This window comes from Nannocystis sp. (genome assembly GCF_016714285.1).
In the GTDB taxonomy this organism is placed as follows: domain Bacteria; phylum Myxococcota_A; class Polyangia; order Nannocystales; family Nannocystaceae; genus Nannocystis.
Window position 1 is genome coordinate 1 of the sequence record NZ_JADJNN010000016.1, and the last position, 57,671, is coordinate 57,671.

Genomic DNA, 57,671 nt, shown 5'->3' on the forward strand with positions numbered 1-57,671 from the left:
GCCGCCCGGCGTCGCAGCATGACGGCCCACCTTCGGCCTCGGCAGGTCGCCTTGCTGCGGGCGTCGTTCGGCTGGGTCAGCCGCGCTCCGTGAGCGGCGGGCCCCGCGGTCCAAGGGTGCCAAGGTCTCTGCACCGCGGCTCCGGCTGGACCGGGGTAAATGCGTGGCGTGGATGGAGCGGCGGCGCCTCGCCCACCGGCGCTCGGCGAGCCACGTGGACGACGATTTCGGCGCGGCCGAGCTCGACACTCTGCCCCTCAGGGTCGCCGCTGATCGGCGTGCTCTCGTCGCCCTGCATCGAGGCCTCGCAGGTAGCGACCATCGACACCCGGCGAGGCGCACTCGACATGGGCCGGGCCGTCGTTCGCCGCGATGGTCGTCGGCGTCGCCTGGGCGTGCGGCGACGTATCCTCGACAACGACCGCGTCGAGGCTCGTCGCGGGGGTGCGTGGCTCATCGAATGGTAGGAGGCACCAGAGGAGCAGCATATGCCCGCCGATCGGGTTCATGCCGAGCTGGTCGACGAGGTCCAGTGTCTCGGCCCGCGCCGCTGCAACTACGGGGCAGGCAGGCACCTCCCCTGGGGCAGGGCCATGCCCCGTGTCGGTCGGGACCGACGGAGTCGGGTCCGCGGAGCAGCCTGTGCTCTGAGTGCGCAGGTCAGAGGCCGCGGGTGTGCCTCGAGCCTCGCCCGTGGAGGCGCTCTCGGCAGCGTTGCGCGTGTCGGCCGCATCGCCCGGCGCCTCCTCGCCTGGGCCGGGCGGGGTTGGCCACGAGCCGGGCCCAGCACATCCCTGGCGGCCACCGGCGATGCCTGGGTGTCAGCCTGCGCCGCGTTATCGCCAGCGGCCGCGCGCTGGCTTGCCGCTGCCTCCTCGAGGAGGACGCGGCTGCGGGTCTCGCGGCAGAGCCGGATGTGGTGCGCGGAGGTCGGGTCGTTCAGCCCGGCGAGCTTGATCTCCCAGATCCGACCGCCGCTATCACGCGGACCGATCAAGCAGGTGCCGGTCGAGGCGATCAACTTCAGCGCGTCGGCGAAGGCCTCGCCGGTGATCTTGAAATCCTCGCAGCGCGCCTGGATCGCCCGGATGATGTCGCCCGTGAGGCCCACGAGGTCGCGGCAGCCTCGCAGCGCCATCCTCCGGAGGTACTCCAGCACGACGGGCACCGCCTTCTTGCCGATGAGCTTGGCTCGCTTGGTGGCTTGGCTCGCTTGGTGGCCGCCTTGGGTGATGCCGGCTTGCCAGCGGCCGCGGGCTGCTTGCGACGCTGCGTCCGCGGGGTCGTGGCCCGCGCCTCGATGTCCGCGAACGCGGCCTCGAGCACCTCGGAGATCGTGGGCCCGCCGCCCAGCTCGACCTTGCGGCCGGGCACGATCCGGATGTGGTGGGCCTTTGTTCGCGGCGACGGTCGAAGCGGCTCGTCGGGCGGCTTCGTGGTCGCTGCGGTGGTTGGCCGCGAGAAGGCACGCAGCAGGTCGACGTCGACCTCACGCAGCGCCTGGGGCCGCCCGAGCGGGAACGTGGTCGCCACCCCGTCGACGAGGAGCACGGCGACGAGTCGATCGTCGGCGGCGGCGAGCAGCACGGCCTGCCTTTCGAGCCTGACGACGCCGAGCAGGTGGCGGCCGCCCGCGGCCTTGAACGGGTACTCGTGGCCGCCGATCACCGCGACGGGCGGCGGGAAGAGGAGAGCGTCCCAGAACGGCATGCCGCGCCGGTCCATCGCGCTGAACTCGTCGAGGACGCGCGCCCGCTGGCCGACCACGAGTGGACGGACCACGCCGTCCGAGGCCCGCACGTAGCAGATGGCCCAGTGCGCCGGGTCGTCCTCGTCGCCGCAATACTCGACTGCGCCGTCGGGGGCCTCGGTCGTCCCGAGCCGCTCCGACAGCTGCCCCGCGCAGTACGCCTGGTACTCCACGAGCACCTGGTCGACGACCAGGTCTTTCGACTCCACCGCCGCTCCCACGTCCCCTCGCGGCGCCAAAGTTAGCAGGCACTTTGCGGGGCCGAAAGATGCCTGGTCCGATCGCGTTCTGATCGTCACCCGTGTGCTGTGATAGCGGCTTGGGAATGCAGCCTGTTCGACGCTGTCGGGCGACGGTAGAACGTTGTTTATGGTGTCGCTACGTTGTTCGAACGAAGCGGCGCGGGGACCTATCGGGGACCGCTCGGGGACCGCCCGCCGGGGACCGCCCGGGGACCGTCCGGGGACCGCCCGGGAACTTATCCGACACCTCGCGGTGACTGGCGCGATTGCCCAGCGCATCTACGCACATAACGATGCGCACCCTTGCCCGCGACCTCGCAAAAATTCCTGTTGCACACATCGCTTTCTTCGGCTTGTCTGATGAAGTTCACGGGAGGGATGGTCGATGCGGTCGATGCGAGTTGTTGTCTGCACGTCGGGAGGGGGTTTCCTCCGCGAGGACGACGTCGAGGAGAACGAGGTCCCCGCCAACGTGGTCACGTGGCTGCACTTGCTCCCCGACGCTGGCATCTACATCGATGGGCAGCTCGTCACCGAGGAGCAGCACCGGCTGATGAAGCTGGCCCTAGCGGCCGCGGCCGCCACCTCGGCCGTGCCCGAGGTTCAGGCTGCTCCGCCGGACCCGGACAAGCTGAAGGACTACGGGGCGGTGCTCCGTCAGACCTTCGGCGACCTTCATCAGGGCTACGTCGATCTCAACCGCGAGATGCTGAACTGGACGCGGCAATCCGGCGCCGTGCTCATCCAGCGCGAGCGGGAGCTCGCCGACGAGGCGGCCCGCCAGCGCAAGCTGACCAGCCAGAGCCTCGCGGACATCGACCTGCTCGGGCGCAGCGTCAAGACGGTCCAACTGCAGGAGACGTTTGCGATGGCCGGGGCGAACACCGCGGCGCGCGCACGCAGGGAGCCGTCGCCGGGCTGGGCGGACTTTCTGGGTGGGCTGCTGAGGGCAGTCGCCGGAGAGAAATAGGGAGGGAACGGGAGATGGCTCAGAACAATACATGGTCCGCAGGACAGGTACTCGCCCAGGCCGAGGGCTCGATCGGCACGACGGTTCGGACGGCCGTCGCCAACTATTACAAGGGGCATGACCTCGACACGGCGCAGGCGATCCGTCGCGCCGACACGGACACGGAGGCGGGCCAGCTCGTCACCGCGATCCGCCAGGGCCGCGTCACCGAGGTCGCCATGGTGGCCGTCAGCGCGGCCCTCGGGGTGATCAGCGGGGCGCTCGCGCAGAAGGCCGTCAACAACGCGGCGATCAAGGGTGTGCCCGCGGTGGCGCCCCTCGGCGTGGTGCCCACCGTCGCCGGCCTGGCGCTGCCGATCAGCCTGTCGGGCCGATCGATGCTCGCGGCCGGCGGCCTCTCGTACATCACGGGCGCCGCCCTCTACAGGCTGCTCACCGCGCAGCCGGAGGCGATGCCGTGAGCGGCGGCCAGGTCCTCGCGCACGTGCGGCGCGTCCTGACCGGTCACTCCGATCGGGCGCTCGTCCACGCGGTCGCCGACGCCGGCCTCGAGATCAAGATGGAGGTGCCAGCGGAGTCGGTCCGCGACGTCAGCCCGGATCGCGGCTACGTGCTGATGGTCTCGTGGTCGCTGCTCGAGCTGCCTCGCGCAGCCGAGCCCGCGGCCGCCTCCACGGCCCCGGCCGAGCCCGCGGCCGCCGCTCCGGGCGGGCCGCTCACGCCGGCCAACGCCGTCGACGCGGAGTTCATGGCACTCATGGCCCGCGGGCGCCGCACCACGCCGGAGCCGCCGCCCGCAGCGGCTGCGACACCCAGTGCACTGACGCCGGCCAACGCCGTCGACGCGGAGTTCATCGCGTTGATGACCCGCGCTCGCCGCCCCGCGCCCGAGCCTACTTCGCCGACCGCGACCAGCGGCCCCGGCCCCGAGCAACAGATCGCGGCGCTCCTCGGCCTCGTGCCGGGCCGCCCGACCTGAGCTGATCTCAAGTACGAACATTGAGTGCAATCGAACAATGGCCCGCGCACGTCCGTGCGCGGCTGGTGAACCTGTTTGTCCAACGAAGGAGATGAAGCAATGGATTCTGGAAAACTGATCAAGGTCGAGGCGCTGCCTCGCGAGGGCGACGTCAACGAGCAGATGCTCGAGTTTCTGCGCAGGATGGCGAGCATGCCCGGCTTCTTCGAGCGGGTCATTCGCTGCACCGACCGGATGCCGGACGTCGAGCGGTACATGAGCACCTTCGAGGAGCGCTGCCGGGCCACCATGAGCCGTTGCGACGCGCTCGAGATGCTGTGCCGCAACTTCCTGTGCCCCGGCAACGTGAACTTCTCGCAGCGCACGCTGGACGAGAACAGCGGCCTGAACCAGGTCAAGCTGTCCGAGATCGTCACCGGTCTCGGCGACCCCTACGTCAACGCCTTCCCGGTCCCGCCCGGCAAGAAGATCCGGCTCACCCACCGCCCGCGCCCGGGCTACACGCCGACCGTGATCCGCATCGATATGAACATCGCCGGGGGCGGAAATAACTACTCCGGATTTTTCCGTGCAGTTTTATCTCGTGCCCGGCGGCGTCGACTCGAGCCTGGGCATGACCGTCGGCAACAACTACGACGGCAACATCTTCCTCAACAAGGATGGCGGCCAGGTCGCGGTGCCCTTCCCCGAGTACCGCGGCGCCCCGTACGACATCGGCAGCCTCGAGACGCTGGCCGTCGAGATCCGCAACGGCGGCGCGGCCAACAACCTCGACTCGGCCCACGTCAACATCTTCTACGACAACTCCCGCTTCTACGAGCTCTGCAAGGCCCGCTGCGGCTGCGCCCCCGCGCCGATGTGAGCCCCGGAGGACACCACCATGGCCAATGAATCCTCACCGTCGAGCTGAACACCGAGACCGACTGGGACGGTGTGTCGCTCGCCAACTTCAACCGCGACGCCGCGATCGTCACGGGTCAGCGCTACTACAAGGTCGACATCGTCGGCCCCCACGGGGTCCTCGCCGCGGACCTCGGCGGCCTGCTCTCGCCGGTGGCCGTGAAGCTCGTCGGCATCGCGTCCTCGTCGTGGAACCCCGAGTCGAAGGCCCGCGTGGTGGCCTCCGACGCGACGGGTTCCTTTCGCCAGGAGATCACGCTCAAGCCCGCGATCCAGTACGTCGTGGTCTACCCCGGCGACCGCCTGTCGTTCCTGACGCAGGACGGCGGTCGCGTTCAGATCGTGCTCAGCGTCAACGAGATGAACGAGGAGAACTCGGTCGAGTGGGGCCTGCGTCACGAGCCCTACGTGATGCCGACCCGCTTCCGCATCATCCGCGACACCGGCGTCGCGTTCGCGCCGAACCTCGGCACGGTCTGGCAGCCGAACTTCATCTACGACCCGAACACGGGGCTCCTGGTCGCGACCGAGAACGGCACCGGCGTGATCCCGTCGACCTCGCTGTGCCTCTACCCGCGCTTCCAGGGCTGCTACGTGACGATCCGCTACGCGGGTCACAACAACAACGGCAAGCTGCACATGGTCGACAACGTGACCCGCAAGTCGTGGCAGGCCGAGGTTGGCATGATCGACGTCAAGTGGTCGAAGGTGCAGTTCGTCAGCCACGACGACGGCATCGCGCTCGAGGGCACGGCGGCGGTCGCTGGCCAGCCGATGGTCTGCGACATCGAGATCGCGCTGGTCCACCCCGGCAATCGCCTGTGCGGGCGCTATCAGGGAGGGCTGTAGGCCATGCTACTCGACTCGCATCGCGCGACCCTGCTCGTCGAGCTGTCCGTGCTCGAACGGGTCGCGCAGGGCGCAGAACGGCTGCGGCGTGAGACGGACGTGTCCCAACTCGTTCACGCGGCCTACGTCGACGCCAAGGAGGGCGCGCGTGCCGACTTCATGGCGCGCGTGGGCAAGCTGCCGACGAACAATGACTGGCCGTGGTCCGCGGTGCGGGCGACGGCGCCGCGGAGCGCGGTGGGTGCGAGCATCGGCGGCATCGCTGCCACGCCGCGCCCCGACCCGTGGCCGCTGGCGCTCGTGCTGCTGTGGGGTCAGGCCGAATCGGCGGACATCGATCCTGGCAATCGCCTGCCCGATCGCGGGACGCCGGAGGCGGCTGCATGGGAGCCGCTGTACCGGGCGCTCGACGCCTGGGACACGCAGACGATCGTGAAGTGGATCGGCCCGCAGGGTTGGATCAGTCCGTCCGGGGCGACCGCGGGGCAGGTCAAGGAGACCGGCACGGGTGGCGACGGCGCTGGCAAGGATCTGCCGGTACCGCAAGCTGCGGGCGAGGCGGTCATCCCGTGGACACATCCGGCCATGCTCGCGGCCGGGGCTGTTGTCGTCGTCGCCGCCGGGGCCGTGATCTACACATACGCCGAGCACCGCGCCCGGCGTCGGCTCGAGGAGGCGCTCGCCTCCCAGGAGGCGCCATGAACCGCGGTGTATGGGTCACGCTGGGGACGGCCCTCGGGGTCGCGGGCATCGGCGGCGCGCTGCTCTACAGTCGGCGGGCGAGCGCGGCGAGCCTGCCGGCTTCGCCCGCGCCCGGCGAGCAAAGTCCCCCGCCGACGATCGATCTGGCGCCGCTGCCGAAGGCCAGCGACGTCAAGGGCGACCTCCTGAGCAACTGGGGCGAGACGCCGAACGATCTGCGGGCGCTGTTCATGACGATGGAGGAGGTCTCGCGCATCGATGGATCGGCGCGGGTGTTCGCGGTGATCAGCTACCGCGAGTCGCGGTTCGTGACGGCCGCGCACAACGGCAACGCGGCCGCCGAGCAGGACGAGCGCGACAGCTCGCGCCGTGCGTACGACAACAACAAGGGCCGCAACCCGCCGCTCAAGTACGGCGAGCAGGCGGCCGACTTCGGCAGCGGGGGCCTGTTCGGCGAGCTCGCGCCGTATTTCCTGTGGACCGGGGTGCCCGAGGTCGGCAAGAAGGCGCCGCTGCTGAAGGCGCCGCCGGAGTTGCTGTTCCAGCCGCGGGCCGCGGCCTTTGGCGCCGCGGTGTACATGCAGCGGCTGCTCGCCAACTACCGCGTCGACGACATCGCCGACATCAAGGTCGGCTGGGCCAACCCGGGCCTGCTCGGCAGCGGCCGCGGCAACGCCACCTACAACGACGTCCGGGCCCGCTTCCTCGCCGACGCCCAGGCCCTCGGCATCGACCTCAGCGATGCGGCCACCATCCCGCCGAAGCTGGACGCGTCGGCGTGGCCGGGCGTGCCCGCCGTGTTCGCTGGCCTCGTCGGCAGCTTGCCCAAGGAGCTCGCATGACCACCGATCTCACCTGCTACGGCCCTGACATCGAGGCGCTCGCCGACCTGGCCGGTGACTTCGACCTGCGCTCGCCGGTCGACACCCGCACCTGGTCTCGCCAGGCGTGGGAGTCGATCGCCGACACTCTCGGCTTCTCTCAGCAGTTCGCGCAGGAGCTCGATCGCCGCCGCGGCGCCCGCGAGTGGGTGGTCGCCACGGCGGAGGCCGGCATGGCCGCATTCATGGCCCGCATGCGACAGACCCGGCCAGCGGTGACCGACAAGCAGGCGGCCACGCAGGCCGCGGTCCTCGAGCAGCTCATCACGGCTGGACGCAGGCGCGGCGAGCTGTGGCGCGTGAGCGTCGATCCTACGACCCTCGAGTCGGGAGCCTGCTACGCCGACGAGAGCGGGGGCCTCGCTCGCGCGTTCTACCCCGACACCATCCCGGGCTACTTCGGCGACGGCTGGCCCGGGCCCCCCGCCGCGGGCCGAGAGCCGCTGCGGTTGGGACACGCCGCTCGTGCTGCACCTCGGCACCTTCCCGTGGGTGTACAGCTCGCGGTTCGACGCCACCGGTCCGGGGCTGCGCTGGATCTCGCCGACGGGCGCCCCCGCGGTCGAGGCGTTCCGCGTCGCGGTGTCGTTCCTCCAGCCCGAGACGAACCTGCAGCAGGATGCGCGCCAGGTCGTCACGATCTACCGCCACTTCGCTGCGCAGACGGCCCCGCTGATCGCCCGCCTCCCGGCATACCAGCCAGGCCGCGCTGCGGTTGGCCAGCTCTACCAGCGCGGCGGCCTCCTGCACGTGCATCAAGGCAGCCTGCAAGTCGCCGGCATCGACGGCCCCCGCGGGCGCCTCCCGGCGGCGGCCTACAACTACATCGTCCAGCGCTTCGCCAGCTTCTTCGCCGTGCGGCGGGCGACCCTGCGGGCCCTGGCGTGGGCCCCGGAGATGAAGCGCCTCGTGGCCACCACCAGCGACCCGTGCCTGCGCGCGCAGGTCGAGGAGGTGGCCCGTGCTGGCTGAACAGCGTACTTTGGGGTCGACGGGCGGTATCGCACCGCCCTATGATTCGCAGATGCGGATCAGCAATGTCGTCACCCTGAGCCTCCTCCTGGCCCCTCTCCTCGCGTGCGGCGAGGATGCACCCACCCGCCCGGAGGATGGTACGGTGCAAGTTTGGGGGTCGTGCGTGTGGGATGATCAAGTCACGTCTGACCTGTGCGAGCCCGACCTGGTGTGCTCTGGGAATGGTGTTTGCTCACCGAAGTGTTCCGATTTCGTCGACTGCCCCGTGTTCGAAGGGTTCGAGAACGCCTGCGTACCGATGGCGAAGAGCAGAAGATCTGCGCGCCGCGCTGCAACGACGCGCAGGAGTGCCCCCAACACCGAGGGGGCCACCCTGCCTGTCTCCAGACTCTTCTGTCAGAGGGATCCTGACATGATGCTGAACCAGAATCTCACAATATTCCAGAACGTGCCGGATGTCTTCACGTCGCCCTTCGCGTCGAACGACAGCCAACTCAGCGACAAGTATCGTGCGATCGCCAGGGCAGCCGGCGACGTCAACAATCTCCTCTCCATCGGCGAGCGGCTCCTGTGCCAACAGCAGGCCGACGCTTGGCGAAAAGGCCTCGCCTTGGTCAACTACGCCAAGGCCACGCTCGTCGGCGATATTCTGAACGATTCCCTGTCTCAGGTCGCCTGGATCTCCAAGGATGGGCCCGCAGGCCTCTTCGCCAAGGTGGCGTTCCCGCAGACGATGGACCCCAGCCGGCTGCTGGAGTCCCTCGTCAGCGTCGGCTTGGACATCGCCATCGCGGCAGTCTCATCGATCCCGATCGTCGGGCAGATCCTCGGCGCCGTGGTGCAGGTCGCCATGTTTCTTTTTCGGGTCTTCACCGCCCCAAAGGAATCCGAGCCGGAACTGCTGTTGCCCTGGGAGACCTACTCCAAGAGCCTCGACGAGGACATCGTCAACCAGTTTCTGCTCCAGATCTTCGGGCAAGGCGTCGACTGGACTGGGATCTGGCTCCCCCCGTACGAGCTCGCCGACTGGGAACTCCGCAAGGCCGCGCGGGACGGCAAGGAGTACAAGGGCGGCCAGGTCTGGGCGCCGGTGATCGGGGGCGACATCCCCTACGCCGAGGGACAGCTCGGCTGCATCCCCAACACGATCCGAGTCGCCGGCCACCTGCAGCGCATCCCCGGCAGCGCACCCATCGCGAAGCTGCGCCGGCTCTGGTACGACTACGGCGAGATCGGCTGGGGCGGCATCGTCACCAACGTCGGCGACTTCTTCCCGAGCACGGGCCAGGTCGCGGGCGGCATGTGGAAGCAGGCCGAGAAGGCCGGCAGCCCCGACATGTACAAGGTCGACGCGCGCGCCATCAAGAGCGCCTGGGCCGACTACTTCGGCCAGTTCTTCGACTCCGGCTTTGGGCTCTACAAGACCGACGCGTCGATCGGTGAGCTGCTCGCGCCGTACATCTGCACCCAGACCAAGGATATCCGGCTGGGGATCCCGAACCTCATGCGCCCGCACCCTGCGCCGTTCGTGACCCCGGAGATCTTCAAGCGTGGCCCAGCGAGCCGGGAGACGTGGACGGATTGCCTCTTCATCGAGGAGAATCTGACCCGCAAGCTCCCCGCCTGGCCCCACGACCGCTGGGACAGCAAGGACGCCAAACTCCCGGCCCAGCACCCGGACGTCAACTACCGCTCCCCGCACTACGTGGACGCGGACGGCTACGTCGCTACGAACGAGAACTTCTGGACGGCCGTGAACAATCCGAACGGGGTGCGGGGCGCGGCGCACAGCACACCGGGGCACCAGGCGCCGGAGGGCTACCGCTGCGTCGCCTGGCCCACCGGCGAGGAGCGGCTGACCGGGTACCGGCGCCCCGACGAGGCGATCATCAGCCCGGCCTGCGACCACATGGTCAAGATGCAGACGCGCTGCCTCGAGTCGACGCTCGTGTCCGCGTACGTGCGGCCGGACGACGTCGACGGCAAGGAGGCCCACGGCGCGTTTCGCAGCAACAAGGCGCTGCACGACAAGTGCATCGCCGTCCGCAAGCTGCTGCTCGCCCATGAGGCCCGCTTCCGGGTCAATCTCAGGGACGCCCAGGACGCGGATCCTGTGTTCGCCCAGAAGCTGCGCGAGTCCGGTGTGAACAACAGCCCGGCGCAGATGAGCCAGCACCTCGGGCGCCTGGCGAAGCTCCCGAGCGACGACGGCACGCCGCTCCCGGAGCCGCCGCCGCCGGCCGGGGGTTTGCCCTTCGATGATGTCCGCGGCCAGCCCCCACGATCGGGCGGCTGGAAGACCGCGATCGCCGTGGGCGGAGGGACCGCGGCCGCGGTGGCCGGTGCCGCCTATTACTGGATCAAGGGGAGGAACGCCGAGACTCGTTAGTGCATGGAATGAACCGACGGCGCCGCGCTTGAGCGCGCCGTCACGAACCCCGCGCATGACGATTCGAGCAGCGCGGTTTGGATAGACAGATCAATGGGAGGTGGCGCGTGAAGTGGGGATTGCAGCACGTCAAGGTCACGTTGGAGGAGAGCGAATCGGGCGAGGTGGTCGTCATCGAGCAGAACTCGGACGGCCGCATCACCTGCGTGCCCGCGCGGGGCGGGAAGGTGCGCGCGGCCAACTCGGCGCCGCGACGCGGCGCCAAGGGCGGGGCCGGAGCTGCGAAGGACAGCGCACCCGCCGAGACCGAGCACGAGGAGGTCGACGGCGAGCCCGAGCCGGAAGCGGTGGTCGCCCCGAAGGCCGCGGACAAGCGGAAGACGCAGGCCAAGGCGAAGGCGGCGAAGGCGGCGAAGGCGGCGAAGAAGCCCGGCGGCGGCGACAACAAGCCCGGCCGCCGCGACACCGCGCTCGCGTGGGAGCCGGTCCGGGACCACAACTACGAGGGCTTCGCTGCCGGGTCGGGGGCGGGCCAGTTCAAGGCCCTGATCACGAAGGGCTCGCAGTGGGCGCTGTTCTACGAGCTGGGGGGCACCTGGCCCAAGCACGTCGGCTGCTTCCTCACCGAGCGCAAGGCCAAGGAGCACGCCCAGAAGCTGCACGACGCGGGCTGGCCCGAGTCCGAGTTCGGGCCGGTGACAGCAGGTCAGGTGGCGAATGCGTGCCCCGCCCCAGGTCCACAGCGTGAACCGGGTAGCGCGACGAGAGGGAAGCGCAAGACGAAGCCCGAGCAGAAGGAGGAGACCATGCCGACGACCGAGGAGAAGCCAACCGCGGCGCCCGCCGCCGAGCCGGCGAGCAAGGCCGACGCGGAGAAGGACAAGGCGCTGCTGGGAAGTCTCAAGAATGAGCTCAAGTCGCTGCTCGACGAGGAGGATGACTAATATGCGCACCCCACCTGGATCGCTTTACAAGGTCGGGGGTCGGCGCTACGTCGACAGCCAGGGGCTCCTCAATGTCGCCAGCGCCCACGAGCTGGTGCCGATGGCGAACGGCTGGCGGGTCATGGCCGCGGCCGGCGCGGTGCACTGCGCCCTGGTGGAGGGCCGCGCCGCGCTCCCCCGCCAGCGCGGCGCGCTCTACGAGCTGCGCGCCGAGGGCGGCGCCAGCCTGAAGGCCGAGCGCGGCACCTGGCTCGCGCGCGGCCTCGTGGAGGCCGCGGGCACCTTCGAGACCTGGCCCGGCGAGCCCGCCAAGGCCGCCTGCGGCAGCTGCGGATCGAGCTGCGGCTGCGGCCCCTGCCGCCAGAAGCACGCCCACCACGAGCACGAGGAGCACGGGTGACACCTGGCCAGCTCCTCGATCGGCTGCTGCCGCGCTGGCGGGCCCGTCTGGGCGCCAGCTATGCGCCCGCGTATGTCGACGGATTCATCCGTCGCCACCGCGAGGCGCTCGAGGACTTGGTCGCGCAGGTGCTCCGCCAGCGCAGCGCCGAGGGCGGCCAGACGCCGGAGACGGCCGAGGAGTTCGCCGCCTACGACCCCGTCGTCGCGCGCGAGCGCAAGCACGACGCGGGCACGGACAAGGCGGTCCTCGATCGGCTCATGCAGCAGATCGACGCCGACTTCCGCGCCGGCTACCGCGAGCAGTTGATCCTCGTGAACTTCGGCCTCGAGTACGTCGAGACGCGGGCCGAGGCGATCGTGCTGCGCTCCTACGGCTGGGACGCCGTGCCCCTGCAGCTCGAACGTCCCGCGCTGGCCGTCATCGCCGCGAGCACGACCGTGGCGCTCCGCGACTTCTTCGGCCGCCTGGCGATCCACCCGGCGCGCCGCGGCACCCTCAATCACCTGCACACCGACCTGTTCAAGGTCGAGGCCGAGGTTCAGCACCTGAGCCAGGAACTCAATCTCCCCCGCGACACCAAGGAGCGGCTGGGTGTGCTCGCAAAGGCCCTGTGGAAGCGGGCGCGAGCGACCGCCGCACAACGAGATCCAAGGAGCATCGCATGAACACCAACACGCCACGCGCGGCCGGGTTCCCGAACCTCGAGGAGCTGCGCCAAATGATCGTCATCCTCACCAATGTGCCCGCTCCGCGCGACGGCGCCACGAGGTCCCCATGAATGCCGCCACGGTCCTCGACAAGCTGCTGCCCCGCTGGCGCGCCTCGCTGCCGGCCGACTACTCGGCGGAGTACGTCGATGGTTTCGTCCGCCGCAACCGAGAGGAGCTCCAGGCGTTCATCGCAATGGCCCTGACGCTGCGCACGGCCAAGCGGGGCCTGCCGCCGCGCTACCCCGAGGATTTCGCCGCGTACGCACAGCTCGTCACCCGCGAGCAGCAGCGGGCTTACACCGTCGAATCGGAGGTGCTCGCGCGCGCCATGAAGTGGCTGGACCGACGCCTCGCGCGAGTCGAGGAGGAGGTGGTTCGCGGGGAGACACTGGAGATGGCGGCTGAATTCGCCATCATTTTCGCCGAGTCGATGATCATCCGCGCAGCTGGCGGCGAGGCCGTCCCGCTGATGCTGCGGTTCCCTGCGCTGGCGATCCTCGACCACGGCGAGCTGATCGCGGTCCGCGACTCGTCCCGCCAGCTTTTCATCGCTCCCGCGTACACCGGCGACCCCGCCGAGCTCCGGGCGTTGATGGCCGCGACGACGGCGAAGGTCCTGGGGCTCCGCGAGGGTGTCCAGGACGCGTCGCGCTTCGATCGCCACGCTCGCGCGCTGTGGGAGCGTGTCCGGGCCGCCGTCAAACCTTCCCCGCAAGTGCCCGAAGAACCGCCGGTGCGCGAGCTGGAGGTGCCCCCCGACCACCAAACGAAAGCGTGGCGCACCGAGGCAAATCTGCAGGCGATGCGCCTGGTGCTCGCCAAGGAGCCCGGTGAGCTCACCACCGAGGATTTGCAAATTATCGCCCAGTACTCGGGCTGGGGTGGCCTCTCGATCGACCGCGTGCGCAAGCTGCTGCCGCCAGACTTCGTGCCCGAGGCGTTCGGCCTGATCCATGCGTACTACACCCCGACCGTCATCACCGAGTCGATCGCCGAGCTGCTGTGCCCGCTGCTGCCCGAGCTCGCCGGCAACGACGGCGTCGTGCGAGCGCTCGAGCCCAGCGCCGGCATCGGCCGGCTGATCCGTGCGTTCAGCCCGCGCCGCTGCCTCGCGCTCGAGGCCGGCGGCCAGATCAAGAGGATCGCGTGGACCGCCGTCGAGTTCTCCAAGGTCAGCGCGACGCTGCTGCGCGCGCTGCGGCCAGACGTCGACCTCTACAACATGCCCTTCGAGCGCTGGGTCCGCGAGGAGGGCCGGCGCTTTCAAGGGGCAATCAGCCTCGTCGTCTCGAACCCGCCCTATGGCGAGCGCGGCGAGATGGCCCGCGAGGACCCCGACGAGTCCTACAAGGAGAAGCGCGCCTACGCGTACTTCATGCGTCGCGCGCTCGACCTGCTGGTCCCGGGCGGCATCGGGGTGTTCCTCGTCCCTGCCGGCTTCATGAGCAGCACGATGAACCGCGGCCTGCGCGAGAAGCTGCTACGCCGCCACCACCTGCTCGGCGCCTTCCGCCTGCCCAGCCACGACGCGAAGGGCCGAGAGATGGTGCCCGGCGCCTCGGTCGTCATGGACCTGCTCGTCTGGCGCAGCCGCGGCGGCGAGCTCAGCGAGGTCGACGCCGCCGACCAGTTCATCGCCGACGGCGACTACTTCAAGGAGTTCCCCGGCCACATCCTCGGCCAGGAGGACGCGCCCTTCGGCGGCGACGACGAGGCCGGTACGGCCCGCAGCTGGCGCTACAAGGTGACCGGCGAGTTCAAGGGCCTGCCGCCGCTCACACCGCGCCCGGTGTGCACCGCCTGCGTGCTCGGCTCGATCGCCGCCCGCGAGGCGGTCGCCTTCCAGACCGTCGCCCGCGAGGACGACAGCACCACCGCGGACGTCGACGCCGACCTGCGCCCCGCGCTCGAGCTGGGTCGTCGCGTCGGCCGCTACCTCGCGGCGCTCGGCGCCGACGAGGCCGACAAGGCCAGCCAGCTGTGGCCCGAGCTCCACGCCGCGCTCGTCGACTTCGCCGCCAACTTCGGCAACCCCTGGCGCTCCAAGCCGCTGCGCGAGCTCGCGGAGGTCCGCCAGCGAACCGCAGCGCAGCAGCTCCTGTCCGCCTTCGACAAGACCGGCGACCTCATCGACGCGCTGCGCGAGGCCCCGACGGTCAAGCCGAAGTACACGGGCCAGCCCGGCGACATCCTCGCCCAGGCCGAGGCCCTGTTCCGCCAGCAGCGCTCGCTGACCATCGCGCAGCTCATGGCCTTCCACAAGCAGCAGGGCGGCACCCTCACCCAGGACGAGGCTCTGGCGACCCTGCTCGCCGCCGAATGGAACCGCGACGGCGACGCGTGGGACCAGTTGCTCCCGCGCGACGCCTACCTCACCGGCTTCAACCTGTGGGCCCGCCACGACCTCGCCGAGGCGCAGGCCAACCAGGGCGACGAGCAGGCCCGTGTGCAGGTCCGCCGTCTGCTCGAGGCGATCAAGCCCGCCGTGTTCGACGACCTCGTGGACCTGAGCCCGCAGCACGGCTACGTCCCCCTCGACCTCGTCGCCGAGTGGATCTCCGCGACCCTCAACGGCCGCTACGGCCCCGTCGAGCTCGAGCGCGAGGGTGGCTTCGTGCAGATCCGCGGCTATGCGTACACCGACGATCGGGTCGCGCCGATCTCCCCCGAGGCGCTCTCCTTCCTCGGTTACTACAACCACGACGCCGAGCTGTTCCAGCCGCCCAAGGAGCGCGAGCGTTCGTCCGAGCCGATGACCCGCGAGGAGCGGGCCGCGAAGAAGCAGAGCCTCGCCGAGCGGCGCATCGCCCAGGAGAAGAAGTGGGCCGATTCGTTCCGGGCCTTCGTGGCCGCCGACGAGGGCCGCCGCGATCGCCTGGTCCACGCCTACAACCGCGTCGCCCGCGGCAAGATCGTCCCCACATTCTCGCCCGAGCCCCTCGAGATCGCCCGGTGGGGGGCGAACGCGCCGAAGCTCAAGCTGCATCAGATCGCCGGTGTCCTCCGCGTGCTCTACCAACGCGGCGGCGGCGTGTTCTTCGACGTCGGCGTCGGCAAGACCTACACGGCGCTGGCGATCATCGCCCGCGCGCGCCAGGAGGGCTGGGTGCGCCGCCCCGTGATCCTCGTGCCGGGCTCGCTCGTCTGGAAATGGCACGACGACATCCTGTGCACATTGCCGGATTACCGCGTCGTCGTGATCGGCTCGAAGCGCAAGCAGATCAGCCGCGGCGCCCGCAAGGGCCTCATCACCTCCGAGACCGACACGCCGCAGGAGCGGGCCCAGAAGTGGACCCTCCTGCAAACCGGCCAGGTCGACGTCGTGGTCCTCAGCTTCGACGCGATGGCGCGGACCAAGATGAACGAGAAGCAGGTGCTCGCCTACGTCGAGGAGGTCGAGGCCGTCTCCCGCTCGATCGCCCTGCGCAAGCGCAACCTCGAGGAGAAGACCAAGAACCCCCGCCAGGAGGAGAACCTCTCCGAGCGCGACCGGGCCCTGCTCAAGCACGGCGTGCGCGCGTGGGTCGAGGAGATCCTCGCGCTCCCGGCCGACTGGCAATACGACCCCGGCGTCGCGTGGGACGACATCGGCATCGACATGCTCGTGATCGACGAGGCCGCTGCCTTCAAGAACCTCTACAAGCCGCAAGCCCGCGAGGACGGCGTCCCGAAGTTCATGGGTGGCGGCGGCGACGGCTCCGACCGCGCCTGGCAGCTGGACTTCCGCGCCGCCGCGGTCCGCCGCCAGACCGGCGGCGCCGGCATCGTCCTGCTCACCGCGACGCCCGCGAAGAACAGCCCGCTCGAGTTCTACAACCTGATCCAGTTCATCGACCCGACGGCCTTCATGAAGGCCGGCATCCGCGACCCCGAGCAGTTCATCGACCGCTACCTCAAGATCGAGTACCGCGAGGTGCTGGACGCGTCCTTCGAGGTCACCAAGAAGAGCGCCGTCACCGGCTTCAAGAACCTCGACGACCTGCGCACGATCATCTTCACCTACGGCGAGTTCCGCACCGCCGCCGAGGTCGGCCTGAAACTGCCGCGCCCGATCGTCGAGACGATCACGATCCAGATGGACGACGAGCAGGAGGCCAAGTACGACGAATACGTCGGGCAGATCGAGGAGGTCCTCGCCAACCCGAACCCCGAGGGCGGCCAGTCCTACGCGATCCTCGGCCTCCTCGCGCGCCTCTCACTCATCGCCCTGCACGCGTCGCTCGAGGACGGCTACACCTACAGGACAGCCCTCGAGGGCGGCGTGGCCACCAAGCGCGTGTACCGGGACGGCGAAGCGGTCGAGGTCCAGCGCCACCTGCCGCGCCCGACCTACGAGAGCCCGAAGCTGACCGAGTGCGCGAAGCGGGTCGCCGCGAGCCCGCACTGCGGCCACATCATCTTCTGCGAGCCGACCGCGGTCCACCAGTGGATGCGCGAGGTGCTCGTGAGCCACGGCGTCCCGCGCGAGCGCATCGCCATCCTGAACGCCGAGGAGACCAAACCCGCGGACCGCATCCGCATCGCCCGCGAGTTCAACGGGCTCTCCTCCGAGCCGCCCGCGCCCGGCACCTGCGCCCGCCCGAGCGACGCCACCACGGCGCCGAAGTACGACGTGGTCATCGCCAACTCGGTCGCCTACGAGGGCGTCGATCTGCAGGTCCGGACCTGCACGATCCACCACCTCGATCTGCCGTGGACCCCGGCCGACCTCGAGCAGCGCAACGGCCGGGCCGTCCGCCAGGGCAACACCCTCGGCACCGTGCACATTTACTACTACTTCGCCGACGGCTCGACCGACGGCTACCGCTTCAGCCTGATCGACGGCAAGGCCGGCTGGCTCGGCGAGCTGATCAAGTCGCAGGTGCGCGACACGAACAACCCCGCGGCGCAGCAGCAGCTCACGCCCGAGGACATCCTGCTGATGATCTCCCGCAACAAGGAGAAGACGCGGGCGCTGCTCGAGGACAAGAGGAAGCGCCAGGCCGAGGAGGCCCGCGCCCGCATCGCCAAGGAGGCGGCGCGTCTGTTGCGTCAGGCGGCGGGCCGCTTCCGTGACGCCCGCGCCACCACCGACGCGGAGCGGGCAGCACGTCTGCGCGACGAGGGCGAGCAGCGCCTCGCCGACCTCGAGCAGGTCAACCCCGACGCGTGGCCCTGGGCGCCGTGGATGTACGCGGTCCGCGACCTCGAGGCGATCGTGCCCGAGGACGGCGGCGCCCCGGTCTACGAGGGGCTTCGCATCGTCCGCCCCCGCGCGGGCGCACCGGACCAGCAGGAGTTCCTCGAGTTCGGCCAGATCGTCAGCGGCGACGAGGGCGATCAGATCGGCCTGCGCGCCGCGGGCTCGCCGGGCTGGCAGCTCGTCAGCTACACCGGCACGCTCTCCGGCTCGCCGATCAAGGCCGAGCAGCTCCCGCGCGAGGGCGGGCCCATGTGGCCGGAGGACGACGATCTGCGCACGGCGGCGGCGATCGAACAGAAGCTCGAGGAGGTCTTTCGCTATGGCAAGTTCGAGTCGATGCGCTGGCGCGGCGCCAGCGACGCCTGGCTCGAGAAGTGGTGGCCCCGCTTCGAGACCCGCATCGCCAACGGCCTGGCCGAATCGTACCGCGACGAGTCGGCGCCCGTGGTCGACGCCGAGGGCCTGGCGATCGCCACCGGCAGGGAGATCCGCGGCGCTTCGATTCTCCCGCCGACGCGCGCCGGCTGGCAGCGTTTCCTGGGGCTCGCCCCGAAGAGCGGCGAGAACTATGGGGCGCTCAAGGACATCGGCCTGGCGTGGTGGGGTCGCAAGATCCCGCAGAACCTCCTGTCCGCGGGCAGGGAGGAGCCAAGCGAACCGGAAGCGGCCGACGCCGAGAAGCCGCCTGCGTCCCCCAAGGCGCAGCCGTCATCGCAGCTCACCGCGGAGCAGGTGGAGCAGATGCAGGCCCTGCTGCGTGACAAGGGAGACGCCGAGTCGGCGGACCCGCCCGAGGTGCTCGATCAGCGGGTCGTCGAGAACCTCGCGTTGCAGTACGCCGCGATGAACGACGCGCTGGCCATGGGCCGCGCGAGCAAGGCCGACCGCGAGAAGCTCGTGCAGGACTCCATCCAAACTGCGGAGCGAATCACCATCCTCCGCGGTGTCGCGGCCATCCTGCGTGGCCGCGGATACCAGGTCGCCCTGGCCGGCCCACCCGCCAACGCCTTCAACGTCATCGGTGAGGGCGGCCAGTTCCTCGCGGCCGCCGCACACGGCGGTGCCGTCCGCTACGCGCCCGGGCTCGCCGCGGATGTGCATGCGCGTATCACCGGCGACGTGGCGGACGCGCGCCAGATCGTCAAGGACATCATCCTGGACGAGGTGAAAGTCGGTGGGCCGCGGATCAGCGAGAAGATGATGTTGTCAGTCTGGCGTCGCGCGCGTGCGCATGTCGCCAGCACCGAGCCGACGCCAGCGCCGACGCCAGCCGCCGCGCCGCCGCCCTCGGCGCCCGCGCCTGCCCCGGTGCCGGCTCCCGCTTCCAGCGCCAACGCCGACCCCCGAGAGCACCTACGAGGATGCGCGCAGCGCCATCCGGGCGCTGGGGCTCCCGGCCAAGAAGTACGCGTATTTCGTGCGCCGCGCCGAGGAGGCCATCGCCAGCGGCAAAGGGCTGGGCGCCCGTCGTCGCCCGCGCGCGGCGTGTGGCTGACAAGCTGGCGGGTACCCCTCGGGCGAAGAAGTCGCCGGCGGCGAAGCCGGAGGCGCGTCCGACCGCGCGACCGCCCGCGATCGACGCGACGATCGACAGCTTCAACAACGGGCCAACCTGGCGCGCCGAGAGGCTCCGCCCTCGTGCCAACGGCTTCGTGCTCGCCGTCTACCCCGAGGGCAAGGACACGGACGCCGCCGTGGCTTCGGTGGACGTGGTCCACGGCGACATCGACGAGATCCGCTGGCTCGACGATCGGCTTCCCCAGAACGACCGCGATGCCATCACGGAGCGCCTTGAACGCGCCCTGTGGGACGCCTACGGGGACGACACCGAGGACGACGACGAGGAAGCCGAGCCGCGACCGTCGCCCCTGCAGGACCTGATCGACCTGATGGATCGCCGCAGCTCCGCTCTCGGAGCCCGCCCCGCGACGACCGCCAACCTGAGCCGCAAGGATGGCTATGGCCCGATCGCGGAGGCGCTTCGGGACCTCGCAAGGCCGACGGGACCGAGCGCCGACGAGCTGCAGCAATGGCTGGAGTCTGAGGATCTGATGAGCGCTGGCGAGGTCGTGGGCCGGGCCCGCGGCGCCGAGTCCGTGGTGGTCCGCCAGCTCATGCGTGATGTCTGGAACGGCGTCTTCGAGGTGCTCACACTCGAGGAGGTCAGCGGCCGCCCCAGTGCGATGGTCGTGCCCAATGAGGCGATCTTTCACGAGGACGACCACGACTTCGTCCTCCAGCGCGTTCGTCAGGGCGAACGGGTCATCCTGCGTCGCCTCCGTGTCCGGGTCGGCGACCACGACGAGGACACCGGCGTTACCGCGATCGAGGAGCCCACCGACCGGCTGACGCCCGGCGCCGAGGTCCACCGCGCAGAGCGGACCGAGCGCTTCTTCATCGACCTGTACGGCAAACTCGGCAGCTTTCACGACGACCTCGAGCGGGCCCCGAAGACCCTGCAAGACGTGCGGACGCTGCTCTACTGGGCGGCGGTGATGCTGGACGCCCCGCTGTGCCAGGGCAACGTCAAGGCGCGGGCCGCCGCCGCGTTCACGCAGGCGAAGGCGTACCACGACACTGCGCGGCGCCAGCTCCTCGAGGGCCGCACCGTCGACGCCGTGCGCCGGCTGCAGGAGGCCATGCGGCGGATCAGCACTGCCGCGGCCGAGATCGCCAGGAGCTGCGCCGAGGGGCAGATCGACATCAACGTCACGCCCCCGAACCTGCCGGTGAGTCCCGAGGACAAGGCCGCCATCAACGGCGGCGAAGTGGAGGCCAGGCCATGACCGAGAGATGCGCGAACCAAGCACGAGGGGGACTGCCAGATGGCGCATGGGGGGAGAAGCTGGCAATGGCGCAGGGCTACCCCAAGCCCGTGTGGCCGCTGCCCACGGTCACGCCGAAGTTCGCCACGTGGAGCCTCGGCGGCGGGCGCCCCTACGGCTGCGCCGCCGACAAGTGCGAGCGCTGGCATGCGGGCATCGATCTGACGGGGGCCCCGGATGGCGCGCTGATCATCGCGCCCGAGGACGCGCTCGTCGTCGGCATCGATCGCGGGTGGAGCGAGGGGGCCAAGGCTGCGTTCCTGCGCACGAACACCGGCCTCTTCCTCGTGCTCGGCGGCTTCAAGCAGGGCTCGCACAAGGAGTACGGGATCACGACGGGCCAGCAGGTGCGCAAGGGCGAGAAGCTCGGCCGCGTGCTCGGCTCGTACGGCATGATCCACCTCGAGACCTACGAGGCCGAGCAGCGCACCGCCAACTCGGTATGGTGGAAGTCGGAGCCGCCGCCGGACGGGCTGCTGAACCCGGCCAACTACGTCGAGCGCATGGTGGGCGAGAAGGGGTCGCTGCTGCAGGCGCGGCAGCGCCACGAGGCCCTCAAGGCCCTCGGCTACTTCACCGGCGACGTCGCCGGGCCCTGGACCGCGGCCTCCACGGAGGCGCTGCGCGCTGCGCAGCAGGCCCTCGGCGTCGGCGTCGACGGCAAGTGGGGCCCGGAGACCGAGGACGCGGTCCAGCGGGCGCTCGCCGAGCGGCAGGGCTGCTCCGCGGACGGATGCGGCGCCGACGAGGGCGGAGCCGTCGGCGGCGGCGGAACGGATGCGGTGAGTGCAGTCGGCCGGCTCGGCTGGCTGGTGATGGGCGGGATGGCTGTGGCCGGCGTCGCGGTGGGCGTGGCGCTGGCGGTGCGGAGTCGATCGGAGTAGCGGGCGCGGCCCGCGGGAGGGGGAGCGATGGACAGGAAGATGATTGAGGCAGGAGTGAACATGGTCAGCCTGGCGCTCGAGGGGCTCGCGCCCGCGGAGGAGAGGGCGAGCGTCCGGCGTATGATGAAAGGGCTGACGAGCGAGCTGGACAAGCTCCTCGACGCGATCGAGGCGGCGAAGAGCGAATCCTCGATCATCGACACGCTCGCCGCGGACGCCGAACGAGCGCGCAATAACCTCGCTGCGACCATGGCGCTGGTGCTGCAGGACGGCGCGTCCGAACAGCGCATCCTCGAGGAGATCGGCAAGTACCGCGTGCACCAGGCGGTGCTCGATCAGCACCTCATCCACACGCTGCTGATGCTGCCGAGGGTCGCCGCGCCGCAGCCGGCACGGGGCGACGTTCACTGAGGCTCACTCTGGCACTGGGAGTACTGGCCATGAATCGAACCGCAATCGTCTCGGCGCTCGTGGCCGGCTCCGCCCTGGTCGGCGCCAGCTACTTCTTAAAGAGCCGCCGGCCCGGGCCGCGTGCGCTGGCCTCCGGCATCATCCCGATCATCACACCGGTGATCGACCTGCGTGTCGCCGAGGACGTGCTGGAGGCGATGGAGCACGTCCCCGGCGACGCGGTGACGGTGGTGCTGCACACGCTCGGCGGCTGCGTGACCTCGTGCGTGCTCATCGCCAACGCGTTGCGGGAGTTCCCGCAGTCGACGGCGATTGTGCCGTACATGGCGACCTCGGGCGGCACCCTGATCGCGCTCAACGCCCGGCAGCTCCAGATGGGCCGCAGCGCCGCGCTCTCGGCGGTCGACCCGATCGTGAACGGCCTGAGGGCGAAGCACCTGCCCGAAAATCCCACGGACCCGATGCAGGCGATGGCGCAGGAGTACGAGGGCGCGATCACCCGCTACATGCGCGACACGCTCGCGGCGCGCCTGCCCGGCGTCGATGAAGAGGCCTTGTGGAACGCCGTGTCGGTGTTCATGGGGGAGAACACGCCGCACGAGTGGCCGATCCGGCGCGACGAGGTCGCGGCGCTCGGGCTCCCGGTGAGTCCATCGGCCCGGTCGTGGACCGAGATGGTGGACACATATCGAAAGCGGTGGTGGTGACCATGGCGAGCACGGCAGAGCGGATTGTGGCGGCGGTGGTGCGCGACGAGAAGCCTCGTGTCGAGCAGCCGCGTGTCGAGGTCGTCGAGGGCGCGCTGTGCTCCGAGGAGGAGCTGCGCCGCGCCGTGGTGACGACCGCAGTGACCTCGGGGATCTTGTGCGCGCTGGCGGGTGTGGGGCTCGGCTACCTGCTCGGCCTGCGCGAGGGGAGGGAGTGAAGATGCAATTCTCGATGCTCAACCTGATTGCGGGCCGCCGACACCAGTTCGGCGCCCTGGTGCTCATGCGCGGCGAGACCTTCCTCGAGACGATCGAGGAGGGCGGCATGGCCGTGGTGATCGTCCTGAAGGGCACCGCCACGGTGACGCGCCAGCGGCAGGGCGCGCAGGTCGGCCTGCACCTCACGCCGCGGCGCGGCGAGCCCGTGTGGCTGACCACCCCGGGGACCTACTGCGTCGTCGCCAAAGATCAGGTCATCGGCATGCGGATGCTGCGGACGGGCGGTGAACCGTGACGACGCTATACGACCCGAGCCAGCAGGACCCCACGGCGACCGCGGGCTACCGCCAGCATCGCCGGACGATCTGGCAGATGCTGCGGGTCCACCACGCCGACACGCTCGCCGAGGCGCAGGCCCGCGGCTTCGGCGTCGACGTTGCGCGCAGGGCCGCCGGGATCTCGATCCGCGGCGAGACCCGCTCGTGGATGTCGGAGCTGCTGACCCGGGCCACGGTGCCAGCGCTCGCGGAGTTCCTGGCGGGCGGGCAGAGCTGGGGGCAGTCCGGTGAGCACCTCATGGATCACAGCGAGGCGGTGGTGCGACTCATCGACCACAGCTACCCGCTCCCGACCTGGACGGTGCTCGGCCCACTCGCGCCGGCGCACGCGCTCGACGACGGGATGTGGTCGCAATGGGTGCACGTGTGGCGGGAGCAGTTCGGGGCCGTGGCGCGCAGTCAGGCCGCGGCGCCCCCGACCGCGGAGGAAGGTTCGACGCTGCGACGCTGGGCCCCGTGGCTCACCAGCGCGGCGGTGATCCTCGGGGCCACGACGATCGTCGTCGTGGCGACGAGGGAGTAGACAACGGCGCCGAGGGGCGCGCGCGCAGGAATTCGGCCGCCAGCGCGCACGGGCCTCGGAGCGAGGGAAGGAGAGGAGGAGGTCATGGAAGTCATCTTTGATGGAGCACTATTAAAACCAGTCCTGAGCCCGACGATGAAGACCGCGCTGTCGGTGATCAGCTTGATCGCCAACAGCCTCGTCGAGGCGAACAAATGCATGAAGAAGCGCCTCGCCGACGAGGCGGGGCAGCCGTCGACGCTCGACGAGGTGATGAAGCAGTCGGGCCTCAACATCCCCGGGCTCGAGGAGGCGCTCACGCGGCTCATGGGCGGCGGGGACGAGGCCAGGAAGGCGGCCGCGATGGTCGTCAACACGCCCGATCCCGCCGATCTGCTTCGGGCCTTCGTCCGCACCTACGGCGTGGAGCCGGCGCCGACGAAGCCGCCGATCGTGACGCCGCCGCCTGCATCGACGTCTTCGACGCCGAGCCCCGTTGCGTCCGAGGTGGTCGCGGCTCCGAACCTCGTCGCGTTCCGGTCGGAGTTCACCCGCGAGGCCCGCGAGGCGGCGAAGGCTCCTGCGCCGTCGTCCGCCGCCGGTCTGCCGCTGTTCCGCCCGGACTTCACCCGGGAGGCCCGGGAGGCCGCCAGGGACCCCCGCCGCGGCGTCCCAGCCCCCGGCTGCAACGCCGCCGGTCAAGGCGGCCACGCCGTGGATCGTGGCCAGGGTTCAGCGCCGGCTTGAAGAGCTGAGCGAGGAGCGGCGGGCCCAGATGGAAATCATGAATCGACGCATCGACGCGCTCGCGGCGGAGCTTGCAACGTTGCGCGCCGAGCTCGACCAGCTGCAGGAGGCCGCCAAGGAGCCCCGCCTGCAATCCGCCGTACCACTCAAGGTGGTCGACGCGGTGCAGCCGGAGCCCGCTGCGGTCGTTGAGGGCGTCACGCAAGCTGCCGTGGCCCTCACCGTGACGGTCGAGGAGGTCGACCAAGCCCTCGGGCTCGTCGACGAATACGCCGCGGAGGCGCGGGCCGCCGACGAGCAGCAGTTCGCACGTATCGCCGCGCTCGAGGAGGATTTGGCGTCGATGCGGGCCCGCGTCCAGCAGGAACGCGAGGCACAGCGGGCCAGGGCGGCGCATGCCTGACAACAGGGACATCGCCGTCCTGGCCAAGAAGATCTACGAGCTCTCCACGCTCGCGCCCGCCGAGCTCGACGAGCGCAAGTGGGAGGCACTGCTGATCTTGACCGCCGTCCTCAGCTCGGCGACCGCGGACGGGATCGCCAGGACGAACGCGGACAAGGAGCTTCGCTGGGGCGACGCGATCCGCAAGGAGGGCCTCCTGTCGGCGCTGCATCCGAAGTGGCACCTGCGCAGCGACGACGGCAAGCCGCCGGTCATCCAGCTCGCCCTCGAGAGCGCCCTCGACAACCCGCATCGCGACCTGCGCACGCGCCTCCAGGCGCTGCAGTTCATCGCGCCCGCCGACCGCGAGCCGCTCATCGACCTGGCGCGCTCCCTCGTCGCCGACGCCTTCAAGGCCGCGACGGGTGACGCACGAAATCAGTACGTCGACACCATGCGGTCCCGGTCCGCGACGTGGTTCCGGGAGCCGTGGCTCATCGTGCTCCCCTACGAGGGCCAGCCGCCCGGTGTGCTCATCCTGATCGACAACCAGGGCAGCACGCACGACGGCGGCATCTACGACGACCCCTCGGACGACACCGAGTGGGAGAAGACAAAATTCGGCTGGGCCGACGCCATCCGCACCTGGGACGTCGACTTCCTGCGCGACAACCCGCTGGCCCAGTTTTACCTGGGCGCCCAGTCGACCGCCGGGGATATCGCGTCGGGCGCCAACGATGCGGTGAAAGGCATCGCCACGCTGCTCAAGTGGGCGCCGTACGCGGCCGCCGGGATCGCTGTCATCGGCCTGACAGCGACCGTCCTGGTGACGAGGCGCTGACCTGCAAGATCTCAACATACGTGAACAACAGGAGATGCGCCCACGCGGCGCAAAGGGAGGAATCCGATGATCATCGCGTTTCACAATTTCAGCGGCGGCATGGGCAACACGACCCTCGCCGTACACACCTGTGCGCTCGCCAAGGAGCGAGGGATCCACGTCGTCGGCGCGTCGATCGACTCCAGGCAGGACTTCCCCGCCTGGCTGGCGAAGGCGCAGATCCAGTGCATCGATATCGACCTGCAAAGTGGGCACACTGACGCGGAGCTGATCGTGCTGGACGTGCAGCCGAATGTGGAGCCGCCGCTCTCGCCCGATGTCTGGGTGATTCCGATCTGCAGCCGACTGTCGAACATGAACGCCGCAGACGTTTCTGATCGCCTGCGTGGCCACCTGATCTGGCTCGGCAACATGGGGCGCACGCCGATCGTGCCCGCCTCTCTCGTCGATGAGGTCGAGCTCGCCCTGCCCATGCCGTATAGTCGGGCCCTCGCCCGCGCGATCGAGCAGGGCGACATCGTGTGGGATGTGCCCGATCTCGCTGACAGCTCCGGCGCCAGGGCGCTGCGGACGTCGCTCCTGGACGTCCTGCGCAGGGCGTACATCGCGGTGGGCGAGCCGCTCCCCCAGACGCTCCAGCTCCGGACCTTGAAGGCGCTGACGGCTGGCGAGGTGCTCGCAATGACCGAGCCGCCCTCGCCGTTCACGCGGATCTTCGACACGCTGATCGAGCAGGCGCGGGCCGAGCTCAGTAACCAGCCGTTCCAGGCAGCGCCCGAGATCGCCAGCGCCGTATCGGCGATGGCATACAAGACGGTCGATCGCTGGTTCGCGTCGCTGCGCGACGTGGGGCTCGAGCTGGTCCACGGCCAGACCACGCCGCAGGAGCTCGCCCACAGCTTGAACCCTGACGTCCTCCTCGCGCCCGCAGCCCGCCTCGGTGAGGCCACCCTGCTGCACTTCGCCGAGCGGCCCGAACGCAGCAGGGTCAGCACCTTCGTGCGGCTCGCGGTCGCCACGGGGCGAACGCACCTGCTCGAGCTCCGCCCGGCGAGCCCCGTGCACCCCGGCACCCGCGAACACGCGCGCAGCAACCCGGTCCACTGATCATTCCAAGCCGGACCCTGGCGCTCTACCTGGTGGTCAGCGCCACGTCGAACACTCCAAGGAGAACGTCCATGTCGTTGCCCAAGCTCGCAGCTCGTCTCGTCCTCGGTTACGTCGGCCTCGTCGAAGGCAGCGCCGCGCTCATCCGCTTCCGCGAGCGCACGGCCGCGTTCGAACTGGCGATGGAGCGGGCGTCGGCTCTCGGCCGGCGTCTGATCGTGATCGGCGATCCCGACGCCGGCATGCACACCCGCCTCATGCGTGCCTACGGCTGCGGCGACGTGTGCGTCGATCTCAACGGCTGCCCCAAGTGCCCGGTCACCGTCGTGGCCGACATCACGAAGGGGCCGATCCCCGATGTCGCCGACGACTCGGCCGTCGTCTTCGTCTCGTGCGTCTTCGAGTACGTCGCCGAGCTCGACGCGGCGCTGCGCGAGGTCTCGCGGATCGCCGGCAGCCCCGAGAACGTGTTTGTCGTCACGGTACAGCCGTGGACGCTGACCGCCCGCCTCTACCCGGGCGCCCGCTGGCGCGGGACGGTGAGCTCAGCCGCCGGCGGCCAGAGCATCGACATGGAGCGGGTCAGCCTCGAGGAGAAGCTCCTCGTGAGCGGCGCCCTCGGGCTCGCGCTCGCGGCCGCGTTCTGGCCGGAGAGGCGGCGGTGAGTCATGGCGAACCTGACCACCGAGCAGGCCCTCGAGCTCGCCCGCGCCGAGACGCGGACCCTGAGCGACCAGCTCCGCCAGGCCCGCGCCGAGCTGCACAGAATGGGTATCGCCGACCAGAACCGGGCGCTGGTCTGCGCCGCGGTCGCTGGCGGCATTGGGTTGTTGGTGGGCGTGGGTGTCGGCCTGTACGCTCGCAAGAAATAGTCACATCACGAAGGACGGAGAAGCGCATGAACACCGCAAGTATCGAATAGATCGTCGAAGAGTTCGAGACCCGCATGGCCCAGGAGGGAGTCTCGATCGTCGTGGTCACGGTCAGCGAGCGCCACACGGGGTTCTGGGTGGGTTGCCGCCCGGGCGCTTCGGAGACGGAGAACGTGATCTGCTCGCTGATGGCGATCAAGCTGCAGGAGGGCATGGAGCACGTGGCCGACAAGCGGGAGCCATCGATGCTGAGCTGAGTTGCGCGGCAGTACGTCCAGCATGAAGCGACAACCCACCCCGACGCCCCAAACGGGGCACTCAGAAGCAAGATCATGAAACTCTCACCCGCAGAATACGAACGATACTACCAGGCCCTCGGCATCCACGAGAGCGACCTCCTGTCACCGCGGGATGTCGAACTGGCCGAGCTGCCGGCGGACGTTGTCTTGTCGGAGGCTGAGCGCCGCAGCGTGGGAGCCTTTCTCCCCGCGTGGAATCGGATGGACGCACGGATGAAGATCGACGCGGCCCAGGCGGCGGAGCGCCGCGTCCTCAAGAGCCGCGATCCCGACCACCTGAAGCGGCTGGAGGCATGGACCGCGTACCTACTCCTCGGCCGGGTCCGCGGCCGCGAGGAGCGGCGCGAGTTCATGGCGAAGGTCGCACGCGGTGATGCGGTCCTTCCCGCGCCGCAACCACGCAAGCGCGCCCGGCGTCCCCCTGCCGCCGCGCAGCCGAGTGTCCCGGACTTCCGCAATGAGATCGACGCGCGTCTGCGGGCCAGAGGCATCACGGGCGTGATCCATGAGACGATCACTCAAACCACCGCTGATGGGGACACCCTGACCATTCACCACTTGCGTGCAAAGCGAGGCTGACCTCGCGCGGCGTGAGGGTGGGCAGTGACCGGGGAGCGATGGGCGGCCTATGATGTGCTCTGGTCGCGGTCGTTGAGCAGGTGGGTCGAGCAGACGGGGAGGGGGAGGATCATGGGAAGGGTTGTCACCGAGGCTGGGCCGAGCCGTGGGCACGACCGCGATCGAGTGGTCCAGTTCCCGGGGAGCGATGGATGGGCGCGTGCATCGGAGCACGCGCCATGATCACGAAGATCCTGCTTCGTCCATATCGCTATAAGCCGAACACCTGGGAGGCGGATGTCACCCTGCTGATTCAGGGCCAAGAGGTTCGCCGGCGATGGAAGTCGCCGATGCCCTCGCGTTCCGCGAGCGAGCGGTGGGCCCGCGAGAAGGCCCTCGGCTTCCTCGCCAACGGACCAAGGACCAGGCGGACCGAGAAGCAGGAAAAGTCGCCGGGGCCCGAGAAGCCGGAGATCCCCACGTTCTCCAGGTTCGCGGAGCGCTGGATGGAGCAGTACGTCGTCGCCAATCGCCTGCGAGATTCCACCGCCGCCAACTATCGGCAGGACCTCGACGCGCACCTCCTCCCGCTCCTCGGCGACCTCCGGCTCGATCAGATCGATGTCGTGTCCGTGCAGCGGCTCAAGGCCGCCCGCGCCGACCGCCTCGCGGCCTCGACGATCAATAAGGTGCTGGCCCGCCTCAAGGCGATACTCCGCTCGGCGATGGAGTGGAGGATCATTTCGACGATGCCCCCGATTAAGCGGCTCAAGGAGCCCAAGCTCGAGAAGCCGCACTACAAGCAGGCCGACGACGAGAAGTTCCTCGCCGCAGCGCGCGAGGTGGACCTCAAGGTGTACACGGTCGTCCTGCTGGGCGACGACGCCGGGATGCGGCACGGCGAGATCATCGCCCTGCACAAGGGGGACATCCGGTTCGACGACGGCCCGACCGGGGCGATCGTCATCTCGAGGAGCTCCTACAACGGCAAGATCACCCCAACCAAGGGCAACCGGAGCCGGCGCGTCCCCGCTGACGCCACGCCTGCGCAAGGCCCTGCTCGAGTTCCTGCCCACCGTGGAGGGCGAGGTGGTGATCGTGTCCCAGCGGGGCGAGCCGATCCGCAGCTCGCAGCCGCTGCGCGCGTGGCTCCGCGAGCTGCAGGACGAGCTCGGGCTCAAGCGCGGGGTCCACATCCTGCGCCACACCTTCGCCACGCAGGCGCTGAACAACGGCGCCTCGCTGAGGGATGTCCAGGCGCTCCTGGGCCACGCGAACATCGCCACGACCGAGAGGTACCTGCACACGGACGCTGCCAACCTGGACCAGGCCATGGCCCGGGTCGCCCGCGGGCGCGGGGCCACGACCGACGACGATCACGCGGGCGCGGCAAACCAGGAGAAGCCACGGGAAAATAGGCCCGTCCGCCTGAAAACCGTTCCTGAGGCGGTGTAGGCGGTCCGAATCGCCGTTTGACACGTATACCGAGATCGATCCTGCTTCCGCACCCCGACCACAGGAGCGATCAGAGAAATTGCCTTCGCCCCCGGGTTTTGATCTCAGGGGTTTCACTCCTCGCCGCTCGCTTGCATGGTTGGCAACCTGCACGCACACCACATCACCAATATCTGCCCTCTAAACGGCGTTATTCTGTTTAGAAACCTTCGGTGACAGCTTTTAATTGTGCTCGAACCCGCCCCCAAGTAGCAACGAGATCCGCCCCTCTCCACGTCAGGTCATGCGCTTGACGCGCGCGGCAGTTGGATGTAGGAGAAGGATCATGGGTGTCGACATGCGGCGCACGAGGCATGGATGACGGAGATTCGGCTGTTCGCCGTGATCGACGCGTTGGAGCGGCTCGGCTGCGTCACTCCGGTCCGCCCGGCGCGTGGCCAGCCACTAGAGGGCACGCTGCGCGAGGTCGTCCGGCTGCTCGATCCGCTGGTCCTGCAATTATTGATGGCCGGCTATTTCGTCGAGGAGATCGACCTGGCGACCAGCGAGGCCACCCGCGCGGAGATCGGCAGCGTTGACATGCGCAGCGGGTCGGCCCTGCGCGGCTCGCCGCGCGGCTGGGATGCCCCCGCGAAGCGGGCGGCCGTCGCGCTGTGGGTCGTGCCGCAATATCCATGGACGCAGGCCGACGCCCTCGGATTGTCCTGTCAGGCCAGCCGCCTGCCCGCGGCTGCTGGTATCAAGATCACGTTTGATACTACCCGTCCCGGGTGGCTCGTGATCGATGTCGGCGACATGAAGGACGCCGCCGCGATGCTCGAGCCGCTGGCGGCCAGGCTGGCGGCGCTGCACGAACAGTTGCACGGCGCCTTGATAGCGTGGCAATCGGAGGTCAAACCCGGGGACGCGCCGCCATCATGCGGGTTGATGACCATCCTCGACCCTGACGAGTGGTGGCCAGTCGCCGTGCCGTGGAGCAGCATGCGCGTGGTCGACGATCGGAGCGGCCCGCTGGTGGACCTCGCCAGGTTGGTGCACGACCTGTGCGCCGAGCCCGGTGGACGCGCGGCGCTCCTGCTCGCGGAGACCGCCCCCGCGAGCGCTCCGACGCTGGGGCAGCGATGGGCGGAGCTGCGGCCCGACGACGACAATTTCTTCGCCGACCTCAAGGAGACTGTCGAGCAGCACTACGCGACGTTTCAAGCGGCGGACATCACGACCCCGCCGACGTTCAACGGCCTGGCGGCCGAACTCAGCAGCCTCCCGCTGACGATGGCGCTGTTCCTACTGCACGCGCTGTCGGTCCTCGACGCGTTCCGCGGCCAGGACGCCCTAACCGCCGAGCTGCGGACCACGCCGGACGACGAGGAGCGGCGCTACGACTATTTTCGTGCGCTGGTCCTCGAGCACATCCCGCCGCTGGTCGTGGACGCCTTCAAGGCCAAGAAGGTGCTCGCTGGTAAGATGATGTGCGCCGTGCCACCGATCGAATTTGACGAGGCCGAAGGAGCGATCAATATCGTAGGGATCCGATCCATGGCAGATTGGCGGCCGTTTCCCCCGAAGGTCGACTCATACGACGATATGATCTGCGTGGTCTGGCGAGAGGGCGGCCGCAAGCACTGCCAGGGCTGGCGCGCGACGGTCGACCCCGGCATATTCGAGCCGACCGAGGAGTATAAGAACGTATCTCATGTCGAGAACGGACAGTGGCGCTATCGCCTTGGCAAGCACAAGGGCAGCTCCAAGATCGCATATCCCGCGGTCGTGCCTTACAAAGTCTGGTGGTGGTATGCACCGCCCGGCGCGGCGCGAAACGGCAAGTCTACGACCATGGAGGTCGATGGGGACGTCTCGGATGTCAAGATCCACGCGGGGTCCGCGAGTGATCATGTCGGCAAGACCTCCAGGGGGTGTCAGGTGTTCTACGGCGGTAACGGTGCTGCGGCGTGGACAGCCTTTATGGATATCGTCGACCGTGCCATCAATAAAGACGACATTCCATACACTCTGATCGATTCGAGCATGCTGCCCGATCCCACCCCTCTGCGGGCCGGCGGAAAGTGACCCTCCGCGCATGACGATATTCCAGTCCGCCTCTCCGCTGATCGCCCGGCACCTGCGCGGCGCGGCGCTAACCGGCGCGACCGGCAGCTGGGGCGGCTCGTTGAGCTCGCGCGCGCAGGTCGAGGGCACGCTGTTGTCGATCGACGGCCTAGTCGTGCTGCTCGAGCTCGCCGGATACATGATCGAGTCCGCGGCCTTCGCGGTCGCCAGGACCAACGTGACCCACCAGAACGCGGACGCGATGGTCCTGCACCTGCCCGCATTGACGCTGTCGCGCGGGGTCGAGCACAGCTGGCCAGCGCTGCCGGACAACGCGCCGCGCGGGCGCTTCGGCCTGTGGGTCCAGCCGCGTCAGGAGCGCCTGCCGGGCGAGCTGTGGCTCGATGGGTGTATGGTGGATCTCCGCCGGCAGCTAGCGAAGTTCGCGGACATCGGCGTTGGTATCGACTTCTCACCGACGACCGACGGGTGGCTCACCTTGCCCGTGACCCAGACGCACGGCTGGGTCAGCGGCTTCACCGATATCTGCGACAAGACCGTTGCGCTGATCAGCACGCTCCTCGGCGACTGCATCGCGGCGCTGGGCGACGGCGAGGCGCTGACGAAGCCGGGCTGCGGACTGCTGGCGCTGCTCGACCCCGCGGGCTGGCGATGCGGAGATCCGGCGCAACCGGCGACCTTGCGTGACTTCCCGCGCGCCGGCGACGGCTACCAGCTGGCGACCGACGTGTTCGCCCAGTTCATGGACGACCCGGCCACTTTCTTGCTGCAAGAGGTCGCGGCCCCACTGCTGACGGCGGGCGAGCGCCTCGGCACCCTCGTTTCGATGGACAGCCCGACCGCGCGGTGGGCCGCACTGACCCAGGATATCGGTGGTATCGACGGCTCACCGGGCGGCATTGGCGAGATGCGGCCCGAGTTCGGCGACATCGTGAGCTGGACCCACATATTGCTGTGGGCCCATGAGCTGGGCGCGCTAGACGGGCTGTCGGCGATCGCCGCCGCCCAGTCGATCCTGCGCGGGCCGGTCAATCCTACGGAGATTACGTGCTGCGGCGCGGCGACAGCGATCGCCAGTCGCGCTGGGGCGGCCAGATCGCCGGCGCCAACGATCCGGCCTGCCGCGGGCCAGTATGGGTTCGTTCGCCAATTGCAGATCGACCTGCAGGCAGTCGGGATCCGCCTCGCCGGCCCGCCCAACGGTGAGTTCGACGTATTGACCGAGATGGCGCTGCGAGAGTACGAGATCGCTGCGCGCTTCACCCACGCGGCGCGCCGGCGCGCCGACGCCGGCGCTGCCATCCTCCCAGAGGATACGCTCGAACAGGTGGAGATCCCGGTGCTGAGCCGTCTGGCTGGGCCGATCCTCGGGACGCTCGAGCCCGAGGTGGCCGTCGCGCTGCGCCAGTGGGTCGCCGCGGACTGGCGCCACCCGGTGGTGCTCTACGCGGTGCGGCGCGGACGCGTGACGCTGGTCAACCTGTGGCGCTGGGACGAGGTCAAGGCTGGACGCGTGTGGGCCTGGGACTGCAGCGGTCAGTACAGCGTAAGCGTCGCCCACGAGCTGCCCTTTTTGTCGGTCACTGGAGCTCCAGCTATACTGGAGGCCCCGCGACAATAAAGGCTGACGTGGACAGTGGTGACTTGTGGGCGGAAGTAGCGCTCACGCCGGAGACCTTGGTCGGTCCGCGGATGGCACAAGTTCCGGCGGCCGCACGCGTGACCGACCCGACATGGTCGACTTATCGCGTCCTCGCGGCGGTCGGCGGCGTGGAGATGATAAATCAGTTCGATGCCCTCAATGCCTACGACTACGGGGTCATCTCGCTCGGATTGTTCCATTGGATCCTCGGCGGCGGGAAGGGCAAGGGCGAACTCGGCGCTCTGCTCGCCCTGCTGCGCGCGCGCGACCCCACAGCGTTCGAATCGGTCATGGGACGATTCGGCCTGCGACCGACCCGGCAATGGGGAGACCCCCTGATGTTCGACGAGGCGCTCGGCACTTACAACTGTGAGCTGGAGATGCGCCGGGCCGACGGTCTGTGGGACGTCGTGAGTACCACCAAGAGCGCCGATGAGAAGCAGTGGTTTCGCGGGTGGTGCTGGTTCTATCGGCTGCAAATGGCCTGTCGCACCAATGAGCCGCTGCGGCGGGTCATGTGGGAGATGGGACGCCTGCGGATACGCAACATTCTCGCCCTCCGCTGGCCAGACCAAGACGTGACATTCGCGCAGATCTTCACCTCGGAGCGACTCGTCGCCATGATTCTGCGCTGGCACGTTAATCGACCGGCGGACCTGCAAAACCCCGAATCTCGGCTGATCACCCGCGGTCTGCCGGCCGGGTCGCCTGCAAACTGGAGTGACGCCGAGGACGCGGTGCTGGAGGCCAACATCGTCGCCGCGAGCGAATCCTACGATCAACTCAAGACATCGATCGACGAGGTCCGCGACAACGAGACCCTCGCGCACGCTCACGAGAGCTTCTACCCGGACTGGTCGGGGCTGTAATCCACACATCGGAGATATCCATGCTCGCCGCCCTCGAAAAGCTAGTCTCTGTCCTTCGGGACATCCTGGCGCCTCTGCCGGCGGCGATCAAGGATCCGGCGCGCCTGCGCGCCTTCCTGCGCGCGCTCGGCTGGGACGCCGACCTCGACGCGGCGGCCATCGCAGCGTCGCCGCTGGGCGCCCTTGGGGCCGCCGCTGAGACCACGATGACCGTGTTGACGGCCGCCCGCACCGTGGCCAAGACCGGCAAGGCCGACCCGAAGACGATCGAGGCCGCCGTCGAGGCCGCGATCGATCTGTTCACTGCAATACGCGCGCTCGCGCACGGGGGCGGCGGGGCGGGTGTGCTCGCCAATCCGGCCTTCTACCGCGATCTGGCCGCACAGCTCGCTCAGCATCTAGTGCTGCGGTTCCTCGAGACCCAGCACCCGGCCGTGTTCGCGTCGCTGCGCCTGGTCGGGTTGATCGTCGTCGACGCCGCCGCCGAGGACCCCGGCGATCCGCGTTACGCGGACGAGCAACGGCTCCCCCACCGCCGCTACCTACTCAACCTCGCCGGCATCGGCGGTCTGGTCGACGACCCACTGGCGCTGGTGCGCACCGCCTGGATCCGCGATGCCCGCATCGACCCCACTATCATCGAGGTGCTGCTGCAGGTCTTGATGGCCCTAGGCGTGCGCGTGCGGTTCCCTCCGCTGCGACCGGCTTTCCTCGCCGAACACTACGGCATCGAGGTGCCCGAGCCCGAACCCGGTGAGGTCGAGGATGTCGTCGTGGCGACCCGCGAGCTGGTCGTGCCGTTTTATACCGGAACTAGCGCCGACGGCGAGGCATTCATCGACGTCGGTCTGTCGTTGTTCGCCGAGCCGGGCGGCGCGCTGATCGCCGCCAACTACGGCGAGGCCAGCATGATAGCCGACGTGCCGCTCGGGCGCGGCTGGACGCTGCAGCTCGGCTGGGCGATCGACGCCTCAGGCGCGCTGCAGCTGCGCATCGCGCCGACCGGGCTGAGCTTCGCGCAAACGCTGCCGACGTTGAGCCTGGGGGCCACGTTGGACGGCGCGCCGGACAAACCGTGGGTGTTCCTCGGGACCGCCGACAAGCCTGCGCTGTGGTTGACCGGGTGGATGCTCGGCGCGCAGCTGAAGACCCACGGCAACGATCCAGAGGTTATCCTGCGGTTCGGCACACCGGACGGCGGCAAGCAGGGCGGTCTCGGGTTCCGCCTCGACACCACGGGCGCGGACGGCTTCCTCGCGGAGCTGTTCGCCAACGTCCAGCTATCGGCGGAGTTCGGGGTCGGGGTAACGTGGTCGTCGCGTACCGGGATGAACCTGCAGATGAGCGGCGGGTTCTCGATTTGTGTGGGTGATGGAGCGACGGCTCGGCCCGTTGGTCCTGCACACCGCGCGGCTCGGCCTCGGGGTCCATGACGCTGTGCTGCGCACCGACGTCGCGGTGGCCCTCAGCGCCGATGTCGGCCCGTTCTCGGCCACCGTCGAGGACATTGGCGTACGCCTCGACGTCGGCGCTGCCGATCCGGACGCGGCGACCCCGATGCGTGCCAAGCTCGGCTTCAAGGCGCCGAAGGGCATCGGCTTCGCGATCGACAGCGACACGGTCAAGGGCGGCGGGTTCCTCGAGCTCGACGTCGAGGCCGGGCGCTACGCCGGCGTGCTCGAGCTGGTCACGCCGTCGTTCGGCCTGACCGCGCTCGGCATCCTCAACACCAAGCTGCCCGGCGAGGCCCATGGGTGGTCGCTGTTCTTCGCGCTGACCGCGACCTTCAATCCGCCGATCCAGCTCGGCTTCGGGTTTGTGCTGTCGGGCGTCGGGGGGCTGTTCGCCGTGAACCGCCGGCTCGACGAGCTAGCGATGCGCGACGCGGTCCGCGGCGGCAACCTCGACAGCGTCCTGTTCCCGACCGACGTCGTCGCCGAGGCGCCCCGGATCTTCGCCACCGTCGAGGCAATGTTCCCGATCGCAAAGGGCTCGTTCGTGTTCGGGCCGATGATCAAGATCGGCTGGGGCACCCCGCCGCTCGTCGAGGCGATGATCGGCGTGTTCGTCTCCCTGCCCAGGCCGCTGATCATCGCCCTGCTCGGCCGCGTCCGCTGCGCCCTGCCAACGCCCGAGAAGCCGGTCCTGATCCTCAACATGGACGTCGCCGGCTCGATCAATTTCGGCGCCGGCACCGTCGGCCTCGACGCCCAGATCCACGACTCTTCGCTGTTCGGCCTCGAGCTGACCGGCGCGATGGCATTCCGCGCCCGCTTCAAGGACCGCCCGGGCTTTCTTCTCAGCGTCGGTGGATTCCACCCGGCGTTCGTCCCCCCGGCGGACGTCGGCAAGCTCGCGCGCATGGGCATGAGCCTACGCCTCGGCAAGCAGGAGAACATCCTCGTCACTCTCGGCTCGTACTTCGCGCTGACGTCGAACACGCTGCAATTCGGCGCCGCGATCGACGTCTCGGCCCGCGTCGGGCCGTTCAAGGTCGCCGGCGGCGCCTACTTCGACGCGCTGATCGTCTACAAGCCGTTCCACTTCACCGCCGGCATGGGCGCTTACTTCTCGGTCTCTTGGGGCGACTGGGACCTGCTGGCCGTGCGCGTCGCCCTCGTCCTCGACGGGCCCGGGCCGTGGCGCGCCCAGGGCGAGGCCACCTTCACGATCGCCGGCTTTGACAAGAGCTTCCACTTCGACGAGACCTTCGGCGACAAGATCGCCGCATCCAGCGAGCGCGCCCCGGTCGCCGCTCGCTCCGCGCTGCCCTCAAGGAGCCCGCCAACTGGAGCGCCGAGCCCGGCGGTTTCGCCTCGCTGCGCCTGCGCGACCTCCCGGCCAACGACGCCGGGCCCATCCTCGTTGCCCCCGACGCCCGCCTCGGCTTTCGCCAGCGTGTCGCCCCCCTCCGCGTCACCCTCGAGCAGATGGGGCCGCTCGAGCCCGCCGAGCCGGGGCCGTTCGACGTCGAGGTCCTCGAGGTCGCCGGCCGTGCCCCGGCCATCCAGACCCCGCTCGAAGAGCTGTTCGCGCCCGCCGCCTTCCTCGACCTCTCCGACGCGGAGAAGCTGTCCGCTCCGTCCTTCGAGCCCATGACTGCCGGCGTCGTCTTCGGCAACGCCTGGGCCGCCCCCGTGGAGAAGTTTCGCTCCGTCGTCGACGAGAATTTGTTTGAGTCGATCGGTGGCCTTTGGCCCGCCAAGGACGCCGACAAGCCGAACCTCGAGGTCTCGCGGCACACCGCCATCGCCCGCCGTGGCGCAGATTCCTGGAAGCACAAGCCGACCGCTGTCGTGGTCGATCCGCCCGCGTTCGTACGCGCCGACGATGGCGCCCTTGCGCCGAACGACGCGAAGCTCCTTGCCTGGCACGAGGCCCGCACCCTGCGGACCTCCGGCCAGCGCATCCTTCCCGCCCACACCGCACGAAAGGTTGGTCGATGATGTCCTCGACGATGTACTTGCCGTGGCTTCGAACCGGCATGGGAGCCTTTCTGCCGACGCCCGGCGTCGCGCCGCTGCCGGCTGACCCGGTGCTGGCAATGAAGGTCGCGCTGAAGCGCGGTGGCACGACCGACACGACCCACGAGCATAGCGTCCAGCTCCGCGGACCGGGCCACGTCGTCGCGCTCGATCCAGGGGTGGTGGTCCGAGAGGAGCCGCCGCGCCAGGCTCAGAAAATCACGCCGACCACCTTCCCCCACGTCGAGCTGCGCGAGCCGGATCTGCCGTGGCGGCACACACCCCTCGGCGACAAGAACGGGCGTGTACCGCCATGGATCGTGCTGATCTGCGTGCGCGTGCAGGACGGCGTGAGCGTCGAGTGGGACCGCATCAGCAAACGGTCGGTGCTCCACATCGACGCCGCGCTCGTCCCACACGAGCTACCCGATCTGGCGGAGTCGTGGGCGTGGGCCCACGTCCAGGTCTCGGGTCTCGGCCCGGACAACAAGGACCCGATCGCTCACCTCGAGAAGTTCCCGGACGACGTGATCGCCCGGTTGGTCTGTCCGCGGCATCTGCGTCCGTTCACGCGGTACCTCTGCGCGATCGTCCCGGCCTTCCGGGCCGGCGTCGAGGCGGCGCTTGGACGCGTACCCGAGACCACGGACCTCAGGCCTGCGTGGCCGAGGGACAACGCCGAGCCGGTCGCCCTGCCGATGTTCCACAGCTGGGGCTTTACCACCGGCGAGGGCGAGGACTTCGAGGACCTCGTCGGCCGGCTCCGCTACCGCGAGGCGCCGACGGGGCTTGGGGAGCGCCCGCTTCAGCTGCTGGCATCGGCCGTCGCCGACATTTCCGCGGATGGACCCCCCGCGCTGTTGCGCGGCGCCCTGTACGCGACCGATGCGGCGCCGGTCGACAAGCTCACACCGCCCGGTGTCGCAGAGCGCCTGGCCGCGCTGTGGACCGTACAGCCCGGCGAGGGCGCGGGGGATCCAGTGGTGCTGCCGCCGCGGTACGGCCTTGGTCAGGCCGCCGACCCGCGGTCGCCGTGGTTCGCGCAGCTCAACCATCACCCGGGCCACCGCGTCGGCGCGGGGCTTGGCGCAGAAGCCGTGCTTCGCCATCAGGAAGAGTTGGTCGCCGCGAGCTGGGAGCAGCTCGAGCAGGCCAGGACCGCCGCCATCACGCTGCGTCACGCCCAGCTCGCCGCGGAGATCGGGCGCTCGCAAGCCAACCGTATCGCCGCGTTGCCTGAAGGCGACAAGCTGCAGCTGACCGCGCGGGCCCACACCCGCATCCTCGACGGCAGCGGCGTGACGATCCGCGCCCGCCTGCTCGCCGATGGCCTCCCCGACGGCGCGCTCATCCCACGGATGCGCCGCTTGACCCGCGGAGGCGCGCCGGTCTCGCGTCGCCGGCCCGCCGCGACCGGCACGCTCGCCGGCTCGTTGGCCACACGCATCCTTCAGGCGCCCGAGGTGATGGTGCGAGCCGCCACGTGGACCCGGCCGAACGGCCTCGGACGACGCCAAGACGTCGCACCCGTACAAGCCGGCAAGCAAGCGCCCAAGCCGACGACCTCGCCGACTCAGCCCTTCACGGTGCGCTTGCGGCCGCTCGACGTCCACGTGGGGCGCTTGCGCGATCGCCTGCGCGGACCGGCTGCGCCGACACTCAGCGAGCAGGACGGCCTCCCGGACGCGCTGCGTCTGATGCCGCGGTTCGACGTGCCGCTGTCGCGTTGGCTCGTCGACATCGACCCCGAGGTCATCGTGCCCGGACTCGGCGAGGTCGCCGACGACACGGTGATGCTGCTGGAGCCCAATCGCGTCTTCGTCGAGGCGGTGCTCGCCGGGGCCAACGACGCCCTCGTGCGCGAGCTGGCCTGGCGCGAGTTTCCGGTCGACGCGCGTGGCTCGGCGTTCCGCGTATTCTGGGACGGCGCTGACGGCGTCGACGCACTTGAGATGAAGCGCTGGACCAAGTTGCTCGGCCAACATGCCGCCGCTGCCAACGCCGATAACGCCGCCAACGCCGCCAACACCGCCAACGCCGCTGTGCTGCTGCGCGGCGAGCTGTTCCGCCGCTACCCCGACCTCTTGATCTACGCCGCGCGCCGCAACGGCGACGCGGTGATCACCCAGCCGCCGACGTGCTTCGGCCGTCTTACGACCGACACCTGCTATGCGCTGTTCGCCAGCAAGACCGCGGAGCTGCTGGCCGACTGGTGGATCGTGTTCGAGGAGTTGCCCCACGCGCCGCGGTTCGGCCTCGACAGCCCGACGACCAAACCGCCCACCGCGAGCTCGTTGAGTTGGTCGCACTTCGCCGGCAACGCCGCCCAAGTCGAGGCCCTTGAGCACGCACCGGCGACCCTACCGGCCACATGGGGGCCAGACGCGCCCAAGACGTGGGGCCGCGACGCTGGCGCGATCGCCAAGCTGACGCTGCAGCACCCGATCCGTTGCGCGCTGCGCCTGAACGAACTGCTGCGCTGACCGGAGATGCCTGAGATGGCGACACCCCGACGACCGAACCCGACCCCGATCCCGATCCCGACCCCCACGCCAGCACCGGGCGACGTCCGCCCGCCACGCGCTCCGACCACGGCGTGGGACCATGCGAACGCCGAGCTCGCCGCGCTCGACGCCAGCCTCCCCGTCGCGTTACTGCCAGTCCGCATCGAGACCCGCTTCCTCGGCGGCGACCTCGTGATCCGTGTCTATCCCGATGGCCTCCACGCCGACGCACTCAAGCACTCGTTGACGGACGCCGAACGCAATCACGCCGACACATTCTGGCGGGATTCGCGGGCCGACGCTGCCGCCGAACTAGCCGCCTGGCGCGCGCTGATCGATGCCGTCAGCAGCCCGTGGCGCGCCGCGTGGGTCATCCGCGCGACGCGGGGCGGAGCCTCCCCGCAGATCGAGGAGCGTGAGGCGGTCACCACCCTGCGCCTGCTTCCGAAGCGCTGGATCGTCATCGGCACCCTCGGCGGCAAGCAGGTGGTGCAAGCGGCTGGCCGTGAGATCCCTGCGAACCTGATCGGCGGCGTCGACCTGAACGTGCAGGCGACCAGCGCTGACGCCCTGCTGAACCAGCCTGCGACCAGCTGGGTCGTCGACCTCGACCAGGCGATCGCCCAGGGAATGGCGCTGCGGATCCCGCCAACCGGCGAGGCCGAGTTGGTGCGCACGAAGGGCATCGACACCCTCCTCGTGTTCGGCGCGTCCGCGGTCAGCCCCGAGGACCAGCGCACCGCCCTCGCCAAACTGTTTCTCGCCCATCACTATACCCGTGGTGTTGGCCTGCTCCGCCAAGGCGAACCGACCAACCGCGACGAGCATGACGCCGACCTGCTGCGTCCCGACGTGGCCAAGCTGCGGGCCCGCGAACAAGCCACGCGCACGTCGTCGCCGCAATTCACGGCGTTCAACGGCCCTGCCGCGTCAGCACTAGCGCGCGCGCTCGGCCTGGACAGTACCCAGCTGCCCATTCTCGATGGTGAGAACGACCGCGAGCAGGAGTTCGCCAGCGCGATGAACACGATCGTCTGGCCGATCACTGGCGGCGCCATCCTGTGGCACCTACGTGACGCCAAAGGCAAGCAGTTGGTCTCGGGCGACGACATCAAGGAGCTCCGCACGCACTTCATCCGTGACGTCCGCGGTGCCGGTCCGCTGCCTACCCTCAGGATCGGCAAGACGCCGTACGGCATTCTTCCGGCGTGCGCCCTGCCGGAGCCGGTCGACGGCACCAGTCTCCATGCCCGCCTGCAGTCGGCCTTGCACGGCCTGCTAGCGAAGTGGCAAAAGGGCGCGGCTGACTTGACGACAGTCGACTCACGCGCCGATGACACCACGTCCGATACGCCACGCGAACACGCTCTCGTCGAGGTGTTGGCGAGCCAGGCGTGGCCGACGCGCTTCGCTCTGCGCAAGCTTGATCCAGACTCACCCATGGCGACGGAGGCGGCCAAAGCGAAGCCCCAATTGCCCGAGGGCACACTGGCGCTCTATGCGATCCGCCTCGGCTTGCTCTTCACCGCAGGCATGAAGCTCGAAGACTTGCCGCCGTTCGGCCCGTTCAGTCTCTATCCCGCGTTATGTGACTACGAGGAGCACGTGATCCCTTGGGCCCGGACGACCGCCGAGCTGCCGCCAACGACCCCGACCGAGCCAGGGATCCGTGGGGCGCCGGACAAGACGGACCCGCTGCAGCCGATCCGTCAGCCATTGGTGGGACCAGTCGTCTCGTTGCTCGACCAGATCCTCCGGATCGGCCGGTCCCTCCTCCGCGACGACGATCACCCGGCCAGCGAGGAGGACCGAGCGAGCGAACGTGCGGCGATCGACGCCGCAGTAGTGGTGCTGCGGTCCGCGCCTGAAGCCGACCGTGCGCGGATCCTCGGTCAGAGCCTCAGCTTGGCTGCGACCCGCCTCGATGCTTGGATCACTGCAACCGCGACCCGCCGCCTCGTTGAGCTGCGCGCCAAGCGACCGACGGATCTGCAGGTCGGCGCCTGGGGCGTCGTGCACGGCCTGCGGCCTGCTGGTGACACCCCGCCAGGTGGCTATGCCCTCGCTCCGTCGCTCGGCCAAGCCGCCGCCGCTGTCGCGCTGCGCAGCGGGCACGCCGCGTACTCGATCAATGGGTCATCGCCCTTCGCGGTCGACCTATCGAGTGAGCGCGTGCGCCTTGCGCGGTGGTTGTACGACGGTGTGCGGCAAGGCCAGTCGCTAGGCGCGCTGCTCGGGCAGCGCTACGAGCGGCTGCTCCACGAGCACGGCGCCGACACCCTGGTCGCCGTCACCCGCAGCGCCGCGCTGAAGGCCCGCCACCGCGATGACCCGCCGGTGCACGTCGTCGACGGACTGCTCGTCGCCCGCGCTCGCCCCGATCACAGATGCGACGGCCCCGGAGCAGGCGCTCACCAAGTCCCTCGTTGACGAGAAGGCCCTGGATCGCCTCGGTAAGGCGGTCCAGGGCCTGCGTCGCCGCGCGGCTCGCTACGTTTCGGGAACAGGACCCGCTGCGCACGCGCCCGATCAGCGACCTCACCCCTCTCGACCAGCAACGCTTGACGGCCGGCGTCGAGCCCTACTTGGCGCGCACGCTCCGGCGCATCGTCGCTACTCGGCCGCGAGGTACTCTCGTACAACTGTCACTGACCCCCAGGAGCTCGGCGAGATCGCCGTCGAGCCGCTGCTCGACGCTCTTGACGCGCTCGCCGACACCGCGACCTTCGAGACGACGCACCGCCTGCTCGGCGGCGACCGCTCCGCCGCTGGTACGGTGCTCGCGTCCGTCGACCGTGGTGAGGCCCCACCGCCGGCGCTGAACAGCCTCGACACACCTCGCGGCGGCGTCACCGTCGCGCACCGCGTGGTGCTCTTGCTGCCGGCTTCGACGAGCGGCGGTGGGTGGACGTCGGCAGCGTCCGCGGCCGCGATGGCCGAGCCTCGGCTCGAGCGCTGGGCCGCTAGCGTGCTCGGCGCCCCCGATCAGATCCGCCTCGTCGTCGAGCGCCACGACGCGACGACCGGCGCGTTGATCCGCCGCGACCGCGCCCACCTCGCAGAGCTCGTCCAGCTCAGCGCACTTGATTTCTCCCGCCTCGCCGCCGATGGGCCGTGGCAGGACGGACCGCTGGCGGCCCGTGTGCGGGTCGCACTCGACGTTGCCGGCCAACGCATTGTGCTCGCCGACGACGCGCCCCTGGGCCCTGGACAAATCGGCCTGTCCGAGGCTCACGCAATCGCGGCCAGTCTCGCGTCCTCGTGGCGCGGCGGCCGATCGGCGACACCGGCTGAGCTCAGCCCGCTGCGCGCGCCCAATGAATCACTACGGGCGCTCGACCGACTCGAGCTCAGCGGTCGCCTCGAGTCCCTCAAGGAATGGCTGGACCGCCAAGGCCTGACGCTGGCGTCCGTGGCGCAGGCCGAGCGACCTGCCCTGCTCGGTTGCTTTCGCCAGTTGATCGCCTTCGGCGTGCCCGCCCTCGCCCCACCGATCGACGTCCTCGACGAGTCGGTCGAGCAGCTGCGCGAGCGCTTGCCAGCGCTGGAGGCCGCGCGAGCTGCCATCGCTCTCGCCGTGACGACGGCGCTGACGGCGCTGACCAAGCCGGGCGACGATGCGGTCGCGCTAAAGGAAGTCACCGTCGGGCTCTCTGGCATCGTCGGCGACGTGCCGGTGTTGCCGCTCTACAAGGCCGGCGCCGGTGCCGCGCGCAGCCCGTTGGGCACTGTGCTACCGACCGATGAGGCGACGATCTCCGGGTGGTTCGCCCAGCTCGCGCGGGTGCGGCCGCGGATCGACGCGTTCGACGCGGCACTGCGGCTGGCCGAGGTCCGGCACGAGCGGCCGCCGTTCACCCTGTGCTCGGGACAGCCCGGGGCATCCCAGGACGACGCGTGGGCCGCGATCCACCGCCCGCCCGGCGATCGACCGTGCCTGTGCATCACCGCGGTCCTGGCCGGCGGCGTCGATCCCGGCGAGGACCTCGCGGCCGTCGCCGTCGATGCCTGGTCGGAACGAGTGCCCGCCCGCGAGGTCCTCGGCGGACTCGCCCTGCAGATCCAGAGCCCCGCCGCCCAGGCGCCGCAGGTCGTGCTCCTGGCGACACCGGCACCGGGCGTCGACCACTGGTCGCTCGCCGAGTTGCAGCGCGCAGCCGCCTCGGCCTCCCGCTCGCCAAGATCCGTTGCGTCACACCCGACCGACTCGAGAAGCTCGGGCATTTGCTCCCCTGCATCTTCCTCGACGGCGCACGGGTCCCGATCGACGCCGGTGGCCGGCGCGCCTTTGACCTCATCACCTCCTACGAGGCCATCAAGCCCCACGGCTGACCCCGGAGCCGCCATGCCCCCCCTATCGCAGATCATCGTCTCGCCGTTCTCGACCTGAAACCCGCCGCACCGATCGACGTGCTCGCTCGCCTGGAGCCCAACGCCTCCGAGGCAACCCTCGTGCCCGGCTTTCGCGCCCTCATCGCGGATCCGCTGTGGCTCCTGGGCCGTCAGTGGCAACTCGGCGAGCTGCGCGGCGAGGACGCGTCGACCCTGTCCGTGTCGCGCTCGAGCTCGAGCTCGTCGCCGTCGATCGCCTCGCTATCGACGGCGTATCTGCCGCACCCGTGGACCCCAGCGCGCCGATTGAGGCCTACGTCGAGGCGATCGACGTGGACGCCCCAAACGTCAACATCCGCCGCGCCGCCGAGCTCGGTCTGCTCGCTCGCCGCGCCCTGCTCGCTGCCAACGCCGGGGCTGTGTGGACCGCCCTGTGTAGCCGGCCTGAACTGCGCATCGATCTCGCCCGCCTCGACATCGGCGACGCCGCGCTGCGCCTGCTCGCCCGCCGCTCGCTCGATGGAGTCGCCCTCGCGCGTCGCCTCGACGCCCTGCCCGGCGTCGACGCTGCCGGACTCGCCGCTATCACGCTGCTGCCCGCATCCGGCCTGCAAGCAGCGGTCGCGGCGCTCGTCACCTGGCGCGTCCAGACCGCGACCGCGGTGAAGCGACCCGCCAAGGACGCGTGGGACCACGCCCGCTTCGATATGATCCGAATGCTGTCCGTCGAGCTGATGACGATCTTCGCTGACGACTGGTACCTCGTGCCCGTGCGCATGCCGGTCGGACACCTCGCCCGTATCCGCTCCGTCACGGTCGACGACGCGTTCGCCTACAAGCAGGCGCCGCGAACGCTCGCCTCGTTCGCCGAACAGGACGGCGCCGCCCGAACCTGGCGGATGTTCGAACTCACCGGACAGCCGCAGCCGAAGGACAACATCGGCCCATGGCTGTTCGTCGCGCCGGTCGTCGCCGACCTGCTCGAGTCGGATCCCATCGAGGAGGTCCGGTTCCTACGCGACGAGGTGTCAAACCTCGGGTGGGCTGTCGAGCGCACGATCGAGGGCGTCGACGGCCGCCCGCGACGGCGGGCCGAGCCGCGCATCACGCCACCAGCACCCCGCGGCGACGCCGGATGGGCCTGGCAGTTCGTCAGCACCATCCCACTCGGATGGACCCCGTTCGTTCCAGCAGCCACCGGCGATGGTACCAACATGGCACTTCAGCGCGCGCGCCTGCCGCACTGGACCGTCATCGACGGCCCGCAAGGGACGCTGCTCACCGCGACCACCCCGCTCGTGATCCCCGAGGAGGAAATCCCGGCCACCGGCATCGTCCTCACCCGCACCTGGCAGCGCACCCGCGGCACCAACGGCGAGGTCCTCCTGTGGCAGGGCCGTGAGAAGCGGCCCGGAACCGGCGAGCCCGCGGCCGAACTGATATTCGATCGTCTGCTCCGCTGAATCGTGCAAAGGAGCAGCGCCCAGTGGGCGAAGGCAGGCACGAGCTACCTGCTGGCGGTGACGATCGCCAGCTTCGGATCGTCGGGGTCGTCAAGGGCGCTTGCAGGCAACGACAAGGCGTCGACGAGGTGCGCGACGTCGTAGGGGGACGGCGCCGGCGAGCGCGGCGTCGCGGTCGCGCTCGACGGAAGGCGGGAGGCCACGAACCCAGGTCCTGGCGCTCCTGGGCCACGCGAACATCGCCCCGACCGAGAATTACCTGCACACGGACGCCGCCAACCTCGACCACGCCATGCTCCGGGTCGCCCGGCGCGGCAAGCAGGAGAAGCCCTGGGAAAATAAGGCCGTCCGCCCGAGAACCGTTCCCGAGGCGGTGTAGGCGGTCCGAATCACCGTTTGACGCCAACACCGGATCCACCGGCGTTGCGACGACCCTCCGCCCAGCCCCGATCGGCCGCGTTCTCGCAGATTGGGACGAGAGGGTCGATGTGTGCCTAGCAACTCCGCGGTTCGAGATGGCCCCTTTGAGAAAATCGGACGCGCGATGCACGGCTGCCGGCTACGCAGCCGGGTTGTGGGCCTCGAGCGCGGTGCGAACGAGTGCAGAGGATACCGTTCATCTCAGCGGCTAAGCACACCTGGTGCCGTGCGCGCAGGACTATTGCGCTTGCAGCGCCGCTGTGCGATCGTTGTCACACAATCCGGCTGTCGTAGCCGGCGAAAGGGGACGGAAATGACAACGGTCGACGAACAGCTTGTTCATTTCAACGGGGTGGATGCCGAGTCCGGCGAGGACTTATTCCCGGCTATGAAACTCGTCGACCTTTGCGAAGCTGGCGCTCGCCGAGATTGGCGACGCCGAAAGCTCGTGGAGTTGAAGGCTATCGCCGCGGCACGTAGTGAGCCACATTTCGCTCCGGCAGCGTTCGTGAACCCGTCCGATCTGTCGCAGACCGGGTGGGGGGTGCTGTTCGCGTACGACGAGGATCCAAAGGTCATCGAGGCGCTGCGACCGTTGCTCGACCATCGCAAGCAGCAGACCGGCGACAGGCTATACTACGAATATGCCAGTGACGAAGGATGGCAAGCAGACGAGGACAAGTACGCCTTCCTCGTGCGAAAGCAGATTTACCTGCACGGCCAAGTCGACCCGAGAAGGCGCCGTACTACCTTTTGATCGTCGGCAGCCCAGAAAAAATTCCGTACAGCTTTCAGTTCGACATGGACACCGAGTTCGCGGTGGGACGGATCCATTTCGACACCGTGGAGGAATACACCCTCTATGCGAACAGTGTAGTGGGGTCAGAAACCAAGGGGTCGCCGCGGCCGAAAAAAGCGACATTTTTCGGCGTCCTGAACGGGAACGACATCTCCACCCCCTTAAGCGTGGCGCACCTTATCGAGCCGCTCGTTGAATTCGCGTGTCAGCGATCCTCGCGGCAGGGCGCTCCGCCGTGGCAGATCAAATCTTTCACTAGGGATAAGGCCACGAAGGCGAAGCTGCTTGAGCTCCTCGGTGGTCCGGAGACACCGGCACTACTGTTCACGGCGAGCCACGGGATGGGCCTCAAGTCTGGTCATGAGCGGCAACTCGTGGATCAAGGCGCTCTGGTGTGCAGCGATTGGTTCCGGGGAATCCAACCGAACGCGGACGAGTGGTTCGCCGCGAACGATCTCGACGACACCGCGGATGTCCGCGGCATGATCGCGGTGCTCTTCGCTTGTTTCAGCGCTGGCACCCCGAAGACCAACTCGTTCAGACGGTCCGACGGGACCGGGAGGGTCGGCGGTGACGGGCTCGCCCCCGTCGACTTTGTAGCCAATCTGCCGCGGCGTATGCTCTCTCATCCGAACGGCGGGGCACTTGCAGTGGTTGGACACGTTGATGCCGCGATCGAAACATCGTTCACTTTGGGCCTCGACGGCCCGACGCTGAACACGGAGTACAAGTCTCTAGTAGCGCAGCTGTTAAGCGGGATGCCGATCGGGCACGCGATGGATGGGTTCGGTGCACGCTATGGCGTTCTGGAGGTACAACTCGGGCGGTTCCGTGAGAAAGTCGAATTCCGCGGCGTTCCTAAGGCGGCCGATGTGGCCTCCGTCTACGCGACGAAGGTGGACGCACGCGCCTTCGTAATCGTCGGAGATCCCGCGGTGCGCCCGAACTTCGCGCAGAGCGCGAGCTGAATCAGCGGTAGGCGGGCCTGCCATCTTGTCCACTGGGGCTACTTGGGAAGCCCAGTGGACTCGGAGCACTCTGCGGCCAAATGGACGGGCGGCTTGCAGCCAATATCCGACATCGCGCTCATCCTCGATCCTAGGCTTGCGGCAAGTGGAAAATCTGAGACCATCACCGCTGGAGGTCCTAGTGGGAGTCCCTGGAGAACTCGAGATCAGGCTGCGTCACGTGAAAGACGGGACATATGAGGAGGAGCTACGGCTGGTCGATCCGGAGGCGGCCACAATGAGCGCGCCGGTCCGCGGACTCGTAAAGATCGATTTTCCAAAGATGAGGTCCTTGGAGCTCAAGCCTGATGTCTACGGCGATGAACTCACACAGTGCGTCTTCGCGGACAAGGATGTCCTCGGGCTGTACATCAGGGCACGAACAGTCATGTCGAAACACAAGCTGCGTCTGTCCATCGCCATCGAGCCGTCGGAACACGAATTGAACGACCTGCGCTGGGAGCTTCTGCGTGACCCGGTAGACAAGAAATTGCTGGCGACCTCGGATGACGTGTGGCTATCGCGTTTCATGTTCAGCAAGGATTGGCGGAGTGTGCCGCGGCACTCCCGAACCCAGCTGCGGGCGGTGATCGCGGTGGCGGCACCCACGGATTACGCGGAGTGGCAGCTGGCCGAGATTAAGCTCGACGATGAGATCGCGCGCGGGCGAAACGCCCTCTCCGGTATCCCTGTGGAGGTGCTCGGCGACACGGAACCGTGCACGCTCGATCGATTGATCAAGGCGCTGCGCGGGGGCGCCGACATCGTGTACCTCGTATGTCATGGGATTCATCGGTCCCCATCAGCGCCGTCCGTCTATCTCCAGAACGAGAGCGGCCAGACAGAGGTCGTTCATGGGAAGGTGTTGGCCGACCGCATCGGCGACATGGCCGAGGCACCGCGGATGATGGTATTGGCCTCGTGCGAAAGCGCTACGCGGCTAGAATACTCGCTTGCGACGATGCTGGCTGACGCGGGGGTCTCGGCGGTGTTGGCTATGCAGGGGAAGATCAGCATGGCAACCGTGAAGGGGGTAATGCCGCCCTTCTTCCACCAACTATTCATCGATGGCCAGATCGACCGGGCGCTGGCTATTGCGCGCGGGGGCGTACGAGCGCATTCCGACGCGTGGATGCCGGCGCTATTTCTGCGGCTCAAGAACGGTCAGCTGTGGTACGAGCCGCGTTTGACCGGGAGCAACAACGCGCCGCCGCAGTGGAAGGCGCTGTGTCAGTGCGTTCGCAATGGCGCTCGTGCCGATCATCGGGCCGGACCTAGACGAGGGCATGTTCGGCGGAATGCATGCGCTGGCAAATAGGCTAGCGGAGAGAAAAAATTATCCCAACGCCGACCACGAACGAGCCGATATTGCAAAAGTTGCTCAGTACATCAACATCCAGGAGGGTCGGAAGGCTGCGCGTGACGCGGTACAGGCCGAGTTCGAGCGGGAGATCGCTAGGCGCCAAGGCGTGACGGGGACCGACTTGCCTGCACTGTTGGACGCGGTCGCGGACCAACGAGTGACCCGGGACGGGGACCCCTACAGGACCCTCGCAGAGTTGTCGGTGCCGATCTACCTGACGGCCAGCCCCGAGACGCTGCTTTCGAAGATGTTAAAAAGGCTGGCAAGAAGCCCGAGACGATGTGGTGCAGCTGGCGAGCGACGGAGTCCGAGGAGCCGCAGAAGCCGCAGAAGCTGAAGCCTGCGAAGGTGAAACCGAAGAATCGAAGGCGAGCCCGCGTCCGGAGGCGAATGCGCCGCTCGTGTATCATGTATTCGGAATATTCAGCACACCGGAGTCGCTGGTCCTGACCGAGGACGATTTCTTCGACTATCTGATCGCCACCTCGACGCTGGGGCTGCCCGACATCATCGGCAAGACGCTGGTGGAGGGTGCGTTGATCTTCCTCGGATTTCGCCTCGACGACTGGACGTTTCGCGTGCTGTTCCGGTTCATTATGAACCTCGGCGGTGCTTCCAAGCTGCGTGGGCGCCCGCACGTCGGTGTGCAGATCAACCCCGAAGAACATAGCCTCGCCGACGTGGAGCGGGCCCGCGAATACCTCGAGCGCTATTTCGGCAGCGACCGCGGCGTGGGGCTCGGAGAACCGCCCATCATGTTGTTTTGGGGCAGCCCGGCCGACTTCCTCCGAGAGCTGACCCGGCAGTTGGAAGCGACAAAGGACGACCATGTGACCACGCCGGTGGCAAGACTGAAGGGGTGGTTCTGAGTGATGAAAAATCCCTATGTAGGCCCGCAACCGATCGGGTTGAACGAGAAGCTGTTCGGGCGGGCCGCTGAGGAGGACGAGCTTATCAATCGCCTGAGCGCGACGCGGATCGTGTTGCTGTACTCACCGTCGGGCGCGGGGAAGAGCTCCCTGATCTTAGCTGGAGTCATCCCGCAGGTACGTGACCAGTACGACGTGTGGTGTCCAACGCGGGTCGGACACCCGCTACCGGAGGGTGTGACGGGCAATCGCTACGCTGTCAGCATGATACTTGGGATCGAGCAGGATCCCCGAGGAACTTCGGAGGGACGCTGTCGACCTGGCGAAGCTCAGCTTGGCCGACTATAAGCAGACACTAGCGCGCCCTCCGAACGTCCCCAGGAGCGTCCTGATCGTCATCGATCAGTTCGAGGAGATCCTGACGGTCGATCCGCTGGCCCGGGAGGCCAAGGAGGAGTTCTTCACGCAACTGGGCGAGCTCTTGGCAGATACCTCTGTGTGGGCGCTGTTCGCTTTGCGCGAGGATTACCTCGCACAGCTGGACCCGTACGCGCGGCTCATCCCGACGCACCTGCGCAGCCGGTATCGTCTTGATCTGTTACGGCGAGACATGGCGGAGCAGGCGATCACGGGGCCGGCCGCGCCGCGGACGTGGTCCGAAACAGCGCTCAAAAAGGTGCTCGACGACCTAGGTTCGGAGGGACTGTACTACGAACCAATGCAATTGCAGGTGGTCTGTCGCGGACTCTGGGAGCAGATGCCGGACTCCGCAACGTCGGTGGAGCTGCGCGATGTGACCACGTTCGGCGACGTCACACGGGCGCTGAGTAAATACTACGCTGACACGATGCAACGGATCGCCAGGGGCGATCTGCGACGGGAGCGCAAGCTGCGTGGCTGGATCGGCGAGCAATTGATCTCGCCGAACAGAATCCGGACGCAGGTGCTGCGGGGCGCGAAGAAGACGCTGGAACTGGCGAACGAGCAGATCGAGCAGATCGTCGACGCGCACTTGATCCGTGCTGACCAACGCGGAGACGCAGTATGGTACGAGCTAGCGCACGATCGTCTGATACGCCCAGTGCGGGCGGATAATGACCGGTGGGCGCAGGAGCATCTTCACCCAGTCCAACTCCAGGCGGAGTTATGGGCGCGACGCGGCAAGCCGTCTGCGCTGTTGTTGTCCGGGAAGGCGCTGCGAGCGGCGGAAGCGTGGGAGAAGCAACAGGCCAGGACGGTCGATCCCGAGTCGGAGTTCCTGGCCGCTTCGAGGGCCGCACGTGTGGCCCGCGGGACAGCGGCGAGGCCTTGGTGGGTGGTCGGTATCCTCGCCGTCCTTGTGCTGGTGGGGGGCGGCTGGTCGTACCGGAAGCAGGTGAAGGCGGAGGAGAAGCGGCTGCACGACGCGGCGGTGGCAGATGCGGCGACAGTCAAGGCGGGCGAAGAGAAGGCGAGAGCTGAGAAGGAGGCCCTCGCCCGGCGGGATCAGGAGCGACTGGTAGCAATCCTCGAAGCAACGGATGATCCGACGATACAGGTGGCATTGCTCCGGGAGGTCGAGGATCCGGTAAATCTGCGTCGTTGGATGCAGCTGGCGACGACGGCCCGTCAGACGCCGATCGCACGGGCCGTCCTGCCTCAGGACAGCGGCGAAGCGGCCAAACCTGGGATCTCACCGGACGGACGATATCTGCTGGCGGTGGATACTGGCGAGATTCATCTTTGGCTGGCCGAACAGCGTAGACGGGTTCGACTCTCGGAGCCCGCCAATCAAGCGACCCATTCTATCTATGCATTCTCTCCAGATAGCAGTTTGGTCGCGGTCTCACGAAACGTCAGGCTGGACGTCTGGCGTACGGATGGAACCTCAAGGCCGATCTGGACGACCAAGCAAAAGACGACTATATCAACGGTTGCTTTTCCGCTGACAGAGAACGCATCGTACTGAGTGCCGACGGAGCAACGAGTGTCTGGCGGTTCGCCGATCTCTCTCGGGAGGATATGGAAAGGACGCGATTCACTTGAAACCGCACGACGGCGTCATTCTCGACGCCGTCTTCTCAGATGATGGGACCTATGTTGCCACGCTCACTAACCATGATACCGTGATGGTATCGCGGAGCGACGACGGCGTTGAGGTCATGCACCTCGAACCGGCCCTAGAAGGTTCAACGGGCGTTATCTTCTCCCCGACGGGAGACCACCTGCTCGTCCATGGCGCCGGTGAGATCGGGGTGTGGCGCGTGGCTAGCCCGGATCAACCGATCTTGCGCGGGCCCGGGAGGATATCCGGACCCCACATCGTACTGCTCGTGGGCTCGCAGGTGCAAATAGGACGACTCGATCACCCCGAACACCTCAAGCCCCTTCCCGGTCGAATAGAGCCGCCGAACCTGGGCTTCAAAGCGGACGTCCCGTCCACTGGTAAGCACGTCGTAGTGGTTCATGACAACGGAACAGCGTGGGTCTGGCGGGCCGACGGAACGGGCAAACCACGCATGCTGCAGGTTGCCAAACGATTGATACCATCGACGGCACGTGCAGAGGCTTTAAACATCCGCGATGCGTTGTTCTCGCCCGATGGAAGCCAAGTCCTTCTCGTCCTCGACCCCGGCGCCATCGCCGTGTGGCCGCTCGCGGCCGATCAGCCCACGGTGATGCTCTCGCAAGAGGGCCCTATCGATATGGCGTCCTTCTCGCCGGACGGGAGCCATATACTTGCCATCTCGCGCGACGGACGAATTCAAGTGTTCGCCTCTGACGGCAGTTTCAGGGCGCGGAAACTTCGCCCACCCACAACCATAAGGCAGCAGGCAGGGTTTCTCGTCAACGGTGATGTCGTAACGGACGCCGCGGACAACACGGTGCGGGTGTGGGACCTCGACGAGGAGTTCAATACGCTGCGGACTCGAAGGCGAAAGTGACTCATGCGGCTGTTTCTCCGAACGGGCTTCATCTGGCTACTGTGCACGGAAAGCGCGTCGAGGTGAGATCATCAGGAGCCGCGGTGTCCACGATGGTGCACAGCGATCCGATCGAGTCGCTGGCGTTCTCGTCAGACGGACGTCGGCTCGTCGTCGCAGGGGGCAACACGGCACGCTTGCTGTCGGTCGCCGACGGCGTCGAAGGAGTGACGTCTGCTGACGGCGTCGAAGGGGTGACACTCACTGGTCACGAGAAGCCCGTGCGCTCCGTTGCGTTCTCGGCAGACGGGGCCCGGGTCGTGACGGGCTCCGATGACCAAACCGTGCGAGTATGGCGGACAGCGGACGGGGTCGCGGAGCGGGTACTTCATGGACCGGACGACAGCGTCATAGCTGTTGAAAGTTCCGGCGACCACCGAGAGGTTGTCGCAACGACGATGAAGAATCTATGGGCATGGCAACCCACCGACCTGGAAAATATGCAACTCCTGCCAGGTGATGGTGGGTCGAGCAAGTCTGTTGAGATTTCTCCCGATGGATCCGTCGTACTGACGGGATCGGGATACGCGAGGACCTGGCCCGTGATTGGTTATGGCGATCAGAAGGGTTGGCCGAGGATGGGGAGATCCGGACACGATGCGCCGATCGATCTAGCGTCATTCTCGCCCGACGGCGCACAGTTCTTGACGATTGCTAAGGATGACAAACTGCGGATCTGGCGGATGAACGACGGCGATCACCCGCTGGTGCTGGCGGCGAAGCACCCGCTGTTCGCGTCGTTCAAGGCGGACGGGCAGGCGGTGTTGACGGTTGACAGCGCCGGGGAAGTGCGCGAGTGGCCGCTGTGTACACCTGACAGTGAGTCGCTTACAGCATGCAAGGATGCACTTTGGCGCGCCACCTCGTTCTGTTTGTCCGTCCAGCAGCGGATCGAACGGCTCGGCTCCGACGAGGAAGATGCAAAAGAGCGCCAGCGAAAGTGCCGAGAGGATGTAGCGAAGGTCCGATAGTAGTTCGGCGCCATATATGGGCCAGGGCCCCTCCGATTCGACACTCAAGCCTCGATTTCTTGCTCCGCTTGCGTCACCGGAGGTTCGTGAATTTGCTCAGACACGACTACGTCCGTGGTCTCACCGGACGGATCGAGCATGATGGCGTCGATCTCCCTGCGGGTACTTCGGGCCGATTTCGGCCGGATGTCCTGGCAAGGCTCCCGGGAAAGCCGGACGTCCCATCTGAGCCCCTGCGCCCCGCTGGTCAGGATCCTCCGCGAGGCGGTCGCGTCGCGCCAGCAGGGCGGTGGTGTACGGCTCGCTGAATTCGCCGCTCTCTCCGAATGTGCTCGCGTACACCGCGACGGTCTGCCCGTCGCGAGCCAGGAACCTCCCGTCGCGGTAGTCGCTTACGTGCAACGCGCGCCGGAGCCACAGCGCTGGCATCCACTGCTCGATATCCTCCTGTTCCTCGTCCTGCGAGTAGAAGCGGCAACTCGCCGCCAAGAGCGGGATCTCGACGTTCGTGCCCCGGTCGTCGAGGGTCTGCTGGTACATCGTCCCGTTCTGCTCCTCCACCCGTGGTGACCAGACGACCTCCGAGATGTTCTTGTAAGCCCCGGTACCGCGCAGCTCCGAATGAAATTCATGCATATTCGGTAAATCGACCGCGGCGTCCTGCTCGATCATCTCGCGGTGAGCAGCGTCGTACACGAATCCCGACAGGGCGATATGCGTGTCGGCTTGGCTGTCCGGGTCGCGGACCCGGGCCACGGCGCGGAGAACGAGCCATTCGCCGGTGCGGAGCCATGCGGGCGCCTCCGCGTCGAAGCTATGCATGACGCGAGGGTATCGGAGGGGCGCCTCGCGGATCCACTCGATGGCGCGATCGAACTGCAGGGGCGACGAGAGCTCGACGACGGGCATCACGTCCCGGAAGATCGCCAGCGGTATGGGGTTTTCGCGGTCGGGCCGGCTCGACGCGGTGCTGTCCCATGACACGAGCGAGAGATCGACGGGCGGCGAGACGGTCTGACCGGAGAGGGAGAGAGGCAGGCGATCCGACAGATAGCCGAAGAGCCGGTTGCAGGCTGCCCAAACGTACTTCTCCAGGAACGTGGCGACCGTGCTCCGTGCTCCGTGCGCCGCTTGCTCGTACTGGCGAAGGATAGCGATATCTGGGCCCAGCATCTCGCCCGGCTCACCACCGTTGGGCTCGCCGCAAAACCGGGGATACGTCCATCCCTGGGCGTATAGGTCCGCGACGACGAAGCCGAACGCGAATTGGTGGGGGCGCAGATCCGGTAGCCCATGGGCGTTCGCGTGGCGATGCAAAAGCTCCGTGGCCTCGGCGGACAGCGCGGGGGGCCGGCGGGCGGGGAACAGTTGCTCCTCCATGTCGGCCTGGCCGAGCAACTCACCGCCGGTGAGCACGTCGTCCTGTGTAAGCACGATCCACTCGGGGAGGGACCGGAGCGTGGGGCTGAGCCCCGGTGCGGACTCCGGTGCGGCCCGTCGCATGAGTTCCGCACGGACGGCGTCCCGGACAGCGAGAGCGGCCCCGGGGCGGATAACGCCGTCTACGAACGCTTTTAGTAGCCCCGGAGAAATACTCGAGCGTGGGTACCGTCCGGTTGGACGTAGTGCGGGGGCGTCTGGAAGAACTCGAAACGCGCCGGGCACGACGTAGTTCGCCAGGTCGTCGTGAACAGGATTCGCGGGATCCCAGCCAGGTCGTGCGCAGCGATACCGCGGTCCAGCGGAGGAGTCGGTCGGGGTCGATCGGGCGGTGACGTACGCGTTCGAGCCACTCATCAACCGTGACCCCACATGCGGCCAAGCGCTCGACCAGCCCGCTGATCGCGCGTCGGACGACCACGTCGTCGGTATACTGCGGCGAGGCGGGTGTCATGAACGTCTCCACCGTCCAGGCGCCGAGCGATCGCCACTCCTCGCCGGTGTGGACAAGCATCGCCGCATGGAACGCGACCCGCAGGAGTTCGGCGAGCATCTGCGGGTCGTTCGTCGTGACGGTCGCCCGCAATAATTCGAGCAGCTCCCCGGGGGACCTTGCGCCCCACCGGGCGAGCGCCCCGCGGGTCTCGCCACGGACGCGGCTTTCCACCGAGGTCAACCGCCATGCGAGCAGGAGCGGCGTCATGTGCCACGATTCCTCGTCCTCGAGCTCGACCGGGGGAACACGGCGTGGCCTGCCCAGATCTCGTCGTTGTCCGAATCGAGGCCGGGAGGTCCGGACCACCGCAGGTCCCGGTCGGCGACCGACATCCGCGCGAGCACTTCCTGGACGAAGCGAGCGTCGAACGGATGCTCCCGGCGGAGGGTCGGCACGACCAACAGCTCCACGACGCGCAGACATCCTGACCTGTCCCGCAGGAAGATATCCCTGACGAACGGTGCGAACGTCCTCGCGTGTTCGGATGACGCGGCGATCAATCCTCTCAACTGCAGGTCTTCCCGCTCAACCTCGTCGAGATCCTCCGCCCACAGGTGTTCCTCGAAGATCCTATGGCCGCCAGCGGTGAGCATCTCTGCGACAAGGATATAGATATCGTAGCGATATGCGATGGAAGACGGGATCCGAGGTTGCCCCCCGCTCACCTCGATCTCCCGGACAATCTCGCGTGCGATTAGGAAGTCCGTTAGCGGTTGATACACCGGCTCCCAGCACTCGATGTCGTCGGCGTACCTGTCCTGTGGGACGACGATGGTCTGGAGCAGCAGTCCCTCATCGCGGCAGTGGGCGAGGATATGGCCATGTTGCTGGCTGGAGATACGGAGCAGATCGGTGTCGTCCTCGCACGCTTTCGTCACCTCGAGGATCGGGATCGGGTCATCCCGGCCGAGGCTTAGGCGGGCAAGGATACGGAGCAACGCGCGTACGGGACGCCAGCGTTCATCCCAGCCGTCGGCGT

General features: G+C 68.3%; 49 protein-coding genes and 1 pseudogene (1 of these 50 running past the window's edge). 47 read left to right on the top strand and 3 right to left on the bottom strand.

The genetic code is table 11. The features are described 5' to 3' along the window. Nucleotides 1-1,023: 1,023 nt before the first annotated feature. Nucleotides 1,024-1,959, bottom strand: coding sequence for a hypothetical protein (locus IPJ59_RS24860; protein WP_293273575.1), 936 nt, complete (start codon nucleotides 1,957-1,959; stop codon nucleotides 1,024-1,026). Nucleotides 1,960-2,464: 505 nt separating this feature from the next. Here IPJ59_RS24860 and IPJ59_RS24865 point away from each other — a divergent pair. The 47 genes and pseudogenes from IPJ59_RS24865 (at nucleotide 2,465) to IPJ59_RS25090 (ending at nucleotide 54,756) form a co-directional block, all read left to right on the top strand. Beyond that, complete coding sequence (locus IPJ59_RS24865; protein ID WP_293273576.1) at nucleotides 2,465-2,962, top strand: hypothetical protein; 498 nt, start codon at nucleotides 2,465-2,467, stop codon at nucleotides 2,960-2,962. A gap of 14 nt (nucleotides 2,963-2,976) precedes the next feature. Then, a complete protein-coding gene (locus IPJ59_RS24870) occupies nucleotides 2,977-3,423 on the top strand; it encodes a hypothetical protein (protein WP_293273577.1) in 447 nt (148 codons plus the stop codon). Then, on the top strand, nucleotides 3,420-3,941 hold the full coding sequence (locus IPJ59_RS24875) for a hypothetical protein (RefSeq protein ID WP_293273578.1): 522 nt from the start codon (nucleotides 3,420-3,422) through the stop codon (nucleotides 3,939-3,941). The genes IPJ59_RS24870 and IPJ59_RS24875 overlap by 4 nt, the downstream gene beginning before the upstream one ends. Nucleotides 3,942-4,509: 568 nt before the next feature. Further along, entirely contained in the window at nucleotides 4,510-4,803 is a 294-nt protein-coding gene (locus IPJ59_RS24880; RefSeq protein ID WP_293273579.1) for a hypothetical protein, read from the top strand. A 71-nt stretch (nucleotides 4,804-4,874) separates the two neighbouring features. After that, entirely contained in the window at nucleotides 4,875-5,690 is an 816-nt protein-coding gene (locus tag IPJ59_RS24885) for a hypothetical protein (protein WP_293273580.1), read from the top strand. Between the two features lie 3 nt (nucleotides 5,691-5,693). Beyond that, the gene (locus IPJ59_RS24890; RefSeq protein ID WP_293273581.1) at nucleotides 5,694-6,392 is read left to right on the top strand and encodes a hypothetical protein; all 699 of its coding nucleotides are present in this window, start codon (nucleotides 5,694-5,696) and stop codon (nucleotides 6,390-6,392) included. Further along, nucleotides 6,389-7,234: a hypothetical protein gene (locus IPJ59_RS24895; RefSeq protein WP_293273582.1), complete on the top strand. Its 846-nt coding sequence runs from the start codon at nucleotides 6,389-6,391 to the stop codon at nucleotides 7,232-7,234. The genes IPJ59_RS24890 and IPJ59_RS24895 overlap by 4 nt, the downstream gene beginning before the upstream one ends. Before the next feature lie 504 nt (nucleotides 7,235-7,738). Further along, nucleotides 7,739-8,245 carry a hypothetical protein gene (locus tag IPJ59_RS24900; protein ID WP_293273583.1) on the top strand — a complete coding sequence of 169 codons (507 nt, stop codon included), beginning with the start codon at nucleotides 7,739-7,741 and terminating at the stop codon, nucleotides 8,243-8,245. 415 nt (nucleotides 8,246-8,660) lie between these two features. Further along, on the top strand, nucleotides 8,661-10,637 hold the full coding sequence (locus IPJ59_RS24905; protein WP_293273584.1) for a hypothetical protein: 1,977 nt from the start codon (nucleotides 8,661-8,663) through the stop codon (nucleotides 10,635-10,637). Nucleotides 10,638-10,744: 107 nt separating this feature from the next. After that, nucleotides 10,745-11,581, top strand: a complete 837-nt coding sequence (locus IPJ59_RS24910; protein ID WP_293273585.1) for a hypothetical protein — start codon at nucleotides 10,745-10,747, stop codon at nucleotides 11,579-11,581. A 1-nt stretch (nucleotide 11,582) separates the two neighbouring features. Then, entirely contained in the window at nucleotides 11,583-11,981 is a 399-nt protein-coding gene (locus IPJ59_RS24915) for a hypothetical protein (protein WP_293273586.1), read from the top strand. Next, a complete protein-coding gene (locus tag IPJ59_RS24920; RefSeq protein ID WP_293273587.1) occupies nucleotides 11,978-12,649 on the top strand; it encodes an SRPBCC family protein in 672 nt (223 codons plus the stop codon). The genes IPJ59_RS24915 and IPJ59_RS24920 overlap by 4 nt, the downstream gene beginning before the upstream one ends. 109 nt (nucleotides 12,650-12,758) lie before the next feature. Further along, entirely contained in the window at nucleotides 12,759-19,757 is a 6,999-nt protein-coding gene (locus IPJ59_RS24925; RefSeq protein WP_293273588.1) for an SNF2-related protein, read from the top strand. A gap of 994 nt (nucleotides 19,758-20,751) precedes the next feature. Next, complete coding sequence (locus tag IPJ59_RS24930) at nucleotides 20,752-21,585, top strand: peptidoglycan-binding protein (RefSeq protein WP_293273589.1); 834 nt, start codon at nucleotides 20,752-20,754, stop codon at nucleotides 21,583-21,585. Between the two features lie 27 nt (nucleotides 21,586-21,612). Beyond that, on the top strand, nucleotides 21,613-21,996 hold the full coding sequence (locus IPJ59_RS24935; protein WP_293273590.1) for a hypothetical protein: 384 nt from the start codon (nucleotides 21,613-21,615) through the stop codon (nucleotides 21,994-21,996). 29 nt (nucleotides 21,997-22,025) lie between these two features. Continuing rightward, a complete protein-coding gene (locus IPJ59_RS24940) occupies nucleotides 22,026-22,703 on the top strand; it encodes an SDH family Clp fold serine proteinase (protein WP_293273591.1) in 678 nt (225 codons plus the stop codon). Nucleotides 22,704-22,705: 2 nt separating this feature from the next. Continuing rightward, on the top strand, nucleotides 22,706-22,921 hold the full coding sequence (locus IPJ59_RS24945) for a hypothetical protein (RefSeq protein ID WP_293273592.1): 216 nt from the start codon (nucleotides 22,706-22,708) through the stop codon (nucleotides 22,919-22,921). Nucleotides 22,922-22,935: 14 nt separating this feature from the next. Next, entirely contained in the window at nucleotides 22,936-23,217 is a 282-nt protein-coding gene (locus IPJ59_RS24950; RefSeq protein WP_293273593.1) for a hypothetical protein, read from the top strand. After that, nucleotides 23,214-23,783 (top strand): hypothetical protein, encoded by a 570-nt coding sequence (locus tag IPJ59_RS24955; protein ID WP_293273594.1) that lies wholly within the window; start codon nucleotides 23,214-23,216, stop codon nucleotides 23,781-23,783. Before IPJ59_RS24950 ends, IPJ59_RS24955 begins: the two co-directional genes overlap by 4 nt. An 84-nt stretch (nucleotides 23,784-23,867) precedes the next feature. Beyond that, nucleotides 23,868-24,509: a hypothetical protein gene (locus tag IPJ59_RS24960; RefSeq protein ID WP_293273595.1), complete on the top strand. Its 642-nt coding sequence runs from the start codon at nucleotides 23,868-23,870 to the stop codon at nucleotides 24,507-24,509. After that, nucleotides 24,484-24,912: a hypothetical protein gene (locus IPJ59_RS24965; protein ID WP_293273596.1), complete on the top strand. Its 429-nt coding sequence runs from the start codon at nucleotides 24,484-24,486 to the stop codon at nucleotides 24,910-24,912. Before IPJ59_RS24960 ends, IPJ59_RS24965 begins: the two co-directional genes overlap by 26 nt. Next, nucleotides 24,905-25,732 (top strand): hypothetical protein, encoded by an 828-nt coding sequence (locus IPJ59_RS24970; RefSeq protein ID WP_293273597.1) that lies wholly within the window; start codon nucleotides 24,905-24,907, stop codon nucleotides 25,730-25,732. The genes IPJ59_RS24965 and IPJ59_RS24970 overlap by 8 nt, the downstream gene beginning before the upstream one ends. Nucleotides 25,733-25,798: 66 nt before the next feature. Continuing rightward, nucleotides 25,799-26,839, top strand: a complete 1,041-nt coding sequence (locus tag IPJ59_RS24975; protein WP_293273598.1) for a P-loop NTPase family protein — start codon at nucleotides 25,799-25,801, stop codon at nucleotides 26,837-26,839. A 71-nt stretch (nucleotides 26,840-26,910) separates the two neighbouring features. Next, nucleotides 26,911-27,504: a class I SAM-dependent methyltransferase gene (locus tag IPJ59_RS24980; RefSeq protein ID WP_293273599.1), complete on the top strand. Its 594-nt coding sequence runs from the start codon at nucleotides 26,911-26,913 to the stop codon at nucleotides 27,502-27,504. Nucleotides 27,505-27,507: 3 nt separating this feature from the next. Continuing rightward, on the top strand, nucleotides 27,508-27,711 hold the full coding sequence (locus IPJ59_RS24985; RefSeq protein WP_293273600.1) for a hypothetical protein: 204 nt from the start codon (nucleotides 27,508-27,510) through the stop codon (nucleotides 27,709-27,711). A gap of 74 nt (nucleotides 27,712-27,785) precedes the next feature. Further along, nucleotides 27,786-27,968, top strand: coding sequence for a hypothetical protein (locus tag IPJ59_RS24990; protein ID WP_293273601.1), 183 nt, complete (start codon nucleotides 27,786-27,788; stop codon nucleotides 27,966-27,968). A gap of 75 nt (nucleotides 27,969-28,043) precedes the next feature. After that, nucleotides 28,044-28,589 carry a hypothetical protein gene (locus tag IPJ59_RS24995; protein ID WP_293273602.1) on the top strand — a complete coding sequence of 182 codons (546 nt, stop codon included), beginning with the start codon at nucleotides 28,044-28,046 and terminating at the stop codon, nucleotides 28,587-28,589. A 485-nt stretch (nucleotides 28,590-29,074) separates the two neighbouring features. Continuing rightward, a pseudogene (locus tag IPJ59_RS38090) lies at nucleotides 29,075-29,236 on the top strand (tyrosine-type recombinase/integrase); the annotation flags it as partial. A 409-nt stretch (nucleotides 29,237-29,645) separates the two neighbouring features. Then, a complete protein-coding gene (locus tag IPJ59_RS25005) occupies nucleotides 29,646-30,023 on the top strand; it encodes a tyrosine-type recombinase/integrase (protein WP_293273604.1) in 378 nt (125 codons plus the stop codon). Nucleotides 30,024-30,380: 357 nt separating this feature from the next. Continuing rightward, nucleotides 30,381-32,090 (top strand): hypothetical protein, encoded by a 1,710-nt coding sequence (locus tag IPJ59_RS25010; protein ID WP_293273605.1) that lies wholly within the window; start codon nucleotides 30,381-30,383, stop codon nucleotides 32,088-32,090. Between the two features lie 10 nt (nucleotides 32,091-32,100). Beyond that, on the top strand, nucleotides 32,101-33,711 hold the full coding sequence (locus IPJ59_RS25015) for a hypothetical protein (RefSeq protein ID WP_293273606.1): 1,611 nt from the start codon (nucleotides 32,101-32,103) through the stop codon (nucleotides 33,709-33,711). An 8-nt stretch (nucleotides 33,712-33,719) separates the two neighbouring features. Further along, nucleotides 33,720-34,601, top strand: coding sequence for a hypothetical protein (locus tag IPJ59_RS25020; protein ID WP_293273607.1), 882 nt, complete (start codon nucleotides 33,720-33,722; stop codon nucleotides 34,599-34,601). 20 nt (nucleotides 34,602-34,621) lie between these two features. Next, complete coding sequence (locus tag IPJ59_RS25025; RefSeq protein WP_293273608.1) at nucleotides 34,622-36,034, top strand: hypothetical protein; 1,413 nt, start codon at nucleotides 34,622-34,624, stop codon at nucleotides 36,032-36,034. Continuing rightward, entirely contained in the window at nucleotides 35,994-37,700 is a 1,707-nt protein-coding gene (locus IPJ59_RS25030; protein ID WP_293273609.1) for a DUF6603 domain-containing protein, read from the top strand. The genes IPJ59_RS25025 and IPJ59_RS25030 overlap by 41 nt, the downstream gene beginning before the upstream one ends. Beyond that, nucleotides 37,697-38,047 (top strand): hypothetical protein, encoded by a 351-nt coding sequence (locus IPJ59_RS25035; protein ID WP_293273610.1) that lies wholly within the window; start codon nucleotides 37,697-37,699, stop codon nucleotides 38,045-38,047. Before IPJ59_RS25030 ends, IPJ59_RS25035 begins: the two co-directional genes overlap by 4 nt. A gap of 38 nt (nucleotides 38,048-38,085) precedes the next feature. Then, complete coding sequence (locus IPJ59_RS25040; protein ID WP_293273611.1) at nucleotides 38,086-40,548, top strand: hypothetical protein; 2,463 nt, start codon at nucleotides 38,086-38,088, stop codon at nucleotides 40,546-40,548. A 15-nt stretch (nucleotides 40,549-40,563) separates the two neighbouring features. Next, entirely contained in the window at nucleotides 40,564-42,999 is a 2,436-nt protein-coding gene (locus tag IPJ59_RS25045; RefSeq protein WP_293273612.1) for a hypothetical protein, read from the top strand. After that, nucleotides 42,896-44,959, top strand: coding sequence for a hypothetical protein (locus tag IPJ59_RS25050; protein ID WP_293273613.1), 2,064 nt, complete (start codon nucleotides 42,896-42,898; stop codon nucleotides 44,957-44,959). The genes IPJ59_RS25045 and IPJ59_RS25050 overlap by 104 nt, the downstream gene beginning before the upstream one ends. A gap of 229 nt (nucleotides 44,960-45,188) precedes the next feature. Beyond that, nucleotides 45,189-46,364 (top strand): hypothetical protein, encoded by a 1,176-nt coding sequence (locus IPJ59_RS25055; RefSeq protein WP_293273614.1) that lies wholly within the window; start codon nucleotides 45,189-45,191, stop codon nucleotides 46,362-46,364. Nucleotides 46,365-47,097: 733 nt separating this feature from the next. Beyond that, nucleotides 47,098-47,541 carry a hypothetical protein gene (locus tag IPJ59_RS25060; protein ID WP_293273615.1) on the top strand — a complete coding sequence of 148 codons (444 nt, stop codon included), beginning with the start codon at nucleotides 47,098-47,100 and terminating at the stop codon, nucleotides 47,539-47,541. Further along, nucleotides 47,538-48,551, top strand: a complete 1,014-nt coding sequence (locus tag IPJ59_RS25065; protein ID WP_293273616.1) for a C25 family cysteine peptidase — start codon at nucleotides 47,538-47,540, stop codon at nucleotides 48,549-48,551. Before IPJ59_RS25060 ends, IPJ59_RS25065 begins: the two co-directional genes overlap by 4 nt. 220 nt (nucleotides 48,552-48,771) lie before the next feature. Continuing rightward, a complete protein-coding gene (locus tag IPJ59_RS25070) occupies nucleotides 48,772-49,908 on the top strand; it encodes a CHAT domain-containing protein (protein WP_293273617.1) in 1,137 nt (378 codons plus the stop codon). 329 nt (nucleotides 49,909-50,237) lie between these two features. Further along, on the top strand, nucleotides 50,238-50,822 hold the full coding sequence (locus tag IPJ59_RS25075; RefSeq protein ID WP_293273618.1) for an SIR2 family protein: 585 nt from the start codon (nucleotides 50,238-50,240) through the stop codon (nucleotides 50,820-50,822). Between the two features lie 3 nt (nucleotides 50,823-50,825). Continuing rightward, nucleotides 50,826-51,170, top strand: coding sequence for an nSTAND1 domain-containing NTPase (locus IPJ59_RS38095; protein WP_366524676.1), 345 nt, complete (start codon nucleotides 50,826-50,828; stop codon nucleotides 51,168-51,170). Further along, nucleotides 51,157-52,770, top strand: coding sequence for an nSTAND1 domain-containing NTPase (locus IPJ59_RS25080; protein ID WP_293273619.1), 1,614 nt, complete (start codon nucleotides 51,157-51,159; stop codon nucleotides 52,768-52,770). The genes IPJ59_RS38095 and IPJ59_RS25080 overlap by 14 nt, the downstream gene beginning before the upstream one ends. A 73-nt stretch (nucleotides 52,771-52,843) precedes the next feature. Continuing rightward, the gene (locus tag IPJ59_RS25085) at nucleotides 52,844-53,746 is read left to right on the top strand and encodes a WD40 repeat domain-containing protein (protein ID WP_293273620.1); all 903 of its coding nucleotides are present in this window, start codon (nucleotides 52,844-52,846) and stop codon (nucleotides 53,744-53,746) included. 92 nt (nucleotides 53,747-53,838) lie between these two features. After that, the gene (locus IPJ59_RS25090; RefSeq protein WP_293273727.1) at nucleotides 53,839-54,756 is read left to right on the top strand and encodes a WD40 repeat domain-containing protein; all 918 of its coding nucleotides are present in this window, start codon (nucleotides 53,839-53,841) and stop codon (nucleotides 54,754-54,756) included. A 120-nt stretch (nucleotides 54,757-54,876) separates the two neighbouring features. Here the strand turns inward: IPJ59_RS25090 and IPJ59_RS25095 are convergent, their stop codons facing one another. Beyond that, entirely contained in the window at nucleotides 54,877-56,172 is a 1,296-nt protein-coding gene (locus IPJ59_RS25095; RefSeq protein WP_293273621.1) for a hypothetical protein, read from the bottom strand. 723 nt (nucleotides 56,173-56,895) lie between these two features. After that, nucleotides 56,896-57,671 carry the 3' end of an NACHT domain-containing protein gene (locus tag IPJ59_RS25100; RefSeq protein WP_293273622.1) on the bottom strand. Its footprint extends 1,201 nt past the window's final position, so 776 of the gene's 1,977 nt are visible here — the last part of the coding sequence; its start codon lies beyond the right edge, outside the window — the gene reads right to left on this strand; its stop codon occupies nucleotides 56,896-56,898.

Excerpts from the sequence above, each read along its gene's own strand:
- IPJ59_RS38095 (WP_366524676.1), top strand. The coding sequence starts at position 50,826 with ATGAAAAATCCCTATGTAGGCCCGCAACCGATCGGGTTGAACGAGAAG.
- IPJ59_RS24895 (WP_293273582.1), top strand. The coding sequence starts at position 6,389 with ATGAACCGCGGTGTATGGGTCACGCTGGGGACGGCCCTCGGGGTCGCG.
- IPJ59_RS24970 (WP_293273597.1), top strand. The coding sequence starts at position 24,905 with ATGCCTGACAACAGGGACATCGCCGTCCTGGCCAAGAAGATCTACGAG.
- IPJ59_RS24925 (WP_293273588.1), top strand. The coding sequence starts at position 12,759 with ATGAATGCCGCCACGGTCCTCGACAAGCTGCTGCCCCGCTGGCGCGCC.
- IPJ59_RS25035 (WP_293273610.1), top strand. The coding sequence starts at position 37,697 with ATGACTGCCGGCGTCGTCTTCGGCAACGCCTGGGCCGCCCCCGTGGAG.
- IPJ59_RS25010 (WP_293273605.1), top strand. The coding sequence starts at position 30,381 with ATGACGGAGATTCGGCTGTTCGCCGTGATCGACGCGTTGGAGCGGCTC.
- IPJ59_RS24960 (WP_293273595.1), top strand. The coding sequence starts at position 23,868 with ATGGAAGTCATCTTTGATGGAGCACTATTAAAACCAGTCCTGAGCCCG.
- IPJ59_RS24940 (WP_293273591.1), top strand. The coding sequence starts at position 22,026 with ATGAATCGAACCGCAATCGTCTCGGCGCTCGTGGCCGGCTCCGCCCTG.
- IPJ59_RS25050 (WP_293273613.1), top strand. The coding sequence starts at position 42,896 with ATGACCCGCCGGTGCACGTCGTCGACGGACTGCTCGTCGCCCGCGCTC.
- IPJ59_RS25045 (WP_293273612.1), top strand. The coding sequence starts at position 40,564 with ATGGCGACACCCCGACGACCGAACCCGACCCCGATCCCGATCCCGACC.
- IPJ59_RS24905 (WP_293273584.1), top strand. The coding sequence starts at position 8,661 with ATGATGCTGAACCAGAATCTCACAATATTCCAGAACGTGCCGGATGTC.
- IPJ59_RS24995 (WP_293273602.1), top strand. The coding sequence starts at position 28,044 with ATGAAACTCTCACCCGCAGAATACGAACGATACTACCAGGCCCTCGGC.
- IPJ59_RS24975 (WP_293273598.1), top strand. The coding sequence starts at position 25,799 with ATGATCATCGCGTTTCACAATTTCAGCGGCGGCATGGGCAACACGACC.
- IPJ59_RS24870 (WP_293273577.1), top strand. The coding sequence starts at position 2,977 with ATGGCTCAGAACAATACATGGTCCGCAGGACAGGTACTCGCCCAGGCC.
- IPJ59_RS24950 (WP_293273593.1), top strand. The coding sequence starts at position 22,936 with ATGCTCAACCTGATTGCGGGCCGCCGACACCAGTTCGGCGCCCTGGTG.
- IPJ59_RS24980 (WP_293273599.1), top strand. The coding sequence starts at position 26,911 with ATGTCGTTGCCCAAGCTCGCAGCTCGTCTCGTCCTCGGTTACGTCGGC.
- IPJ59_RS24945 (WP_293273592.1), top strand. The coding sequence starts at position 22,706 with ATGGCGAGCACGGCAGAGCGGATTGTGGCGGCGGTGGTGCGCGACGAG.
- IPJ59_RS24915 (WP_293273586.1), top strand. The coding sequence starts at position 11,583 with ATGCGCACCCCACCTGGATCGCTTTACAAGGTCGGGGGTCGGCGCTAC.
- IPJ59_RS25060 (WP_293273615.1), top strand. The coding sequence starts at position 47,098 with ATGACAACGGTCGACGAACAGCTTGTTCATTTCAACGGGGTGGATGCC.
- IPJ59_RS25015 (WP_293273606.1), top strand. The coding sequence starts at position 32,101 with ATGACGATATTCCAGTCCGCCTCTCCGCTGATCGCCCGGCACCTGCGC.
- IPJ59_RS25090 (WP_293273727.1), top strand. The coding sequence starts at position 53,839 with ATGGTGCACAGCGATCCGATCGAGTCGCTGGCGTTCTCGTCAGACGGA.
- IPJ59_RS25040 (WP_293273611.1), top strand. The coding sequence starts at position 38,086 with ATGGGAGCCTTTCTGCCGACGCCCGGCGTCGCGCCGCTGCCGGCTGAC.
- IPJ59_RS24985 (WP_293273600.1), top strand. The coding sequence starts at position 27,508 with ATGGCGAACCTGACCACCGAGCAGGCCCTCGAGCTCGCCCGCGCCGAG.
- IPJ59_RS25025 (WP_293273608.1), top strand. The coding sequence starts at position 34,622 with ATGCTCGCCGCCCTCGAAAAGCTAGTCTCTGTCCTTCGGGACATCCTG.
- IPJ59_RS24890 (WP_293273581.1), top strand. The coding sequence starts at position 5,694 with ATGCTACTCGACTCGCATCGCGCGACCCTGCTCGTCGAGCTGTCCGTG.
- IPJ59_RS24935 (WP_293273590.1), top strand. The coding sequence starts at position 21,613 with ATGGACAGGAAGATGATTGAGGCAGGAGTGAACATGGTCAGCCTGGCG.
- IPJ59_RS24990 (WP_293273601.1), top strand. The coding sequence starts at position 27,786 with ATGGCCCAGGAGGGAGTCTCGATCGTCGTGGTCACGGTCAGCGAGCGC.